This is a genomic window from Vibrio sp. V38_P2S17PM301, from assembly GCF_009904845.1.
Lineage (GTDB): Bacteria > Pseudomonadota > Gammaproteobacteria > Enterobacterales > Vibrionaceae > Vibrio > Vibrio proteolyticus.
Window position 1 is genome coordinate 1 of record NZ_WXWO01000086.1, and the last position, 47,262, is coordinate 47,262.

Below are 47,262 nucleotides of genomic sequence, written 5' to 3' on the forward strand. Positions count from 1 at the left end.
AAGTGTGAATATTATTGAAGCGGAATGCTGCGCAGATCATATTCATATGCTTTTAGAAATACCACCGAAGATGAGTGTTTCATCATTTATGGGGTATTTGAAAGGAAAAAGTAGCTTGATGCTCTATGAGCGATTTGGGGATTTGAAGTTCAAGTACAGGAATCGAGAATTTTGGTGTCGAGGGTATTATGTCGATACGGTAGGAAAAAACACCGGCAAGATACAAAGTTACATAAAGCACCAACTAGAACAGGATAAAATGGGAGAGCAATTGTCGATCCCGTATTCAGGTAGCCCGTTTACGGGCCGCAGGAAATAGTCATATGCAAATGTCAGATCACTACGCGCCTGCTAGGGCGCTGCCAGTAGGAGAGCCTTATAGGCGCATATGAAAAACCACCGGCTATGCCGGTGGATACTTTTTTTGATCAGAGCGATTCGATGTCTTGTGTGCGTGCCGTCACGGTTTTTTATCATCACCATCAGGATTTTTAGTTGTTGTTTTGTCAGGCGCCTTCTTATAATCGCGCCGTTCTAAAGAGAACCTACTGTGTATTTTACAGCATCTCGTTAGGCGAGGCTCCTGTTCAAACATAGGCCACTGATCCCACGACATCGAGAGATGCCCAGGATTAGGACAGTTATCATCGGCTTAAGGTGTTAACCCAAGTGGCTTTCACGTCAGTGAATACGTTGTACAGTGCTGAAGCTAAGACGTGGGGATTGTTCCTTCCTTCTTATACAGCTTTTATTTTCTCGACCTTCAACTGCTGTTTTCTTGCATCAAAGATCAATCAATTCAGGTCTGTCCTGAGTCACATGAGGTATGTGTGATGAATGTAATGAAAACTACTAACCCTGTTGTAGTAGCAGCTCAAATCAAGCAACTCACCGCTTTTTCTCACAAACTGGCGAATGCGCCAGACAGCGAAAAGTGGGTACAAAAACTGGTCAATTTGTCTGATCAGGAAGCCAAATATGTTCTGTGTCAGTTGTCACAAGCGCAATTGGTGACCATTTTCAGCCGTATCTCTCCGGAGCTGGCGGCGGACGTTGTGGCGTATATGCAAAAGCCTCAGCTGGAAGCCGTTCTGACTGCGTTACCGCAACGGACGGTGGAAAAACTGCTGCGGATTTTGCCGGCACACGAAAGAGAGGCGATCTTCGACTTCCTGGCCAATGAAGAAGCGTTGCAGTTGCAACGCAAGCTGAACTGGCCGGACGAATCGGTCGGCGCCCACATGCACTCAGATGTGCTGACCTTATCCGTGACCCAAAGTCTCAGCGAAGCGAAACAAGTACTCTATGAGGCCTGGGATACACCGCACCATCACCTCAATAATATGTATGTGGTGAACGAGTACGGTCAGCTTGTTGGTGAAATCAGCCTGAAAATGCTGCTGGTTGCGTCGGCAGATCAAACCCTGAGCGACATCATGCAGCCCAAAGGCGAGGTGCTGGATGTCTCTCTGGATCAGGAGCAGGCATCACGCCGCTTACTGGATCTGGATGTTACGGTGTTACCGGTCGAGCACAATGGTTTGCTGGTTGGTTTCTTCTTCCTGGATGACGCGGTTGATATCCTGGAAAAGGAAACCACAGAAGATGCGGCGATGCAGGGGGGCTCAATGCCGCTGGATGCCAGCTATCTGCAAACCTCTCCTTGGAACTTGTGGAAAAAACGCATTGGCTGGTTGTTGGCGCTGTTTCTGGCCGAAGCTTACACCGGTACGGTATTGAGAGCGTTTGAAGAGCAACTGGAAGCGGCCATCGCGCTGGCATTCTTTATTCCGTTGTTGATTGGGACCGGAGGCAACAGTGGCACACAGATCACCACCACTATTATCCGGGCAATGGCCGTGGGCGAAGTAAGTTTGAAAAACCTCGGTTCGGTGCTGAGCAAAGAGCTGACCACCGGGGTGATGATTGCGCTTGCCATGGCTGGCGCGGCTTGGGTGCGAGCCTGGAGTCTGGGGGTCGGTGTTGAGGTCGGGCTGGTGGTGACACTGACCATTCTGGCCATCGTACTGTGGAGCGCATTTGTATCGTCCATCATTCCGATGGTACTGCGCCGCTTAAGTATTGACCCGGCGGTGGTTTCTGCGCCCTTTATTGCCACGCTGGTCGATGGCACGGGCCTGGTGATTTACTTCGAAATCGCTAAGTTAATCTTGCCTGAACTGGCATAAAGACAAAGCCTCCGTAAGGAGGCTTTTTTATTTTCGGCGATGTCAGTTATTCTGCGATGCCACCTTGCGTCAGCTTGGCCGGGTCGAGCAGGCGTTCGAGTGTCGCCCGGTCGAGATCGGTTTGCTCTTCAGCAACGTCAATGATCGGCCGACCCTGCTTGTACGCCAGTTTGGCGATCTCAGCCGCTTTCAGATAACCAATCACCGGGTTCAGTGCGGTCACCAGAATGGGGTTGCGTGCCAGGGCGGTGTCCAGGTTGTCACGACGCACTGTAAAGGTGGCGATGGCTTTATCAGCCAGCGCAACAGCGCTGTTACTCAACAGCTCGATGCTTTCCAGCACGTTATGCGCGATCACAGGGAGCATGACATTGAGTTGGAAGTTACCGGCTTGCCCCGCGATGGTAATGGTGGTGTCGTTGCCGATCACTTGGGCTGCGGCCATGGCTGCGGCTTCTGGGATAACCGGGTTCACTTTGCCGGGCATGATGGAGGAACCTGGTTGCAGGCCTTGCAGCTCAATTTCACCCAGTCCGGCTAACGGGCCCGAATTCATCCAGCGCAGGTCGTTGGCGATTTTCATGATCGCGACAGCGGCGGTTTTTAACTGGCCGGATAATGCAACGATGGCATCCTGACTGCTGAGGTTAAAAAAGAAGTCGTCGCTGGCGGCAAAACGGACATGTGTGTCTTGGGTCAGATTATCGGCAAACGCGCGTGCAAAACGTGGATCCGCATTGATGCCGGTTCCAACGGCTGTTCCGCCCTGTGCCAGCTGTTTGACCGATGTCAGCGCACTTTCGATGGCGGATTTTGCGTGGCGGATTTGTTGTTGCCATCCGCCTAATTCTTGTTCGAAAGTGACTGGCATGGCGTCCATTAAGTGGGTGCGACCGGTTTTCACCACGTCCGCCAGTTCGGCTTTTTTCTTTTCCAGTACGTCAATAAGGTGTTCCAGTGCCGGAAGCAGCTGTTTTTCAGTCAGCAGTGCGCTGCTGACCTGAATAGCGGTCGGTATCACGTCGTTGCTGCTTTGGCCCATGTTAACGTGGTCATTGGGGCTGACATCACCGCCGAGCTGGGCACTGGCTAATGTGGCGATCACTTCATTGGCATTCATGTTCGAACTGGTGCCTGAGCCCGTCTGGAACACATCAATCGGAAAATGCTCGAGATGCCGGCCGTCAATGACCTGCTGAGCCGCGTCTGCGATCGCATTGGCGATGTCACCTTCGAGCAAACCGAGCTGCGCATTGGTCAGGGCTGCGGTTTGTTTGATTTGAGCCAGTGCCTGAATAAAAGCAACGGGCATGGTGTGGTGGCTGAATTGAAAATTGTCGACTGCGCGCTGGGTCTGAGCCTGGTAGAGAGCATCCTTTGGGACGTTCACATCGCCCATACTGTCTTTTTCAATCCGATATTGTTGAGTCATGGTGTATTCCTTTTCGGCTACAAAGGCGTATTCAAACGCTGTAATTCTTGTTTTAAGGATAGGAACTTTATGTCGCCATCGGAGATATGATCGTAAAAACGTTTCAGACACAGCAATGGCGTATGTACGGCATCCAGACAGATCTGGCGAAAGACGCGCGAGCGAGTCGTATCGTCAATACCGTCTAATAGATGAAAGTACACCTGACGCAGAAACAGCTCACACAACAGTGGATTCTGATGTTCCGCCCCGTATTCATAATAAGAAGTCAGTAAGAGCCCACAATGGACATAATTGCAGATAATATCAGGCTCGAAACCGCACGCGGTATAAGGATCCAGAAAACGATCCTGGGCTTGATAAAAGGCGCGATAGAGGGCTTGTTGTTGTTCCATAGGGCTCTCACTATTTTGTTAATGATAATTATTATCATTAAATGCGAGGTGAAGCAACCTTAACACACGCCCATTACTGCCAACCCCAGTGGTAACAATGATAATTTAAACTAACGATAGAACTTGCGAATGGATGAATCATATTTAATTTAGTATTCAGTCTGGTTGTTTGTTGTTTGCGAACACGATCTCTATTCTCAGCCATTATTGGCGCTGCTGCGCTTGATAGAGAGAGCGAATTAATGAACCTGACCCTGGACTATCTTTCACTCGCGATTTTGTTTGTTGTGCTGTTGATCTTTGTTTATGGCCTGATCGTGTTGCATGACATTCCTTATGAAATGGCGAAAAAACGCAATCATCCGCATCAGGAAGCGATTCACGTTGCAGGCTGGATCAGCCTGTTTTTTCTGCATGTGATTTGGCCGTTTCTGTGGATATGGGCCGTATTGTATGACCCGGACACTAAGCGCTGGCGTGGTATGCAGACGGAGGTGACTCAGGAGCAGTACGATCAACTGCTGGCGCGCATTGAACAGTTGGAACAACACAACGAGGTGAAGTGATGGAAACGTTGATTATTCTGAGTTACATCGCACTATGTGTGGTGGTGTTTAAAGTGTTCCGTGTGCCAAAAAACAAATGGACACTGACCACCGCCAGCGTGATTGGCATGTGTCTGGTCGGATGGATTTTTCTGTACATGGCGATGTATCAGCCCGTTTCGCGCATGGCCCGGGTGTACAGCGTGACCACACCAATCACGTCGCGAGTCGAAGGGTTGATCACCCAGGTCTACATCAAGGGAAACGTAGCGCTGAAAGCCGGTGACCCTCTGTATCAAATTGATCCGGCGCCATTTCAAGATAAGGTTGAGCGAATCGAGAGCGATATCCAGCGCACCGATGCGGCCATTGCGTTTTATCAGTCAGAGCTGGATCGCTACAAAAACCTGGGCCGAAAAGGCTTCTCGTCACAGGAGAGTATTGACACGGTTGAATCCAACTTGTTGGCTCAACAGGCGCAAAAGTCGCAATATCAGGCACAATTGTCGTTGGCAAAATTCAACCTGGATGCAACGACAGTGCGTGCACCAACGGATGGGTACGTCAGCCAGATGGCGTTGCGCCCGGGAATGAAGAGTCGAATGGTGCCGTTTCAGGGCAATATGACGTTTGTTCATCAAGAAGACAAACAGATATTTGCGGCTTTTAAGCAGTCACCGGCGCGCTACATCAAAGTGGGGTATCCGGCGGAAGTGACGTTCAACACCATTCCTGGCCATGCGTACAAAGCGCATGTTGTGCAAGTGAACGACATCATGGCACAGGGATCATTCCAACCCTCAGGTAAGTTGCAATATCCGGAACACATCCCGGCGAATGGACGTTTACTGGTCAAGGTGGAACTCGACGAGCCGGCGTTATTGCTGGGCATGCCTGTGCCTGCCGGAGCTGACGCCCACGTTGCTGTGTATTCACCAAAGTGGGAGATGTTCAGCATCGTACGCAAAGTGATACTACGAATGCAAAGTTGGCAGAATTGGGTATTTGAAGGTTAAATCCTCACTCAGCGAGAATGAGTAAAAGGGCGGGTTCAGTGGCAAGGAAATTGTGCACTGAATCCGCTTTTTTGTGCCTGCTTTTTTTAGGCGGAGGGCGAAAAAGATAGTATCCTCTGCTGTGCAACAACAGGCTTATTAGGTCTCACTCATCGGTTTCACGGAGGAAGCATGAGTCACAACCACTGGGAGCAGTTTTCCCGGAACTTTGAAGCAAAAAATAACTACGTAGTGGGCGAAGACAATGTCCGCAGGATCAAGCAGCGTTTATCTGCGATTACCTCGGTTGGAAAACTGTTGGAACTGGGTTGTGGCAACGGTACTTACACGGAGTGTTTTGTCGAGCAGGCCACGTCAGTGACCGCAACGGATTGGTCGGATGCCATGTTGGCGGTGACTGCGCAGCGCTTTGAGAATGAACCTAAGGTCCACGTCGAAAAAGCCAACTGTTTTTTCCTGCCTTACAAAGATGACACCTTCGATACCGTATTTATGGCCAATCTGCTGCATGTGATTCCCAATCAGGAGCGGGCGCTGATGGAAGTCCGTCGCGTGCTGAAACCGGCTGGTCGCTTGTACATTCTCAGCTATACGCAACATGAAATGAGCCTCTGGGAGCGTTGCAAACTGCGTTTTCGTTATACGCTTGCTTATCGAACTAAGCCCCGTCATGCGATTGTTCTTACCCCCTCTCTGACAGAATCGTTTTGCCGCGCAGCCGGTTTTAATGAGGTTCAATGCCAGATGTTAGGCAGCAAGGTGAAAGCGGTATTTGCTCAGGTAGTGACAACATAATCATTTAATAATCAATAAGATGAATTGACTTTTTCGCAAAGGCGAGCACAATGTGAACCGTTTTTTAAACCACGAAATGCTGACAAGAGGACACCCAATGGATCGTAATCTCATCCGGCAACTGCAAAGCCAGAGTTCCTGGCGATTGTTTTTTCTCGCGCTGGTGACTCTGGGGATCTACACCGCGTACTATGCGAAGAGTCAAAGCGAGAAAATTAACGCCCTGCCACACGGTATGACGCCGATTAATCAAGGTTTCATGGAGACGGTATTCGGTCTGGCCTGCATCGGTATGATGACGCGGGTACTGTCGATACTGCTCTACGACAATCTGATGTTGTCTCTTGTCGACAACCTGATTGGGTTGTCAGTATCGATTATGCTGCTGATTTGGGGCTTTAAGGCGCGTAACCGGGTGAACGCGGCGCTTGGGTTTGAGCCGGGTTCAGCACGGGCTTTCAGTGCGTTGTTTACGGTGTTGTTTACGCCCTTGTATTTCAACTATAAGGTGAACTGCCTGTGTGAAGAGCTGGACTCTGATGAGCAGAGCACGCAGACGCAGCTTGATGCCTAATAAAAAAGCGACGCGGATGCGTCGCTTTTTGTTGAACCCAGGTCAGCGATTATTGGTCGTTTAAGCGTGGCTCGACCAGATTAAAGCGATTTGGGATCTGATTATCGAGGACAGACATGAAGCGGTTAAGCAGTTGTTTGTCACCACTGAGCGTAATTTTGCCACTCTTGACGGCCTGTTCGGGGGTGACTTTGCCTCCCAGCACGCTAAACAGTGTCAGGTTATCCGAGCTGATTGTGCCGCTGCTGTCTTTTGGTTGGTAGTCTTTCGACGCGTTCATCACACCATTTTCGATTTCCACCCCATAGTTTTCACCGTTGAGTTTGAAATCAAACGCGATACGGCCTGCCTGAAGCGATTTTTCCGGCACAATGCGTGTTGCGAAGACCTGCATCATCAAATCCGATGGGATCGCTTTGATCACGTCCGGACCGGCGGTGTTGATTGGCTGTGGCAGCATTTGTTTATTGCGCAGCTCCTGGGCTGCGGTAAGGTACCAGTTACGCACCAGAGACGTTTCTTCCTGATACCCGAGTTGCTCAAAGGCATCCGCCATCAGATAGTTAGCATCGGTGTTGTCTTTGGTGTAAGCGACAATATTGTCCAGTAACTGAACCGTGAAGGCGTAGTCGCCTTTTTGGTATGAGTCGAGCGCTTTTTCGATCACCTTGCCCTCACCGCCGAATGCAGCAACGTAACGCTGTCCGGTTTCGGCGTCGGTATGGCGTGCCAGCTGCACAGGGTTGCCGTCGTACCAGCCGAGGTTATTGACATAAGTGGCGATCACGTTGTTTTCGAAATTGCCGTAGTAATCGCGGTTGTACCACTGTTTCATGATCGGATCGGCGATCTCAATGTGTTTGGCGATATCGCGCGGGCGATAACCATGGTTGGCCAGACGGGTGGTTTGATCATTGATGGCCTTGTAGAGATCACGCTGCCCTTTCATGTAGCTGACGACATCCTGATTACCCCAGGTAGGCCACGTGTGTGGTCCGAACAACACCTGAGCGTGGTCCTGCCAGTCGATGATCGCCTGGTTAATGTAGCTGGCCCATTTGCCAGCATCCCGCGTTTTAGCGCCACGTAGCGTGTAGATGTTGTGTTGCAACTGGTTGACATCTTCTGCCATAGAGATAGCCCCCCAAGCCGGGATTTCAAACACCATTTCAGCGGGTGCTTCGGAGTCCGGCGCCAAATGGAACTCAAACTTCAGGCCATCAATGGTGACTTCCTGCTTATTGTGTGTGATTTCATGTACAGCGGTAGGCAGCCCGTTGTCGCCATTTGGCACCAGCGGCCCCAGTGCTGCGGTTGTGATGCCTTTATCGTTTTTCGGTAAGACGGCGCCGTATTGGTAAATTGAGCGACGGCTCATGATGTTCCCAAATAAGACGTTTTCACTGACCGCTTCTTTCACAAACCCTTGCGGTACGTAAATCGGAATACGCCCGGATTGGAAGTCTTGTTCGGTGGCGAGACCGGTTTGGATCACCCCTTCAATACCACCAAAATGATCGGTGTGCGAGTGGGAGAGAATGATCGCTTTGAGCGGACGGTTACCGCGATGTTTGGCATACAGCTCGTAAGCCATTTTCATCGTTTTTGGCGAGAATTCGACGTCATAGAGAATGATGCCGTTCGGGGTTTCAATAATGGTCAAGTTGGCCAGATCATTGCCGCGCACCTGATAAATTTTATCGGGCAAAACTTCATATAAGCCGCCGCGGTTGACTAACTGAGAATGGCGCCACAAGCTAGGGTTGACGGTCGCCGGAGCGGGTTTTCCCTGCACAAACTGCATGGCCGGAATATCGGCAACACCTTCAATCAGGCCGCCATTGGGCAACGGTGCAATGAAGCCACGGTCGGCTTGTTGAAACGCTTTTGTGTCGGTGAAATCGAGCTGCTGATAAACCTCGTCATTGGCCTTGGTGGTGAAGTCAGTGGCGTCTTTGGTTTGGGAAGTAAACTGGTAGCTGCTCAGCGGTGCAGCGTAAAGTGACGGCGAAATCAATAGCGCCAACGGCACAAGTGCCAGACGTTTGGTTGCAATGAAGCTCACGGGCATTACCTCTCTAACTGAGTAAGAGTGGCAGACAGCTCTGCCACGGACTAAGTTAGAGTAAGTGGCGCTAACTGATTGATCGATAGAGCAACCGTAAAAAGTGGATTAAATATAATTCATCTTTTATTTGGCATTTGATTTATTTTTATTGAACTTAATTTGGCAGTCAGCGTGGATGGATGCAGCCGAGAGCCAATATCAGTGAAACTGGGTAAAACAGACATTCTGGTCGGGTTATTGCTTCCGACACCCATGTTCGTGTTGGGGCATGGGTATCTGCAATCGGAGAGAATAGGGTGGCGTATTTGTTCACGCAGCGCGGACACACACATACCGGGTTCGGATCATCGAATGGTAAGAACCGTTATCGGCCGTGCTGCCAGATGAACAAGTACGCCAGAAAAGAACTAGGCGGTCAGGGTAAACAGTTGGAGACCGAGAATACCGCTAATTCCCATCACCACAATCAACGACGCTTTGAACACGGCCTTGGACCAGAATTCGTAGTTATCATAGTTGACTGGGCGGAAAGTCACGCGTAGCCAGTAAAGACAGACCAGCGCGGCCACGGCAAGAAATTCATATTCCGCCTGACCAAACAGAAACAGGGCCATCGCGACGACGCTAAACGCAACCACGTAGGCTTTCATGTGTTTCTGAGCTTTCATGATACCGGATTTGACCGGCAGTACCGGAATACCGGCTTCACGGTAGTCCTGGATCCTGAACATCGCAATCGCGTACGAGTGTGGCATTTGCCACAAACAGAACAAAGTGAACAACAGGATTGCTTCAATACCGATGTAGTTAGTGACCGCCAGATAGCCCACCAAAGGCGGAACCGCGCCGGAAATACTGCCAACCGCTGTACCGTATACTGAGGTGCGTTTGTACCACATGGTGTAAAAGAAAACGTAAAACACGTAGCCCAGCAGGACCACCACTGTCGACAGTGGGTTGACCTTAAGGTACAGCGTTGCGGTACCGGCCAGCAACAGTACCAGAGCGTACACAAATGCAGCATCGATACTGATTTTACCCTGCACCATTTCGCGGTTGCGGGTACGCGCCATTTTGAAATCAATGTCGCGGTCAAAAATATTGTTGACCACACAGCCGGAGGCTATCACCAGTGCAACCCCAACCATGGTCACTGCAAGCAGTGACCCGGTTGCTGGCTCTGATTTGGCTGCGAGGAAGAACCCCGCAGCCACAGAGATCAGGTTGCCGAAAATGATGCCTGGCTTGGTCAGTGAGACATAGCTTTTCAGCATATCAGACCTACAGCATCATATTTTCGTGCAGGTTCCACATGATCCATAGGGAACCTGCAATCAGGATCAGTACCACAATGGCACTGAACACCAGTGACACCATGTTCCATTGGCCTGCTTCGGTTTTTACTTCCATGTGCAGGAAGTAAGCGAAGTGAACCACGATCTGCACGATGGCACAGCCAAACAGCAATGCGTAGGTGGTCGCTTCCGGCAGAGTTTGCGTCCAGGCAAAGTAAAACGGGATCACGGTCAGGATCAGTGAAAAGATAAAACCTTTCACGTAATCGCGTGCACCGGTGTCTGCGTGTTGATTGCTCATTACATCACTCCTACCAGGTAAACAATGGTGAATACACAGATCCAGACGATGTCCAGGAAGTGCCAGAACAGGCTCAGACACTGGAATCGGGTTTCCATCATCTCATTCAGGCCTTTGGTGCTCAGCTGGTGGTAACACACCGCCAGCCAGATCAGACCAAACGACACGTGCAGACCGTGTGTACCGACCAGCGTGAAGAACGCAGACAAGAATGCACTGTTTTGCGGGCCAAAGCCTTCTTCAATCAGGTGATGGAACTCGTAAATCTCCATACCGATAAAGCCCAGGCCGAACAGGAAGGTCACGGCCAGCCACAGTTTCATCGATGAGAGATCTTTGCGTTTCATCGCAATCATCCCGAAACCGAATGTGATACTGCTCAGCAGCAGTAGCATGGTTTCGACGAATACGAATGGCAGTTCAAAGATCTCTTTACCGTCCGGGCCATTGGCGGTTGCGCCAGCCAGTACCGCATATGTTGCAAACAGGGTTGCAAACAAAATGCAGTCGCTCATCAGGTAAATCCAAAAACCAAACAGCTTGTTACCACCGGTATCATGGTGGTGATCATGAGCGTGAGTATTAGCGTGCATAGGTCACCTCCATATCGTCTTCGTCACCGTCAGTCTGAGGCGTTGCCTTACCAGCTTCAGCCAGTTTCGCGCGGCGCTGCGCTTCGACTTCTTTGATTTCTTCAACGGTAACGTAGTAATCCACGTCTTCGTTGTAACTGTGACGGATACAAGCGACGACGATGCCGACAAAGCTCGCGGCAGCCAGCCACCAGATGTACCAGATCATTGCGAAACCAAAGATCATGGCCCAAGCGGACACATACATACCCGTTGGCGTGTTCTTTGGCATGTGAATAGGCTCGTATTCGACTTCTTGCTCAGGTTTGAATTCACCACGCTGTTTCTGGTACCAGAATGCGTCGACTTCATCGCCTTTTGGCAGGTGAGCGAAGTTGTAGAACGGCGGCGGTGAGGACGTTGCCCATTCCAGAGTACGTGCATCCCACGGGTCACCCGTCAGATCCAGGTTCTGGTTGCGGTCACGAATACTGACGTAGATTTGCACGAACTGGCACAGTACGCCAAGTGCAATAACCGCTGTACCGGCAGCTGCAATCGCCAGCAGCGGGAAGAACTCAGGGTTCAGATCCTGGCTGATACGGCGAGTCATACCCATAAAGCCCAGCGCGTAGAGCGGCAGGAAGGCCATACAGAAACCGATGATCCAGCAGTAGAACGCACGTTTGCCCCAAGATTCGTTCATCATGAAGCCTGTTGCTTTCGGGAACCAATAAGTCAGTGCCGCGAAACAGCCAAATACCACACCACCAATGATTACGTTGTGGAAGTGAGCGATCAGGAAGACCGAGTTATGCAGAACGAAGTCGGCACCTGGTACCGCCATCAGTACGCCAGTCATACCCCCGATCGAGAAAGTGATCAGGAAGCCGACGGTCCACAGCATAGGAGTGGTGAACGTGATGCGGCCTTTGTACATGGTAAACAACCAGTTGAATATCTTAACCCCTGTCGGGATTGAGATAATCATGGTGGCGATACCAAAGAAGGCATTCACGTTTGCGCCGGAGCCCATGGTGAAGAAGTGATGCAGCCATACAATGAAGGCCAGCACCGTAATCACGATGGTCGCCCACACCAGCGAGGTATAACCGAACAGCTTCTTACGCGCAAAAGTCGCGGTGACTTCGGAGAACACACCAAACACCGGCAGCACCAATATGTACACTTCCGGGTGACCCCACGCCCAAATCAGGTTGACATACATCATCATGTTGCCCCCCATGTCATTGGTGAAGAAGTGCATGCCCAGATAGCGATCCAAAGTCAGTAGCGCAATGGTTACGGTCAGAATTGGGAACGAGATGATGATCAGTATGTTGGCGCACAGGGAAGCCCAGGTGAACACCGGCATTTTCATCAGCGGCATAGACGGGGTACGCATACGCAATATAGTGACAAAGAAGTTCACACCCGTCAGCGTCGTGCCCACACCGGATATTTGCAATGCCCAGATCCAATAGTCGACCCCGACCCCGGGGCTGGCGTCAATACCAGACAAAGGAGGGTAGGCCAGCCAACCAGTACGACCAAATTCGCCAACACCCAGTGACAGGTTTGTCAGAATCACACCAACCACAAACAGCCAGAAGCTCAGGTTATTCAGGTAAGGGAATGCCACATCACGCGCACCGATCTGCAGAGGGATCACGATGTTCATCAAACCGATAACCAGAGGCATCGCGACGAAGAAAATCATGATCACACCGTGGGCGGTGAAGATCTGGTCATAGTGGTGCTGAGGCAGGTAACCTGCTTCACCTGCTGATGAGAGCAGTTGCTGGCTTCGCATCATCACCGCATCGGCAAAGCCGCGCAGCAACATGATCATTGCGACTGCAATGTACATGAAACCAAGTTTTTTGTGGTCTACCGAGGTAAACCATTCATTCCAAAGGTATGCCCATTTGCCCGCTTTGGTAACGGCCGCAAGAACAGCAACGCCGACGATCGCGATAACGGCCAGCGTTATCATGATAATCGGCTCATGATATGGAATGGAATCGAGAGTTAATCTTCCAAACATAGGGTTATCCTTCATCTTCGACCAGACAAGCTTTGTCAAAGCTGGCGTTCATTGAACCCGGGTATTGGGTTACGACGTTGGTGAACAGCTCAGGCACTACTTTCGAGTAGTAAGTCACTGGCTCATCAATCGATGGTTTTGCCAGGGCTTTATAAGCGCTCAGATCGGCCAGGGTATCTGGGCTGGACTGAACTTTTTCTACCCATTTATCGAAGCTGGCGCGGTCTGCGGTCGCAGTCGCGGTGAACTTCATGTGCGAGAATCCTTCGCCGCTGTAGCTGGCTGCAATACCCTTGAAGTCACCTTCGTGGTTAGCAATCAGATGCAGGCGGGTCACCATGCCTGGCATGGCGTAGATCTGGCTGCCCAGACGCGGGATAAAGAACGAGTTCATGATGTTGTCAGAAGTGAGCTTGAACTCGACAGGTACATCTTTCGGGAACACTACATGGTTTAGAGTGGCGATGTGTTGTTCTGGGTAGATGAACAGCCATTTCCAGTCCATGGAGACCACTTCAATCGTCATTGGCTCAACATCGCTGGCCAAAGGTTTTGAAGGTTCCAATTCATGCGTTGAGTGCCAGGTGATAGTACCGAGGATCGCGATGATGATGATAGGAATCGTCCATACCACCAGCTCGATCTTGGTCGAGTGAGACCACTCCGGAGCATACTCTTCGTCAGTATTCGACGCGCGGTATTTGAAAGAAAAGTAGATGGTCATCAGGATGACGGGGATCACCACAATGAGCATCAACACCAGTGAGGTGATGATCAGTTCTTTCTCTTGTACACCAATAGCGCCTTTCGGATTTAGCAAAGCAGAATCGCATCCGGAGAGCAGGAGAATGGCAAAAGCCAACCCAGCCCTAGACAAGATGCTTTTGTATCTTGAGGCTTCCATTAACTAACTTTCTCAATGTTTATCCGGCGGACAGGGCGGGCCTGAGTCACCGGGTTTAGTCGTTTGAATGTATTATGTTGAGCAATAGCAACGAAGCACTTCAAAGTGCGCTATCCGTAAGAGAATGGCGGTCGTTAATAACCCTGCTTCTTATATGGATTAAATGTTACACTTTGAAATACAATGTTACATCCGGCGCATTATGAGGATTTACAAGGGGAAGCTCATTAGACGAATATGAAAACTTACCTTTCATATTTGGTGTGTTCTAGGCGCGTGGTTTTATAAATGATAAGGATTTTCACTTACGGTTATTGTTATATAACCTTATGATTTTATTTGCTTAGTATGCTGTTCGGTTACTGGGTGCGATAGTCGGTTATTCCGTACGGTGCTGCTGATAAGTTGCCCGTTATTGTTGTGCAAATTTGTGATCTTAGTCCCTTATTATGAAATTGGTAAAATCACGTGTTTTGGCGAAAGCATTCGGTGCTTTTATACAAGGCTTGTTTGAGCCATTGATGGCCGGAATCGTTCTGTTGACTTTGGTGCCAGGTGATATAAATCGGCACTTTTTGCGTCTCAAACGGGACGGGAAGAATTTGCAACTGAGGAAACTGAGCAATGTGCCAGCGCGTGCTGACACACAACCAGTCGGTTTGTGCCGTCATCATCAGCGCGTTGGCGCTGGAGCTGGTGATATAGGCGACCTGGCGCTCCGGCTGTTTTTCCCGGGTCAGGGAATCGAGCGCGTAGAGGTTGTCACGTTGGGTTTTCCACAAGAGGTGCTTTTCTGCGTAAAACTGCTCATGGCTAAGGCGGTCTTGAATGCGCGGATGCTGCCGACTGGCAGCAACAGCCAGATCGATGTGAAACAGCAGTTGATTATGATAGCCGTGATCTTCAAAAGGTATGGTCGCCAGGATCAGATCCACTTTGCGTTTGCGCAGTTCTTCTTGGCGATCCTGCTCATTAAGCCGTTCAACGTCGGCGTGAATCGTGATGTTAGGCGCATGCAGAGACTGGTACACTGACAACGCTGGCAGAACCATCACGTCAATGTCCTGATGGCTGGAAATGCGGAATGTCCGTTCGCTGGTTAATGGATCGAACAAGGTGCGCGAGCTGCCACCATTGAGTAAAACGCTGAGCGGAGCTTCGATTTCGGCGTGCAGTTCAATGGCAAAGTTGGTCGGGGTAATACCACGTCCCTGGCGGATGAACAGGGGATCCTGATACAGTTCACGTAGACGATTCAGTGCATGACTGACCGCAGGCGGAGTGACGCCTGTGAGCTCAGCGGCTTCGTTGACGCTGCGAGTTTTCATCACCGCATCGAAAGTTTTGAATAAGTTCAGATCCATTATGGGTTTCCATCAGGCCATCCTTAGCCTGAGATTAGACATAAACCGTATGATTTACAATATGTTATGTCGTTGCATATTGGCGCTGAAGGTGTGCCAGCACGTCATTCAGCGAATCATTAATCTGGTGGCCGAAGGCTCGCACTTCCGCACATGGCTGAACCAAGTCGGGGATCTGAAAGGTGGTCATATTGGCCGCAACTGCCGAGCGCACGCCATTATTTGAATCTTCAAAGGCCAGGCACGCTTGCGGCTGAACGCCAAGACGGCCAGCAGCCAACAGATAAATTTCAGGATCCGGCTTACCGCGCTGCACCTCACATCCGGTTGTGAGATTATCGAAATAGTGATCCAATCCGGCCAGTTTGAGTTTTATCTGAGCGATCTCTTTTTGCGTCGAGGTTGCCACGGCGGTCGGAATACCTTGCGCTTTCAACCAGGTGAGTAACTCTACCACACCATCTTTGACCGGGATCGCCTGATGTTTGACCACCGCATCGTAACGCTTGCGCCATTCTGCGTGTAGCGTTGGGTAGTCCAGATCCGGGCCGTATCCCTGACGAATGGTTTCTTCAATCCCGGCCGCGTTACGACCGATGATACCCAGATAAATGTCTTTCAGAAACGGAACACTCAGTGCCTCACAGGCTTCCTGGAAAATACGCATACACACTCGCTCTGTGTCGAGTAGCAGTCCGTCCATGTCAAAAATTGCAGCTTGGAAGTTCATAGAATACAGCTTTTGGTTGAGGGAATCAGGTGATGCATTGTGACACAAGTCTCGTCGATAGTCCCTTTTCCTGTTGATCAATTCGTCAATCCATATATGGGATAAATCAATAATGAACAGTGTATTTTAAAGGGAAATGAAAAACGCACTTTTGGTGTCAATTATCTGAGACTGCACCGACAATTGCTCATTTTTATCAATGCTTACAGAAATTTAGCAGTTAAAGTGCTGGCGATAAACTATCATGTGTACTGTATATTCCGTATCACAACTGGATGCGGATATCTCCTTAATTAATGCTGATAAGGATTAAACAATGAAAAAGAGCCCTTGGCTGATTGCCGGCGCATTGATGCTGTCTGGATGTTCTACGATGAGTTCTGCTGATTACACCAAACCGTCTGCTGAAATGTTTCCGCAAATCGACGGTATGACTCGCCACGTTTTCTATCTTGATCCAGCGAACAACGAGCAGGATAAGCGCGTTGAAATCGTTGCTGGTAAAGAGATGATGCTAGACTGTAACCGCGTGTCACTTGGCGGTCAGATTGTTGAGCATGATTTGAAAGGTTGGGGTTACAACTACTTCCAGGTTGAAGGTTACACGGGTCAGGGGGCTTCCACACTGATGGCGTGTCCACCGGATCAGGAAAAAACCAAAGCGTTTGTGAAGATGTACAACAAAGATCTTTACCGCTATAACAGCAAACTGCCAGTGGTGGTGTACGCACCAGCAGAGCTGGATGTGAGCATCCGTATCTGGGCTCCAGAATCGTAATATTTTCCGGAGCTATTGGGCTCATACAGGAAAATTAACTCGGGCAGGGTTGTCGAGCAAAACTCGAAGCTTTTGCAGACCCTGCTCGAATTTTTTCTCCGTCGCAATGGTGGTCAGTGCCAGACGTACGTACTGGCTGTCATGTTGGTCTGCGGTAAAGTAGCCGCCGCTGCTGATCAAAATTCCCTGTTTTTTTGCTTCGATTACCAACTTATCCTGTTGCCAGCCGTCAGGTAATGGCAGCCATATGTGGTAGCCCGTCCCTTGAGTGTCCGTGCCCAGAATTTGCTTTGCTAACGTTTGCCTTTGCACCGCGAGTGCCTTTTGTTTCTCGGCCATAGCAAACGCCTCTCCAGATTGAATTAAGTCGCTGGCAACGACGTAATTCAGTGGTGATGCCATCCAGATAGTGGCTCGGATGTGTGTGCTCAGCGTGTCGATATAATGATCCGGTACCTTGAGAAAACCGCAGCGCATGGCCGGACTGATGGCTTTTGACAGACTGGTGATGTGAAAGCTCTGCTGAGGAATCCAGTTACTGATGGCGGAAATAGGTTCAGGGTTGAGGAAGCCGTATATGTCATCTTCAACCAACCAGGCTGAGGAAGCTTGCACCACCTTGGCAATCGCCTCACGTCGGTGGATGGGCATGGTGATGCCCGTCGGGTTGTGGTGTGAAGGAACCACAACAACCAGTTTGGGCTGGTGTTCGGCAAGAATGTGCGACAGGCTGTCCGCACGCATACCGTCTGCGTCCATTTCGACCGCAACGATTCGCCGTCCGAACAGGCTGGCAATGGCCAGAATCCCCGGATAGGTCAGTGCTTCCACCGCAATGGTGTCACCTGGCTGGGTAAGTGTCTCGACGATAAGAGATAGAGCGTGTTGGGCCCCGTTGGTCAGCAGGATGTTGTCCTGATTGGCGTGATCCAGACCATACGCCTGGGCCCACTTTGCGCCATTTTGCCGATGTGCCTGATGGCCGGATTGTTCACTGTAACCGAGTAAAGAAACATCCCAGCGAGCTTGGGAATAGGCTTGTTGCAGTGCTGTTGCGTTGTGCACCAGGCACGGCTGTAAAATTGAGAAGTTAAATTCGTCGCTTTTCTCCTCAGCGCGAATCACCGATGCCAGATGCGAACCGCCGCAGACAAACGTTCCCCGCCCAACAAATGACTCTACTTTATTCATGTCTGTCAGCAGATTATAAGCTTTTGCTACCGTCGCTGGGGTTGTGGCTAATTCGATAGCCATTTCCCGGTGGGTGGGCAGTTTAGTGCCCGCCGGATAGCGACCTTCTATAATCCGGGTGGTGATGGTATCGGCAATCTGACGGAACTTGGCTTCGCTCATACGGTTCTGGTTGACTTAATGACTTAGTGTAATGAATTAAAATTGATTAATTGACATATGTCAATGTCGGTGCTTAGATATTCAGCACAATCAAAATGGATAACGGCTAATCAGCGGGAGAAATGAGAGATGGAAACAAGTAAAGTCGCGTTTATTGGGCTGGGTGTCATGGGCTACCCAATGGCAGGTCATTTACAGCAAGCGGGTTACCAAACGTCGGTTTATAACCGTACGTCAGCGAAGGCGCAGCAATGGGCCGGGCAGTATGGTGGCCAGGCATTCGACACCCCGAAAGCCGCCGCTCACCACTGCGATGTGGTGTTTGTGTGTGTGGGCAACGACGACGATGTACGCAGTGTCATCTACGGCGAGGAAGGGGTGTTAGCTGGCCTCAAATCAGGTGCCGTACTGGTTGATCACACGACAACGTCTGCAGAACTGGCCCTAGAACTGGCCCAAGCGTGCCATCAACAAGGGAATCAGTTTGTGGATGCCCCGGTGTCGGGTGGTCAGGCCGGGGCAGAGAACGGCGTGCTGACCGTGATGTGCGGTGGTCAGCCTGATGCGTTCCAACAGGCTCGTCCGATCATGGATGCGTATGCCAAACAAGTCGCTCTGATGGGGGAGAACGGTCAGGGTCAGCGTTGTAAGATGGTCAACCAGATTTGTATTGGCGGTATTTTGCAGGGGCTCAGTGAAGCTTTACTTTTGGCTCAGAAAGCCAATCTGGATATTGAACAGGTCGTTGACGTGCTCAAGCACGGTGCGGCGGGTTCATGGCAGATGGAAAATCGCGCTGTCACAATGGCACAGGACAAATTCGATTTTGGTTTTGCCATCGACTGGATGCGCAAAGATCTCGGTTTTTGCCTCAAAGAAGCACAGCGTTACGGATTAGAGTTACCGCTGACACGTAAGGTGGATGAGCAATACGCCGATTTACAACAAGACGGACTCGGCCGGATGGACACGTCGGTGCTGTTTAAAGCCGTGGCTAAACAGAACTCATAATTATAAGGGCCTCCATTCGGAGGCCCTTGTGGGATCTGACCGGGTCGCGCGAGCGCGGTTATGATCAAACTTCGCCGAGGAAACCACCCGTCTGATGAGCCCACAATTGTGCGTAGACGCCATTATGGGCCAACAATTCCTGATGGCTGCCTTGTTCGATGATGCGGCCGTTATCCATGACGATCAGGCGATCCATGGCGGCGATGGTCGACAGGCGATGCGCAATCGCGATGACGGTTTTGTCTTCCATCAGAGCCTCCAGGTTTTCCTGGATTGCCACTTCTACTTCTGAATCCAGCGCTGAGGTGGCCTCGTCCATGATGAGGATCGGTGCATTTTTCAGCAGCACACGAGCTATCGCCACCCGCTGGCGTTGCCCGCCGGAAAGTTTCACGCCTCGCTCTCCAACCAGTACATCGTAGCCGCAGCGGCCTTCTTCATCTTTCAATGTGGTAATGAAATCATGGGCGTGAGCCTGACGCGCGGCTTCGATCATCGCCTCTTCACTGGCTTGAGGATCGCCGTAAAGAATGTTGTCACGGATAGAGCGGTGCAGCAGCGAAGTATCCTGCGTAATCATGCCGATGTGGCTGCGCAGGGCTTCCTGAGAGACCTGCGAAATATCCTGTCCATCAATGCGGATGGCACCGGACTGGACATCGTAAAAACGCAGTAGCAGGTTGACCAGTGAGGATTTACCCGCACCGGAGCGTCCGACAATACCAACTTTTTCGCCCGGTTTCAGGCGCAGGTTGAGCGCATCGAAGACAGGTTTATCGTCACCGTAACGGAAATGGATATCGTCGAATTCGATTTCACCGCGTTGCACGGTAAGCTCCCGGGCATTCGGTGCATCTTTGATTTCAACATCGTTGGAAATCGTGTTCATGCCATCCACAACGGTCCCAATGTTTTCAAACAAGGCACTCAGCTCCCACATGATCCATTTTGACATCCCCTGAACGCGCAGGGCGATGCTGATGGCGATGGCAATCACACCGACAGTCACTGCACTATCAAGCCAGAGAAAAATCGACAATCCGGCAATCGACAGCAAAAGCAGGTAGTTGATGGCGTCCACCGAAAACAGCAGGCAGGTCACCATACGCATCTGGCGGTAGACGGTCGACAGGAACGTCGCCATGCTGCTCTTAGCGTATTCCATCTCACGTTGTGAGTGCGAAAACAGTTTAACCGTGGTGATGTTGGTGTAGCTGTCGACAATCCGGCCGGTCATCTGTGAACGGGCATCGGCCTGATCGGTAGCCACCTGTTTCATGCGTGGAATGTAATAGATTTGGATACAGATATATGCGATCAGCCACACTAGGATCGGCAGCATCAGCGTCATGTCTGATTCGCCCATCATCCATACCATCGACACAAAATAGACACTGATGTACACCATGACATCGACCAGCTTCATCACGGTCTCCCGCACAGCCAGCGCACTTTGCATCACCTTGGTAGCGACCCGGCCGGCAAAATCACGCTGGAAAAAACCGACGCTCTGCTTGAGCAGGTAGCGGTGTACTTGCCAGCGGATCGACATCGGATAGTTACCCAGCAGTGTCTGGTGCATGATCATGGAGTGAAAAAACGCCAGTGCAGGCATGATGATCGCGACCAACGCGGCCATGGTCCATAAACGATTGCCCTGATCTGCCCAGAAAGTCTCTGGATTTTGGCTACCGAGAATGTCGACCAGTTCACCCATATAACGGATCAGCGTTACTTCCGCGATCGCCACACACGCGCTGAGCAATGACATGATGACCAGCGGCTTTTCGAAGCCACGGGTGTAGTGACGGCAAAACCCGAACAGAGTGCGCGGCGGCTTCTGGGGTTCTTCCTCCGGAAAAGGGGCGGTGAGCTTTTCAAACCATTGGAACATAGAAAATTGACCTGAGATAAATTTAAATGAGATTTGTTCGCATTGTGACTATTAATTGCGAAATTTATCAGTAAAATGCGCAGGAATATTAAAGATAATCAGAATAATTCTCAATTTATTTAGGAGTCATTTGTCCATGCTTCATGCGCGCAAAACGATCCTGGCCGCAGTGGTACGCCGTGTAATTGCTTACGGTGTCGCGCCAATCGCGCTTGTTTCTCATGCTTTTGCTGACGAACAGGAACAACCTCAGGTGATGGAAACGATGGTGGTCACGGCTTCCGCACTGAAAGTCGAAACGCCGATGGAAGAGACGCCGAAAGCGGTGTCAATCGTTACAGAAGAAGATATGGCCCAGCGCAATCCACAAAAACTGGATGAAGCGTTACGCTACACATCGGGCGTGACGTCACAGCCTTATGGTGCTGACAACGATACCGATTGGATCAAAGTGCGCGGTTTTGACGCCGCCACGTATCTGGACGGCAGCCGTCTGTTCAAAGATGGTTACTACACCTGGTTATTGGAACCTTATGGTCTGGAGCGCGTGGAGCTGATCAAAGGGCCCGCTTCTATTCTGTTTGGTGAAGCACCTCCGGGCGGCGTGGTGAACGCGGTTCAGAAGAAACCAACCGATGTCCCTCAGGGTGAACTGCATCTGGAGGGAGGGAACAACAACCATCAGGCCGTGGGTTTTGACATTTCTGACTACGCCAATGATGACGGCAGCGTTCGCTACCGCCTGGTGGGGATGCTGAAAAACACTGACGGTGAACTAAACGGAACAGAAACCAAACGTTACTATCTGGCACCGAGTCTGGCGATTGATGTCTCTGACAACACCCAACTGACCTTGCTGGCATCGGTACTGCATGATGAAGGTGTGCCAACCAATGGTTTCTTCCCGGCTTATGGCACCATCATCAACACGCCGGATGGCAAAATTGACCCGTCGACCAACCTTGGCGAGCCAGATTACGATAAGTATGAGCGCACGCAAATTTCGGTGGGTTATCAGATTGAACATCAGGCCAGCGATGTCTGGACGTTATCGCAAAATCTGAATTACGCCTACAACGATCTGTATCTTCGCAGTTCTTATGCGTTCCCGAGTGACACATCGACGGTCGTCGGTCGTGGCATCGTGTTCCGCGATGGGCACAACAACAGTTTTACGGTGGATAACAAAGCCGTTGCCAAGTGGAACACGTCCCGGGTCGAGAACACGGTGTTAATGGGAGTGGATTTCCAGAACCACCAAAACAAAGGTAAGGAAGAGGACAACTTCAACTTCGGAGACATCGACGCACTCAATCCGGAGTACGGCAACTTTAACCCGTTGGATCCGGCCAATGCTCACGACCGTCGTATCAATAAAACCCAGACCAGTCTCTATGCTCAATACCAAGCCATGCTGGACTATCAGTGGGTGGGTGTGATTGGCGGTCGTTACGACTACGTGAAAACGCGCAATGAAAGCGACAAACTGTCGCAGAGTGAGTCACGTAATGATGGCAATTTTTCGTTCAACGCCGGTGTGATGTATTTGTCGCCGCTCGGATTGTCCCCGTATGTCAGCTACTCCGAGTCGTTCGAAGTGCTGAGCTCGATAGATCTTGCTACGGGTAAGCTTTACAAGCCTCTGGAAGGTCAGCAACAAGAGGTTGGGGTGAAATATACGCCGGACTTCTTTGACGGATACATCAACCTGGCTTGGTTTGATCTGACACAGAAGAATGCGCTGGTCACCAATCCATCGACGTCGGTACAAACTCAGTCGGGCGAAGTTCGTTCAAAAGGCGTTGAACTGGAAGCGGCCGGTTACGTGACGGAAGATATCAAACTCACCGCCAGCTACACCTATACCGATGCAACAACGGAAGATACCAACGGGCAAGGTCGTAAGTCAGTGGCATTGATCCCACGTCACAGCGCGTCGACCTGGATCAATTACGATGCGGCAAACGCGGGCCTGTATGGCTGGAACTTCGCGACGGGTGTCCGCTACATCGGTGAGACAAAAGACAATCCGAAAAGCAGCAACCGCACGGTACCGAGCTACACCTTGTGGGATGCGATGATCTCTTATGACATCACCCCACAATGGCAGGCTCAGATCAACGCGACCAATCTGCTGGACAAAGAGTACATTTCTGGCTGTGACTATTACTGTTACTACGGCCAGTCGAGACAAGTTGTTCTTAGCGCCAACTACCGCTGGTAATGTTTACGCCAACAACCGCCCATCTTGGGCGGTTGTGCTTTTAAGGGGGCGAAAAATGTTCCATTTATCCAATGTTGCCATGATACGTGATGGCAGAACCATATTGTCGATTGATGAGTTGAGGGTGCCGACCGATCAACTGACGGTCATTTTGGGTCACAACGGCTCTGGTAAGTCGACGCTGGTCAGTTTGTTATCGGGCCAGCAAGCGCCGGATCTGGGGGAGGTGTTGCTCAACAATCAGTCACTGGCCGCATTGAAAAGCCGCGAGTTGGCCAAAGCGGTCGCATTTTTACCACAAAAACTGCCGACCTCTGCTGGTCTGACGGTACGTGAGTTGGTCCGGTTGGGGCGTTTTGCCTGGCGTGGCACGCTGGGGCGCTGGCGCAGTGACGATCAGACGATCATTGCTGATGCCATGCAGAAAACCGGTGTTGAGCGCTTTGCTGACACATTGGCGGAGCAATTGTCTGGCGGTGAGCGTCAACGTGCCTGGGTTTCCATGTTGTTGGCGCAACAGGCGCCAGTGCTGATCCTGGATGAGCCGACCTCCGCCCTGGACGTGCATCATCAATATCAGTTGATGGCTTTGCTGGCAGAACTCAACCATCAGCAAGGACACGGCGTGATCGTTATCTTGCACGACCTGAATCTGGCCATTCGTTATGCCTCGCACATTATCGCGCTCAAGCAGGGCAAGGTAGCCTTTGAAGGCCCCGCTGACAGGGTGCTTGACGAAAAACGTTTGTCGGATCTCTATCAGTCCAACATTCGTCTGATCGACCATCCGCATCCGACAGTTCATTCTAAAACCAATAAACTAGCAGTAGTATGTGCATGATTCGTAAAGCCTTCTTATATTTCTATTTGTTCTTTTTTACGTTGCTGTCGGGCTCAGCTCTGGCCGAAATCCTAATTGCGGACGCGCGTGGCGAGCAGGTGCTGCCACAGGTGCCGGAGCGCATTGTCGTGCTCAACTGGGACTTGCTGGAACAGCTGCTGGAGCTTGGTGTTACGCCGGTTGGCGCGCCAAACCTGCCAGCTTATCGGGAGTGGGTAGTGACACCTCAGGCTCCGGCTGGTATCACGGATATTGGTACTCGCGCAGAGCCGAATCTGGAAAAAATTGCCGCCCTAAAGCCGGACTTGATCCTGGCGGCATCACCCCAAAAAGATCTGGTGCCGGTGCTGGAAACCATCGCACCAGTGCTTTATCTGCCTAATTTCCAGGCCAGCGATCAGAGTGCTCAGGTGGCGATAGCGCATTTTCGTTTGCTGAGTCAGGTGGTGGACAAAGCGGCTCTGGCGGAGCAGAAGTTGTCGGAACTAAACGCGCATCTGATGATGCAGAAACAGAGACTGCATCAGGCGTTTGGCGATGCGCTTCCGCAGGTGCTGGCGATGCGGTTTGCCAACCCGACCTCCGTGTATTTGTATACGGAAAACTCTACAACTCAGTATGCGCTGCGCCAATTGGGGTTAAACACGCCATTACCTCAGCGTGATGCCGTATGGGGGATAGCACAACAGCGCCTCACGGCACTGGCGTCCATCGACAGCGCGTATGTGTTGTATTTTCTACCGTTTCCACAGCGTGGACAGGTCGAGCAATCTGTACTGTGGCGTGCGCTGCCGTTTGTGCGTGCGGGCAAATTCAATGCCGTTCGTCCGGTCTGGAATTACGGCGGGGCGATGTCCATTCGTTATATTGCTGACGCAGTGACGGACAGTCTGTTGGAGGTCACCGCGCAGCAATGACTTCTAAGCACTTTATTTTTCTCAGTTTTGCCTTGGTATTTATCGCGGCCATCAGTCTCCAGTTTGGGAACGCTCTGACTTTTCCGGTCCAATGGTCGCTTGCCACTATGAGCCGGGATGCATTCAGTTTCGCCGACGTTCACTTTGTGTATGCACAACTGCCACGAGCAATAATGGCCATTGTGGTTGGCGCCGTGTTGGGGCTCGCGGGCAGTTTAATGCAACAGTTGACTCAAAATACATTGACATCTCCCCTGACGCTCGGAACGTCTTCGGGCGCCTGGCTGGCGCTGGTGGTGGTGAATGTCTGGTTTTCCGATTGGGCAGCGCAATACAGTGTATTGGCCGCCATGGGCGGCGCGATCGCGGCATTCGGGTTGGCTGTGGTCATCACCGGCCTGAACAACATGACGGGTTTACCTTTGGTGGTGTCCGGTATGGTGATCAATATCCTGCTTGGTGCGTTCGCCAGTGGCATTATTCTTCTCAATCAGCAATTTGCGCAGAATATCTTTATCTGGGGCGCGGGAGATTTGGCGCAGAATGGCTGGGACGACCTGCTGTGGTTGTTGCCCAAACTGTCTCTGGCGCTGCCACTACTGTTGTTTGCACCGCGTATTCTGACTTTGATGCGGCTGGGCCAGCAAGGTGCATCGGCGCGCGGACTGAATGTCGTGCCGATATTTTTTGCGTTAATGCTGGGCGGCATCTGGCTGGTTTCGGCGTCGATCACTATGGTGGGCATCATCTCTTTTATCGGTTTGCTGACGCCGAATATCGCGCGGGCTTGCGGTGCGCGTACCCCGCATCAGGAGCTGTGGGCGAGTGTCCTGTTGGGGGCGGTGTTACTGCTGATCACGGATACACTGGCTATAGTCATCAGTGACTGGATTGGGCAAATGGTCCCAAGTGGTGTGACCGCTGCTGCGATTGGTGCTCCAGCACTCATCTGGTTCAGCCGCCGTCGACTGTCTGCACAGGATCATCTGGCGGTTTCGCTGCCGCTGGGTAGTGCGCGCCTGAAAACACATCGCGTGTTGGGGCTGGCATTGGTGTTGCTGGGTGGGGTGGTGCTGCATCTTGGGTTTCAGTTTACCGACCACGGCGCCGCGATAATGTGGCCGACCGAGTTTCAATGGCTGCTGCGCTGGCCAAGAATGACCACGGCACTGTTCGCCGGTTTAGGTCTGGCTATGGCTGGTGTGGTGTTGCAGCGATTGATATACAACCCTTTGGCCAGCCCGGATATCCTGGGGGTCTCGTCGGGGGCCACATTTGCGTTGGTATTGGTGGGCGTGGTCTTGGGAGAACGGATGTTTTCGGCACAATGGGCGGTTGCGCTGTTTGGCAGCCTGAGTGTTCTGGCGATATTGCTGTTTCTTGGACGCCGACACAATTTTGCACCGTCCAGCCTGGTGCTCACCGGGATCGCCCTGACGGCCTTGATTGAAGCTCTGTTGCAATTTTGTCTCGCCAAAGGCAGTGGTGACAGCTACACCATTTTGCTGTGGCTGTCAGGTTCGACATATCGGGTTCAGGCCGAACAGGCGATCTGGTTGATGGGCTCCGTATCGGTGTTGTGCTTTGTGGCCGTGTGTACCTCGCGCTGGCTGACGTTGATTTCCATCGGCCGGGAATTTGCCAGTGCACGTGGCCTGGGCATTCAACTGGCGAGCGCAGGGTTGTTGGTCTTGGTGGCGCTGATGTGCGCGCTGGTCACTGCCACAATGGGACCGGTCGCTTTTGTCGGTTTGGTCGCGCCACATATGGCGTATATGTTGGGGGCGAAGCAGGCACGGCAGCAATTGTTGGTTGCCGGCTTGATTGGGACCACGTTGATGCTTTGGGCAGACTGGCTTGGTCAGGTGTTGCTGCATCCGATGCAAATTGCGGCTGGGACTATTGTATCGATCCTGGGCGGTGGCTATTTCCTAGTGTTGATGGTGACGCGCAAAGCCCGTTAACGTTGTTACAACAGAAAATTGCTGATAAAAGCACGCATCGTATTGATTAAGAATAATGAATACCTTGTGTGCTTTTTTATAGGTGTATATTTTTAAATTAAAAATCAATTAACAATTATATTTATTTTTGATGTGGTTAATGGCCGGATTTATTGATAAATTCGGTCGTAAATAATTATATTTTCTTATGTCAATTTAATAACTTCCTGTAAGTGCTCATTATTAAATGAGATCACGTCCTTGTGATTGAGCTTTTCGTCTTAATGCTGATAAAGACTGCTTTTCAATCTATCGTCGAAAAACCTAAATATCAAATTAATTTTTTCTTCAAAAATGAAATGATAAATTTCATGTTTTTCGATTTAGATCGAATAAATTATGGGTGTATATTCATTTGGGTACGGAATACGGAGTTATTTATACCTTTCATCCTTATTCTGTGAATTATAATTATCAAGTTAAATTTATTTCTGTGAATTTTATTTATCACTGTATTTCTCTTATCATCATATGAGTTGAATATTGTGAATTTTATTTATCATAAATTTAATTCGTAATTATTAAATCTAGGGTGGTTTATGGAAACGAATATTACCAGCAACGCAATTATGTTGGCTGGACGGAGGATCGTGATAGCTCAACTGTTACTGGGAGGCCTATTCATGGGGTATGAGTACCTCAGCAATGGAGTGTTGAGTGCAGAATCGGCATTGACCGGTGTGCTTATCGCTGTTCTGCCATCTCTTCTGGGTATGGTGATGGCGTCCATTAAATCGAAACTGAAACCAGAGAAGAGCTTACGCGACCTGATGAACCTGAGTCGTAATATCAAAATCGTCTACACCGTTGTGATGTTCGTGTTGACCTTTCGATTCATGGCTCTTCGCAACATCGTGGTCTTGATTGCATTCAGCGTGACGATGCTTGGCCATTTCTTCACGCCGATGTTTAAAGACCCGAGTGAAAGGAAGGCATAAATGGAGAATGTCCAATCTGCTCATGAATACATTGAGCATCACCTGACCTTTCTGACCACCGGCAACGGTTGGTTTGGCATCAACATCGATTCTATGATCATGGTTTGGATTTTGGGTCTGGTGTTTATTCTTTCGTTCCGTTACGTAGTCACGAAAGGAACCAAAGGGGTACCGGGACGCTTTCAGTGTTTGATCGAGATGACGTTTGAGTTCGTCGACAATATGGTGAAAGAAATATTCCAGGCGAAAGATAAGCTGATTGGCCCTCTGGCGCTGACGATATTTGTCTGGGTATTGCTGATGAATGCAATTGACCTATTACCTGTCGATTTTATTCCGGCCGTCACTCGTGAACTCGGTCTGGGTCACTTCCGTGATTTACCTTCTGCGGACGTCAATATTACGATGTCGATGGCGTTAGGCGTATTTATTCTTGTTCTTGGTTATACGTTTAAGCACAAAGGTATTAAAGGGTTTATTAAAGAATTAACCACGCAACCATTTTCTCATCCGTTATTGTATCCGGTGAATCTGGTGTTGGAGCTGGTGACATTGATCTCTAAGCCGATTTCATTGGGTCTTCGACTGTTTGGAAATATGTATGCCGGTGAAATGATCTTTATCTTAATTGCTTTAATGCCTTGGTGGATGCAATGGGCACTGAGTGTACCATGGGCGTTATTTCACATATTAATTGTCGTGCTTCAGGCTTTTATATTCATGGTGTTAACCGTGGTTTATTTGGGCATGGCTGTAGAAGAACATTAATTTCTGACTGTTTTAAATCTTAATTAAAAATTCAATTCTAGGAGTTGTTATGGATATCGTTAGCGCAGTTCTATATGTCGCGGGGGCACTGCTGATTGGTTTGGGTGCTGCTGGTGCCGCGTCAGGTATCGGTAATCTGGCCGGTAAGTATCTTGAAGGTGTGGCTCGTCAGCCGGATCTTACCCCGATGCTGCGAACTCAGTTCTTTATCATGATGGGTCTGGTGGATGCGGTGCCAATGATCGGCGTGGGTATCGGTTTGTACATCATCTTCGCTGTAGCGTAATTCGAACTATTCATTTTCAACACGTTATAGAAGTGAGGGTGCTATGAACTTAAATGCCTCAATGCTGGGTCAGGCGATCTCCTTCGTGATCTTTGTCTGGCTGTGCATGAAATACGTCTGGCCACCACTTGTCAAAATTCTCGATGAGCGCCGCGCCGAAATTGCACAGGGCCTTGAGCAAACCGAACAGGCTGCGAAAGAGCTGGAACTGGCCAAAGCCAATGGTGACAGCCTGGTAGCGGAAGCGCGTGAGAAGGCTCAGGCGATCATTAATCAGGGTAAGCAGCGTCAGGACCAGATGATTGCAGAAGCGGTTGATCTGGCGAAGCAGGAAAAAGCCCGCATTGTTGCCGAAGGCAAAGCCGAAGTGGAGCTGGAACGCAGCAAAGTCCGTCAGGAGCTTAAAGATGAAATGGCCGACCTGGTGATCGCCAGTGCCAGCAAACTGATCAGTCGCAACCTCGATAGTGCGGCGAACCGAGAGCTGGTGAATCGCTTCATCAGCGAAGTCTAGGGGGGCGTATGTCGGATCTGACAGTGGTCGCGCAGCCTTATGCGAAAGCCGCCTTTGATTATGCCTGTGAAGCTGCATGTCTGGATGAGTGGCAGCAAATGCTGGCGCTGTGCGACGTTGTATTGGCGCAGCCCAATACCCGTTTGTTGCTCAGTGAACTGGAAGAGGATGGGTCAGAGCAGGCATTACTGGATTTGATTCTGCTTGCCACTGGCGAATGGCTCAGCCAGTACTTCGAAAATTTTCTGCGCGTCATGGCTGAAAACAAACGGCTGAAAGCACTGAGTGAAGTGATCAACCAGTTTGGTGACATGAAAGCGGATTATGAACGCACCATGACAGTCACAGTGTGTGTTTCTGAGCCTTTAGAACAGCACCAGATGATACAGCTTAGTGAGGCGTTAAAAGCCAGATATGGCAAAGCCATCACCTTGGAAACACAACTGGATCCATCCCTTGTAGGTGGTGTGGTGATCAAAGCCGGCCAAACCGTCTTTGACGGCAGTGTGCTGACGAACATCAGCCGACTGGCAACCAACCTGCATGCGTAACGGGGAAGAGAAATGCAATTAAATTCAAATGAAATCAGTGAACTAATCAGAGAGCGCATCGTTAATTTCAATCTGGAAAGCGAAGCGTGTAATGAAGGAACCATCATTTCGGTCAGCGACGGCATCATCACCATTCACGGCTTATCCGATGTGATGCAGGGCGAAATGTTAGAACTGCCAGACCACCGTTTCGCCTTGGCACTCAACTTGGAGCGCCATTCGGTTGGTGCGGTCGTGATGGGGCCGTATGCGGACCTGTCGGAAGGCATGAAAGTGAAAGGTACCGGGCGGATTTTGCAGGTGCCAGTTGGCCCCGGCTTGCTAGGGCGGGTCGTAAACACGCTTGGTCAGCCTATTGACGGTAAAGGTGCGGTCTCGTTTGAGCGTATGGATCCGGTCGAAGTGATTGCGCCCGGGGTCATTGATCGTAAATCGGTCGACCAACCTATCCAAACGGGATACAAAGCGGTGGATTCCATGGTGCCGATCGGTCGTGGACAGCGTGAGCTGATCATCGGAGACCGTCAGACCGGAAAAACCGCCATGGCCATTGATGCCATCATCAACCAGAAAGATCTGGGCGTAAAATGTATTTACGTCGCCATCGGCCAGAAGGCGTCGACCATCGCCAACGTGGTCCGCAAACTGGAAGAGCATGGTGCGCTGGACAACACCATAGTGGTGGTGGCTTCGGCATCAGAGGCGGCCGCGCTACAATACCTGGCGCCATATGCCGGTTGTACGATGGGCGAGTATTTCCGTGACCGCGGTGAAGACGCGCTGATTGTGTACGATGACCTGTCTAAACAAGCAGTAGCGTATCGTCAGATTTCGCTGTTGCTGAAACGCCCGCCGGGCCGTGAAGCGTTTCCGGGCGATGTGTTTTATCTTCACTCACGCTTGCTTGAACGCGCCGCGCGAGTAAGCGAAGAGTATGTGGAGCGTTTTACCGCTGGGGTAGTGAAAGGCAAAACCGGTTCGCTTACCGCTCTGCCAATCATTGAAACCCAGGCAGGAGACGTCTCGGCGTTTGTCCCGACTAACGTTATCTCCATTACCGACGGGCAAATCTTCCTGCAAACCCAGCTGTTCAACTCCGGTTTGCGTCCTGCGGTGGACCCAGGTATCTCGGTATCTCGCGTCGGTGGTGCGGCTCAGACTAAGGTGATCAAAAAATTGTCGGGCGGCATTCGTACCGCACTGGCTCAGTATCGCGAACTGGCTGCGTTTGCGCAGTTCTCATCTGACCTGGATGAAACCACCCGTCGGCAACTGGATCACGGTGAGAAAGTGACGGAACTGATGAAGCAAAAGCAATATTCACCAATGACGGTGGCAGAGCAGGCGCTGGCCATTTTCTCTGCTGAGAAAGGTTATTTGAGCGATGTGGATCTCCATCAGATCGCCACCTTCGAAGAAGAATTGATGGCGTACGCCCACACCAATGCCCAACCGCTATTGGATTCGATTAACCATACTGGCGATTACAACGATGAGATTGAAAGCGAGCTACACAGCTTACTGAAAGAGTTCACCGCATTGCATTCGTAGGCAAATATCAGCGTCATTGAGTAGGAGGCCTTTATGGCAAATACCAAAGAGATTCGCACCAAGATCGCCAGTGTGGGTAACACACAAAAGATCACCAGTGCGATGCAAATGGTCGCCGCCAGTAAGATGCGCAAAGTTCAGGACAATATGGAAGCGTCACGCCCTTATGCCGTCAATATGCGCAAGGTGATTGGCCACGTGTCGTCCGGGACACTGGAGTACAGTCATCCTTTCTTGCAGGAGCGGGAAGTCAAACGGGTGGCGTACATCATCATCTCTTCAGATCGTGGGTTGTGTGGTGGCTTAAACAGTAACCTGTTCAAGCAGGTTTTGTCGGAAATGCAAACGTGGCAGGAGCAGGGCGTGGACGTGGACACGACCCTGATCGGCTCGAAAGCGATCGGCTTTTTCCGCTCGCTCGGCAATGTGGTGGCACAGACGTCCGGGCTGGGTGATAAGCCCAAACTGGAAGAATTACTTGGCGCCGTCAACGCCATGATGGAGCACTATTCCGAAGGCCGGATCGATCGTTTGTTCCTAGTGTTTAATCAGTTTGTAAACACCATGGTGCAAAAGCCGCGGGTCGTGCAAATGTTGCCGTTCCCGAAAGAAGATATTGAACGTGATAAAGACGCTCGCTGGGATTACATCTACGAGCAGTCTCCTCAAGACATTCTCAACCATCTGATTCAGCGTTACGTCGAATCCATGGTGTATCAGGGAGTGGTTGAGAGCATCGCTTGTGAACAAGCCGCACGTATGGTGGCGATGAAAGCCGCGACGGACAACGCCGGACAACTGATTGAAGATTTACAACTGGTGTACAACAAAGCCCGTCAGGCGGCAATCACACAAGAGCTGAGCGAAATTGTTGCCGGCGCACAAGCGGTTTAGAGACAGAATTTGAGGTTGAGATTATGAGTATTGGCAAAATCGTCAAAGTCATCGGCGCGGTGGTGGACGTTGAATTCGAACAAAATCAGGGGCCGAAAGTCTATGACGCGCTGAAGGTGAGCGGCGCGGACAACAGTTCATTGGTCCTGGAAGTTCAACAGCAGTTGGGTGGTGGCGTGGTCCGCTGCATCGCCATGGGGTCGTCCGATGGTCTGAAACGCGGTCTGCAAGTGGCGTCCACCGGCGGCCCGATCACCGTTCCGGTCGGGGAAGAAACGCTGGGCCGTATTATGAATGTGCTGGGTGAACCCATCGACGAGTGCGGTCTTATCGGTGAGAAAATGAAGTACGAAATCCACCGCAGCGCGCCGAGCTACGAAGAGCAGTCGAACAGTACCGCGCTGCTGGAGACGGGCGTCAAAGTGATTGACTTGATTTGCCCGTTCGCCAAAGGCGGCAAGATCGGTTTGTTCGGCGGGGCCGGTGTGGGTAAGACCGTCAACATGATGGAACTGATTAACAATATCGCCAAAGCTCACTCTGGTTTATCGGTATTTACCGGGGTGGGAGAGCGCACCCGTGAAGGGAACGATTTTTATTTCGAGATGAAAGAAGCGGGTGTACTCGACAAAGTGGCCATGGTGTACGGTCAGATGAACGAGCCACCGGGTAACCGCCTTCGTGTTGCACTGACAGGCCTGACGATCGCCGAACGTTTTCGTGACGAAGGCCGCGACGTGTTGCTGTTTGTCGACAACATCTACCGTTATACTCTGGCGGGAACCGAGGTGTCAGCGTTGTTAGGGCGTATGCCATCGGCGGTGGGTTATCAGCCGACGCTGGCGGAAGAGATGGGAGTGCTGCAAGAGCGGATCACGTCGACCAAAAATGGCTCGATCACGTCGATTCAGGCGGTGTACGTGCCTGCGGATGACCTGACAGACCCGTCTCCGGCCACCACGTTTGCTCATTTGGACGCGACGGTTGTATTGTCACGTAACATTGCCGCGCTGGGCTTGTATCCTGCGATTGACCCGCTCGATTCGACATCCCGTCAGTTGGATCCGCAGATTGTCGGTCAGGAGCACTACCACGTTGCCCAGCAGGTACAGCAGACATTGCAGCGCTACAAAGAGCTTAAAGACATCATCGCCATTCTGGGTATGGATGAGTTGTCGGAAGACGACAAACGTCTGGTGTCTCGGGCGCGTAAAGTCGAACGCTTCCTGACCCAGCCTTACCATGTCGCGGAAGTGTTTACCGGCCAGCCGGGTGTGTTTGTGCCGCTTAAGGACACCATCGCGGGGTTCAAAGCGCTGCTTGAAGGGCAGTACGACGATATCCCCGAACAGGCGTTCATGTATTGCGGTAACATCGATGAAGTGCTTGAAAAAGCAAAATCTCTGTAACGAGCAGGAGGTAGTATGGCCATAGCGGTTTCACAAAGTACGTTTCAGCTCAATGTGGTCAGCGCAGAAGGGACGCTCTACTCTGGTCCGGCGCACGCTATCGCGGTAGCGGGTGCTGACGGTGAGATCGGGATTCGTCCCGGCCACTCGCCATTGATCAGTCGAATTAAGCCGGGTGTTGCTCGTATCGTCGATGATCTGTCCAAACCCGAAGAGATCCTGTACGTCTCTGGCGGTTTGGTCGAAGTGCAACCGGATGTTGTCACGCTGCTGGCCGATACCGCATTACACGGTCGAGACATTGACAAGGCGCGTGCCGAACAGGCCCGTAAAGCGGCCGAAGAAAACATTCGTGCGCATGTCGACGATCTCTCGTTCGCTCAGGCGCAGATGGAGCTGACCAAAGCGTTGGCGCAACTGCGAGCGTTTGAGCTCAGTGTTCGCGCCCGCCGCTAATCTTAAGCCTGCCGCCTAACGGCAGGCTTCTTCTCTGGTGTCCTTTTGGCTGGCTCAGGCCTGAGTTTTCGCCTAAATATCTCGTCTATACTCTCAATAATCAGCGTTGTGTCAACCTGCTCATTTATCAGTGATTTTGGTGCATTTTTTACGAATACAAACGCATATTAAGTGCATTGTTTTTGAGATGTGATGAACAAAAGTTAACCTGACAATGACATGGGGTCAATGATTGCTGTTAGGATTTATCGGTAAAAACAATACCTTGAGAGGACACTATGGAATTCACGGACCAGGATCGCGAAGCGTTATACAACATCTGGATGTCGCAAAAAGCAAAACTACGCCTGACACAGATGGAAGTCGCGAAGAGACTGGGCATGAATCAGATTCAGTTCTCTGAGTTGCTGCGTGGCTCCAAGCCACTGAGCCTCCACTTTATCGAGCAGTTCTGTCAGCAACTGCACGTGAACCCCAATATCGTCATTCCATCGCTGAAAGAGATCGCCGGGCCCGATGCGCAGGTTGTACATCTGCAAAACCGAGTGAGAGTCGATGGCAAGATCCAGCGTGTCTATTGTGAAGGCAATGAAGTGATCATTGACTACATTCACGAGGTCTGAGTCCGCTTTCCATCACTCCAGGATTCAGCGATACTGCGTGTTAATCGTGAATCACCCCATTGAATACTCATGCTGGAAAAAGAAAACCTGCTTAAGCTCGCCCGAATTCAAATGCCTTTTGGCAAATACGCCGGGCGAGTACTGATTGATCTGCCGGAAGAATACCTGCTGTGGTTCGATAAAAAAGGCTTCCCGGATGGGGAGTTGGGCCAGTTACTGCAATTGTGTCTGGCACTCAAAATTGAAGGTCTGGATTCAGTCGTCAAACCACTAAAACGTATGTAAATTCACGTTGCTCCAGAGCTTGCATGGAGAACGTCAACTCAAGGCTGCCAGAGCATTCTACTCTGGCACGTTTTGCCTCAAACCAATTTAGAGCTTAAACGTTGAGATAACATTTTGAGTCTTGATTGAGCTGTTTTATCGGATAAGCCTCTTAACAGTGTGAGTACACCATTTGAAATCGCTCAACATTGATCGTATCAATAAAGCCCATCAGTAGAGAAACCAGTCAGTAGCATAAATAACTAGCAGCACCAGAAAACTTAGAAGGAATGGGATGGTTAGCATCACAGCCAATTTTTTCGTGACGCTTGGTTTATCAAACACCACGCCCTGCGCTTCCCTTACCCTCCTCTCTTCATCAAAATGCCATTTAATAGCTAAGTAGGCTCCAATGCCTAATACAATAAGCTTAAAAGCTCCAGCAAAGTACGGAAAGAAGTTAGCCCAACTATCGTTCATTATCTATCTCCATCAAACTAAATATCGACTTTGTGGTAGCAGAATCAAACGTTCATGTTTAGTGCGCACCCAAAGTCAGGCGTTCTGGTTAGCGCAAGTCTACTGCTCGTGCTAGCTGTCCACAACTCTCTTTGCAATACCTGTGGTTATTGATGGTTTGATAAATCGACAAAAGCACTGGCACATTAGTGCCCCATTATTGTTTTCGGTGAACAGATTAGCGTATCCAGTCACTCGCAATTTCCCCAAATACAGCTCATATGATGATATGCCTTTCGCATAAAGGCTCAATATCTTGTCGTCCATGGATTGGAATCGAGTTTGGTGCTTACGGACGAGTTGGGGGGCAAAACTGGCTTCATGGTCGCGAGGGACGTCGATATCGACTTCTCCATCATCAGTGATGATGGACTTGCCCGAGTAGCCATTGCGGGAATTGGAGCTGGTTCTAGGTTGGTGTTTTTATATCCAAGGTGCTCATTGTCGGGGAACAATATAGTTTGATCGGAAATCAACCATTTTTAGGCTATCCATAACGATAAGGTTGCTAAAGTTTGCAACAGTTCAACCACCGAGGATTTCTAAGTAGTTGCTCGTTAGCTGTGTTTTTTGTACATGGCTGGTTCTATTGCCAACATCATGAATTCTGTTTGGATAAGGTTCACCCAAACATACATCACTAGTATGCAAACTGTAGTATTTAATTTAAATACCAACGCCCCCATGAAATACAATCAACATTGCATTAAAAGGAGATGGATCACATTTTTAAATTATGAGTACGGCATTCCATCAGTGATTTTGACGAAGAAGCCTACCCTCTTTAACTTTAACAACGCTAAAGTCACAGTACAAATGTCGTTTGATGCCGCCAATATGCCTATTTACACTGGCTATATCACATTATTTAGGTGATTCAAGTGATGGTAAATTCGTCACCACTGTAAACAAGGATATAGGCAAGATGTAATGACTTGGGATTCAGATATTGGCGAAGCGCTATTTCCTCGCTTTGGTCAGATTAAGCAAATTCATCCTGGATTAGACAAAGTCCAAGTCGACTTTGATGGAAACCCTGCAGGTACTCCCATTTGGGCATCCATCGGGCGCGCCTTCACACGTTCTGAAATCAACCTAGCTATAGATAATCAGCTGGTCTGTAAAATTGAATTTTTGGCCAATGACCCTTCACTCCCCATCTTGACCGATATTTATTTTTCCGTTTTAGAGGAAAAAACAATGGTCATCAAAGCCAAAACCTTAACACTAGAAGGGACACAAAGCCTGACACTAAAGAGCCAGCAGAGTTCGACTCATTACAATGGTCGAGTTGGTCGCATTACATCCAAAGCCGCTTTTATCTCTACAGAAGCGGAAAAACTTCAAAAAATCCAAGCAAAGAAAATCGACCTCAACTAATTGTCACCTAATCGCGAGAAAACACTATGGCTGTCACTATCAATGCAAATGGTTTAAGTATTGTTCACAAAGGCTCTGGCGGTGAAGCCAATGCGACATTACCAGATGTTTGCCTGACAACAGTTGGGCCATCAGTCGTTCCCATTCCTTATGGGAACAATGCCAAATCAGCAGACTTGGCCGATGGAACAACAACAGTCAGCGCTGATGGTGGTAACAGCATAGCGATAAAAGGCAGTAAGTTTGCAAAAAGTACTGGGGATACTGGCGGTGATAAAAAAGGAGTCTCCTCCGGCACGATAGAAGCGGAAGCAGAGTTCATCTCAGCTTCGGGAGATGTGATCATTGAAGGCCAAGGAGTGGCACGCTTGACCGACCAGATGACCATGAACAAAGCCAATACGATGTGCCTTGGCGGTGTTCAAAACCCCAGTGTAACAGTTGATCCAGCGTTGGATCTCCCTAATGATATCGAAATTAAAACTCGATACCCCAATGGTCAATTGATGGTCAATGCCCCCTATATCATTACCGATGAAAGCAACAGTCCATTAGGATCTGGTACATTGGACAACGATGGGCAATCGTGTGTCGGTGGGTTAAATCCAGGTAAAATCAAAATATGCGTCGAAGAAAGCAACGATGCGTTTTGCCCTTGTCCTGTCCGTCGTCCCAATCCACATCACAATGCCGATATACTCCCAGATGACTTTTTTGACCTCGCAACAAAAGGCCAGCAGGGCTTTTGGAAACCAATACGAATTGAAACGGGTCTGACTCCGTGGGGAAGTATTGGTCAAGAACTCAGTTGTGACCAATACTTCCAAGATATTGTGTCCACTGAAACTCGCCTGCACTTTACTCACCTTCACCCTGAAACAACCTATACGATGGAAAAAGTATGTGATGCAATCATCGGCAATCTTAATATGCCTCTTCCTCACACAACAGAAACCTTAGTGGCGTATTGCCTTCCAATGATTCTCGAAGAAGGTGAACTACTTTCGGTATTACTGCGCCTTGCACCTCATGAGACAACAGACAGGATGCTGGCTTACATGCGAGCCCGAGGTCAGGGGAATCCGCAACGTTATTTACGAGAGTACGATTGGTCTGCCGCGAAGAAAACCACCAGTGAAGACATTGACGCATTACTCAAAAAAATCCAGTCGCGGCTTGAGTTTCTCCGAGATGAAGCCAGCAAGCTGAAATATGCCTATCTATCCGAGGAGGTGTTCGATAAACACATCAACACCATGGCCACTTACATTAAAGGCCTACCCGAACTGATGTCTGGTGTGTTTACTAAAATGCAGCTTAGAGCCACCAATTTATTAAGCAACACGGCAAACGTTAAGGTCATTAAAGCGAGTGAGAATGTCTATTCCTCTGAAGCTGGAGTTATCGAAGTCGTTGTCAACACGACACAAACCGTCGATGTTGTCGAACCTTATATGAATGAGGTGCCGGGTAAAATCGCCAATGTTTTGCCTATTTATCCTGTGCGCTACGGTTATGCGAATTTCATGGAAGAGGTCATACCCGCTCAAGCCCCTCCTCTATTGTGTGACATAGTGGGAACGTCCAGCATTCAAGAGACAGGTGGGTACCTTTTACGCTTGCTTCGTGAAGGCTGGATTTACATCAAGGAGGAAGGTGAGAATAAGCAGTTCCACATCTTCAAATATTGCCAAGTGGACACCGCCACTGGAGTCTTGGAGAAGTTCGAAAAGTATTACTTTACGAATGAAGAGAATGCTCAGGAGGGCCTAACGCTAGATACTTCCTCAGGCGAAACCTTCTATCCGTTTGCGTTTGTCACTGCCAACACCACCGAAATTTCTATCGCCTATTCAGAGCACGAATGGGCACCGGAAGTCATCGACAAAATGAACGAAGATGAAGCCCTGCGTCAGAAATCAATGCAGCGTGTTGATCTGACCAGTACGAGCTCAGATTTCAGTCTTGAGGCGACAGAAGATAACTTCAACACCCTAGTCGAAGACTATCGAAGTAATGATGAAAAATGGTTGGCGATTGACTCGGATACCCCTCAAAAGCATGGTCTGGATATCGCGACTACAAAAAACAGTTACCACCTTTCCTCTGAAGGGGTAGTGGAAACCATGCAAAAAAGTCACAGTGAGAAAAAAAATGGTACTTTGATCGCTTTGTATGATCCGGTCGGTCGTCAGGCTGACTTAGCGTTTGCACTGACGTTAATGACAGGGTATCAAAAGGTCGGTGACCCAGAGACTCTCTACCCACGAACGATAGGCAAAATTGTTAAAGGGTTTCTCGACCACCCTGATGCAGATATTCAGAAGATGGCGAAAGAGAACATTGATGAAACCGCTTTAAATGCGTTCTTTAAGGAGTCTGAAGCCGAAGAGTTGGAGTACAAAAAACGTCGAGAAGCGCTATTGGAGGTGTACGCCGCGTTCGCTTATCAAGACATGGCTGATGGGAGTATCGGGTCACTCGATAACTACTTGAAGATGTTTTTTGAAATCGAGTCTAGTGCTTTAAAGGAGCCAGAAAAAGAAGTCGAGAAGCTGACACGAATTGCCGCCAACATATTTGATGGAACCGGAGCGTCTGAAGAGGGGCAAGCCGCTCTCATCAAGATGATCAATAACGCCTACGAGAGCGGCGGTGCAACTCAAGATTCTCAAAGTGCGTATTACATTATCACTCAGTCAATGAAAAGCATCCTGCTCCAGTGTCAAGATCAGGTCGACTGGAAGATCGTCATTGAGTTGATGCCAATCGCCCTGAGTAAAGTGTGGGCACAAGCGAGAGCGGCCAGTATTTACGGCACAAAGTTGATGGTCAAATCCGGCTATAAGCTGTCAGCCACAGCCTTGTCACAAATCGTGGACTCTTTCTTGCCAACGTTTTTCGAAAAAGTCTTTGGCATTGTCTACACCGGCGAAAAGGTTAGAGTCACCCATGATAAACTAGCGGAATTAATCGCTAAGCATATTGATTCTGGGGGCAAGAGTCTTGGCGCTGCCAACAGAACACAGATGTACATGAAAGGGGCCAAAAAGTTATTCAATTGGGCAGAGGTTCAAAAGCGCAGTAATATCCCTGTTTACTATGAGTTATCAGAAATTAAAGTGGTACGTGAAGTTCAATATAGTGGACGCTTCCAGACCACAAAAGCCACAACCATATTGGATTACATAGGTATGACTGGTGATGGGGTGATTTCTGGATTTTCCTGGTACGCAAACTTTGGTGTTTTGTATGATGTACTGGCTCAAAGTGATTTCAGTGAGGCAGATCCACTTGAGCGTTCAGGAACGATTTACAGTACTTCGAAGTTGATTTCGGCTTTTGCTGCCATTATTGCCGACTCCGCAGCAATCTCAAGGGCGACGTTGGTTCTGGCCAATAGAGGGCTATCTGCGCCGCAACTGGCAGGGATAGCTCATAAAATATTGCCCAAGACCAATGCCGGTGTGACTCGATTCGATCTATTGCTTAAAGCGAGAGTGTTTAGCCGTATTATTGCGGTCTCAAACCTAGCAATGGTATTTGTGGCCATTGGCGATGGTTATGATGACTGGAAGAGTGGGAACATGGGCTCCCTAGCAGGCAATATCTCGATTGGTTTAGGGTCGGCTATCTTTGCTTATGGCGCGGCCTACTACGCCATTACGGGTGTGGCGATAGCCCTAACGTGGGGAATTGCTGCTTTTGTGCTTATTGTTGCAGGCGGTGTATTATCATGGATTTACGGCAAAGGGGCTTTTGAAAACTTGCTATTCCGATGTTTTTGGGGGAAAAGCGATGAATATTCGTTCTGGTATTTTGAAGAAGAAGGAAACTTTAAAGGAACTGAGAAAAGAATTGCATTTGCAAGGCAATATTTTGAAGACCCTTTATATCAGACTGCTTTTAAAATAGAAGTGCAGGAGTTTATGAATTTTCTTATGCAGCCTTCCGTTTCAATTTCAAATTCTAGCGATTTCTTTAGTAATAAGGAAACACGTACCTATAAGTTTGTCTTGCCAAATTTTGTCTGGAAAGTATCTGAGCTGGCGGGATCCATTCAAAAAACCAAATTGGATATCTTACAACCTATTCAATATATAAAAGAAGTTTCGACTCTTGATGAGTCTGGAACCAAAGTATTCACAAAAGCACTAGAAGCCGCGTTAAGCGATGCTGAAAAGCAGGAGTTTAAGAATGGGGCTTTGCACCTAAGCGTCGAAGTAGAACTGGACGAAGATTCAGAATTGCACTGGTGCTATCAACCTACTCCAGACGTGGTAGTACCAAAACGCATGTTAACCTCTGACGGCAAACTAAAAAAAACTTACATTGGAATGAGAGATGATGAGCCAATGGGCGATTTATAAGGACTTATGATGCGAAGAACAGATCCCAAGTACCCTTGGTGGAAAAGGCGCCACGCTCAGCGCTTGACTAGTTGGCGTGAGAAGTTTGAAAACACAATAGAGTTAGATACCTACCCGGACCCGGGAGAGCCCATAATGTCAGTCAATGACAACGTTCTTTCGATTCGTAACGCTGCACATAATATACGCTCTATATATTTCTTACCTTGGGTCGTAGGGTTCTGGCTATTATCTATTTCATTTGTCTATGACTTTGGTCCAAATGATGGAATGATAGCCCATGCCCACTACAATATTCAAAAGAACATAGATCGAGAAAAGAGAGGATTGAGCTACGACAAAGAGCGAGACTTGTATTACAAAGCACTAGTAGGTAACGATGGCACCGGCTCTAGGCTTGACCTTATAAACGCAGTTATCCAGCATGGCTCTGATAGCTATAGGAAAAGTATCTATGGGGAGATAACTTTTATATCAATACTAATTGTATTCTCTTTGATTTTGACTGCAGGTTTGATTCGATTTCCCCGTCTCGCAGAAATCCATTTTGATCGACAACGTGGGATTGTTTACACATGGCGGTTTGGAAAAATTGCCGCGTGCCGATTTGAAAACCTAGGTTTTCGTGAGGATAAGATTGGTCTAACACTCTTTCTCTATGGAGAAAGCAAAAAACACAAAAGCGGCTATTGGCCTGCGCTATTTGGGCTTCAGCCCACAGGGAAAGCACATATGAACAGCGAAGATGATAATACTTTTCTGATGGCACAATTATTCGCATTTATGGATAAAGGCAAGCAGGCGGTGATTACAGGAGAGCAGTTTCAACGTGCTCAGCCCAAAACCTATTTATTTCAGGACAACAAGCCTAAAGACTTTGAAAAAAGGCTAGAAGCCATCCTAGAACGTGAGCATCAACTGCCAGAGATCTATGCTGAGCATACATTTTAAAGGGGGGCCTGTGGAAGAGCCCTCAATTGATGAAACTGCAATAAAAACTAATGTGTTTGGAGTTATTTTTAGCTGCAGACCTAAATGATTTCTGTCCATAAACGAGTTACAACGATTAGGTGAAAAGGGACTCCCAAACTAGGAATAGAAATCCATAGCAAATGGCACGGTACCATTTGCTATGGCTAGGTTTAACGCTGACTTTGTGGTGCTGACAACTTTTGGTTGATGAACAGAGCAAATAAAATGATGCTTAATGCGATCCAGGTGTTGGCCTGGACGGGTTCATCTGAGATCACCACACCGATCAATACACCCACGGCGGGCACCAGATAATTGGTCATAGATGTGAAGACGGCACCGGCATGGCGGATACTCATCATGTACAGGTAGTAGACCACACCAGCGCACATTACGCCCAGATACACCAACGATAATATGGCCCCTGCTGACGTGACACCAAACGTTAATGGCGCACTAAACAATGCAACAACCAGCAGTTGAACACTGGCCATCGACAAGACATTTCTTGCCACAATCAACGGATGTTCATCGTGAACCCGATTGAGTAACAACAGGGCGATAGCAAAACAGATCGCCGCAGCAATAACCGCCGCTGCGCTGAGCATATTCAACTCCCCTCTGTCCAAGACCAAATCCGGAGAAAACAACACCAACAAACCACAAAAACCGACAAAAACACTGGAGGTGTTGCCTGCACTGATGCGGGCGCCTCGAATGAAAAGCGGGGCGAGCAGCAAAGCATAAAAGGGCAGGGTGCCCATCAGGATTGCGGTGATAGAACTGGTCAGGTTCTGCTGTCCCCAAGGGATCAGCACGAACGGGATCACGGCTTCAAGTAATCCGATTAGGGCAAAGAGTCCCCATTGATTGCTGTTCCCGTTGATGCCTAGTGTTTTGCAGATAACAATTAAGGTCACAGCCCCCAGGAGCGCCCGACATGCGCCGATCCAGACTGGAGCAAAACTCCCGAGCGCGACTTCCTGAAAAATAAACTGTGAGCCCCATATCAACCCGATGGCGAGCAGCGTTAAATAATTGCGTAAAATCATAACAGTGACCTGAAAATTGAAGAGCCAGGCTGACGAACCTGGCTCAAAATTAGCCCGTAAATGGGCGCAGTGATGAGTTAGCACGCCTTGAAAGCGATAGCGTCGACTTCTATTTGCATGCCTTCAAGCGCCAGTGTCGGGACTGGAATCAGGGTGCTGGCGGGTAAACGTTCTGTTGACCAACGTTTTTTCATCGCGTTACTCCAGATTTCGAGTTTTTCTGCATTGTGATCAACGATTAGAATCGTAATTTTGACTACGTCATCAAAACTGAGCTGGTGGGTGGTGAGCGCAATCTCCAGGTTCGCCAGCACCATATCAACCTGACGATCAAAGTCATGGCTCAGTGAATGCGTTTTTCCCTCACCGCCACTCTGGCCGGAAATGAAGATCAGCTCGCCATTGGGTGGGGTTTTCACGGTATGACAAAACCCATAAGGTACAGGGTTAAACAGTGCAGCCGGATTACAGAAAGAGAGAGTCTTGATTGTCATTTTATGAACCTGCCATTCGTTGTTAATGAAATTTTGCAGTAGTATAGAAGTTCAACTTAACTTTAAGTCAACGACTTTGTTTTCTCTTAGGTAAGTCAGGTAACATAATGATAAATAATCAGTATTTAACAATTGGTCAATTATCGGAACGCAGTGGTGTAGCGACATCCGCTTTGCGTTTCTATGAAACCAAAGGTTTGATCGCCTCTATCCGTACGTCAGGAAACCAGCGCCGTTATCTGATGTCGATGCTACGCAGAATCGCGCTGATTCAGGTGGCGCAGTCGATAGGTTTCACGCTTGAAGAGATCACGGCTGAATTGAGTGGCCTGCCGATGAAACAAACGGCAACCAAGCGGGACTGGGAAAAAGTCGCTAAAAAATGGCAAAAGGATTTGGATAAAAAAATGGCGCAAATACAGTCTCTGCGGGCAAACCTGACAGGGTGTATCGGCTGCGGATGTCTGAGCATGAAAAAGTGTCAGCTACTCAACCCGGAAGACACATTGCATCAGCAGGGGCAGGGCGCACAACGAATCATTCAGTGAGTATCCACGCGCGGTGAGAGAGTTTTCGAGTGTATCGCGGAATTTCGAAATTGTCGTATTTTGCAGCTATAGTGTAGTGATAGTGTGATATGCAACCAGGCTGGCATTTTGGGAAGTAAGACTGCCAGCTTTAAGGAGCGAGCAAAGTGGTACCCGAGTTTCAGCCAGGCAATAACATTGCCATGAAGATTCCCGCTCATGAGTACGAACGCACTGTGAGCTTTTATCGGGACGTACTGCGTTTCAAAGAGCTGTCGAATGATGGCATGGACGGCACTCCAAGATTCGAGTTTGGTGATAAAACCTTGTGGCTCGATTGTGTCGCCGGGTTAAGTCAGGCCGAAATCTGGCTGGAAGTGACCACCAATGATGTTGAACGAGCCGCAGAGTATCTGCAACGGCATGATTGTCACCGCCGGGATGAAATAGAACCGCTGCCGGAGGGGTTTCAGGCTTTCTGGATTGCCAGCCCGACCAATATCATCCATCTGATTTCCCCTCAAAAACACGCGTAAGCGACGCCAGGTTCGGGAGAGGACATGACCGAGTTTGTGATCACCACGTTTGACTGGGTACCGGAAGCGCCACGCGGCTACGTCCGGGATCTGCGTCTGCGCTGGGCGTTGGAAGAAGCCGCGTTACCCTATCAAGTGGAAGCCACTCCGTTTGCCACTCGCTCTCAGCACCATTTCGCACAGCAGCCGTTTGGACAGGTTCCTTGGCTGCGTCATGGCGAGCTGTCTCTGTTTGAGAGCGGTGCGATTCTTCTTTATCTGGCGGAGCACAGTAGTCAGCTCATGCCCAGCGATCTATCTGGCCGTTATCGCGTCATCGAATGGCTCTTTGCCGCATTGAATTCCGTCGAGATGGCGAGTGTACCTTGGTCGATCTTTATGTTTACTGACGATCAACAAGCCACTTCAGGGCGTAAAGCGCTCGATGATTTTCTCACTGCCCGGCTCAGGCATATGGAGCAGGTGCTATCACAATGCCAGTGGCTGGCGGTAGAGTTTTCTATTGCAGACATTGCAATGGCAGATGTATTGCGCCTGGTTGACCGTTTTGATGGCCTGACGCCTTATCCAGCTTGTCGGGCTTACGTGACGAGAGCGACTGCGCGTCCGGCATTTATAAAAGCGCATGCTGATCAAATGGCCTATTTTCGTGCGTCTGATCGTGTCGGGGAACAAGGTGGTGGTTCTGAGAGTTGATGTACGTTTTTGTCAGCGCGAGCCTGACGAGTAATTGGGTTCGGGAACACAATCAGAGCTCGTATAACTTGTCAAAATCGCGCTGGTTCAAAATATCTTCAATTTTTCTTCTTGTGGTATGAATGTTCTTATTCTCACCAAGGTTCTCTGTTGTCTTTTTTTCAACGGGACGTTTTTTCTTTGCTTTACTCATTTGTGATTCCTCATTACTGAATGCTGGTCGTGGTTTGGGTTAATCAATTTTAAAGCTTCCAAGTGTGGTGCCACTTGCCGACAAGATCACGCCTTGTTGGTTATGCTCGCAAAACTGGAAGTTGAGGTGGGGTTGGGAAGTCAGAAGTTTTGGGAAAATATGACGTTGTAGAATGTCACTGTTTAACTGATGTATTTCTGCAGACCAATGTGCCTGGTTTTCTTTTAAATAAAATTCTATTTTAAACACTCGTGTTTATTATCCTTCTTGACAGATTTATCTCGTAGTATTTGATACCAGTGTCGCTGGCGGCTTGTTCTTCTGGACATGGGGATCCTGGGTAATTTAATTGATGTTGAGAGGGGGAGATGTGGCGAAAGTGAAGAAGAAGATGTGGCGACAGGGCGCCACACCTTTTTGAAATCTTACAGAGCAGTAACGTTTGACGCTTGTGGGCCTTTTTTGCCTTGTTCAACGTCGAAACTTACTTTCTGACCTTCAGCCAGAGTTTTAAAACCGTCTGATACGATAGAGTTGAAATGTACGAAGACATCAGCGCCACCGTTATCTTGAGTGATAAAACCGAAACCTTTAGTTTCGTTGAACCATTTTACTGAACCAGTCATTTTTGAAGACATATAGATACCTCGATAGAAATTTAAAATAAGTTAAAAGCTGCGAACATAAAGCTATTGAATTGACTATGAAGAGAAGTTATCGCAGGAGCTAAACGACGGGTATCGAAAGGTAACTGAGAACAGACTTGTACTTAACATTTCACTAATAGCTCGTTTGCCAGAGCTGACACCACTATACACCTTGTTTTCTAAATGACCAGTTTTATTTTTCTAACGGGCCAGAGGGAAGTTTGTTCTGACAGGAGCTAAACACACCTTCTGCTGCTGACACGATCAACAATCGCATCACTGCGTAAAATATCATCAAATATTATTTCTCATCGCTAAAATAGGAAGAAAGATGAGATTTATTTTTATTCTAATGATGATGTAAGATTCATTCT

The 47,262-nt window shown here is 49.4% G+C and carries 46 protein-coding genes, 1 pseudogene and 1 riboswitch; of the genes and pseudogenes, 29 read left to right on the forward strand and 18 right to left on the reverse strand.

Annotated features, from left to right (window positions below; translation table 11 throughout):
- Together tnpA and mgtE are read left to right on the forward strand one after the other, a co-directional pair.
- The coding region (tnpA, locus tag CAG64_RS18230) for an IS200/IS605 family transposase (protein WP_161489347.1) at positions 1-319 on the forward strand (319 nt) is incomplete at its 5' end.
- Between the two features lie 240 nt (positions 320-559).
- A riboswitch (M-box (ykoK) riboswitch) is annotated at positions 560-729 on the forward strand.
- 104 nt (positions 730-833) lie between these two features.
- Positions 834-2,189 carry a magnesium transporter gene (gene mgtE / locus CAG64_RS18235; RefSeq protein ID WP_021706444.1) on the forward strand — a complete coding sequence of 452 codons (1,356 nt, stop codon included), beginning with the start codon at positions 834-836 and terminating at the stop codon, positions 2,187-2,189.
- Positions 2,190-2,235: 46 nt separating this feature from the next.
- Here the strand turns inward: mgtE and CAG64_RS18240 are convergent, their stop codons facing one another.
- A complete protein-coding gene (locus tag CAG64_RS18240; protein WP_161447878.1) occupies positions 2,236-3,621 on the reverse strand; it encodes a class II fumarate hydratase in 1,386 nt (461 codons plus the stop codon).
- A gap of 17 nt (positions 3,622-3,638) precedes the next feature.
- Positions 3,639-4,016, reverse strand: a complete 378-nt coding sequence (locus tag CAG64_RS18245; protein ID WP_161454777.1) for a hypothetical protein — start codon at positions 4,014-4,016, stop codon at positions 3,639-3,641.
- 242 nt (positions 4,017-4,258) lie between these two features.
- On the opposite strand from CAG64_RS18245, the gene CAG64_RS18250 reads away from it, so the two are divergent.
- From CAG64_RS18250 to CAG64_RS18265, 4 genes are all read left to right on the forward strand, one after another.
- Positions 4,259-4,582, forward strand: coding sequence for a DUF3302 domain-containing protein (locus tag CAG64_RS18250; RefSeq protein WP_021706441.1), 324 nt, complete (start codon positions 4,259-4,261; stop codon positions 4,580-4,582).
- Positions 4,582-5,577 (forward strand): HlyD family secretion protein, encoded by a 996-nt coding sequence (locus CAG64_RS18255; RefSeq protein WP_161457350.1) that lies wholly within the window; start codon positions 4,582-4,584, stop codon positions 5,575-5,577. The genes CAG64_RS18250 and CAG64_RS18255 overlap by 1 nt, the downstream gene beginning before the upstream one ends.
- A 171-nt stretch (positions 5,578-5,748) precedes the next feature.
- A complete protein-coding gene (locus tag CAG64_RS18260; protein ID WP_161457351.1) occupies positions 5,749-6,372 on the forward strand; it encodes a class I SAM-dependent methyltransferase in 624 nt (207 codons plus the stop codon).
- Positions 6,373-6,469: 97 nt separating this feature from the next.
- Positions 6,470-6,946 carry a DUF4234 domain-containing protein gene (locus CAG64_RS18265; protein WP_161451538.1) on the forward strand — a complete coding sequence of 159 codons (477 nt, stop codon included), beginning with the start codon at positions 6,470-6,472 and terminating at the stop codon, positions 6,944-6,946.
- A 49-nt stretch (positions 6,947-6,995) separates the two neighbouring features.
- Here the strand turns inward: CAG64_RS18265 and CAG64_RS18270 are convergent, their stop codons facing one another.
- The 8 genes from CAG64_RS18270 to CAG64_RS18305 all read right to left on the reverse strand — a co-directional run bounded on the left by CAG64_RS18270 (position 6,996) and on the right by CAG64_RS18305 (position 16,227).
- A complete protein-coding gene (locus CAG64_RS18270) occupies positions 6,996-9,011 on the reverse strand; it encodes an alkyl/aryl-sulfatase (RefSeq protein WP_337247462.1) in 2,016 nt (671 codons plus the stop codon).
- Between the two features lie 410 nt (positions 9,012-9,421).
- Positions 9,422-10,288: a heme o synthase gene (cyoE, locus tag CAG64_RS18275; RefSeq protein ID WP_021706436.1), complete on the reverse strand. Its 867-nt coding sequence runs from the start codon at positions 10,286-10,288 to the stop codon at positions 9,422-9,424.
- A gap of 7 nt (positions 10,289-10,295) precedes the next feature.
- Positions 10,296-10,610, reverse strand: coding sequence for a cytochrome o ubiquinol oxidase subunit IV (gene cyoD / locus CAG64_RS18280; RefSeq protein ID WP_021706435.1), 315 nt, complete (start codon positions 10,608-10,610; stop codon positions 10,296-10,298).
- Positions 10,610-11,203, reverse strand: coding sequence for a cytochrome o ubiquinol oxidase subunit III (cyoC, locus tag CAG64_RS18285; protein ID WP_161451541.1), 594 nt, complete (start codon positions 11,201-11,203; stop codon positions 10,610-10,612). The genes cyoD and cyoC overlap by 1 nt, the downstream gene beginning before the upstream one ends.
- Positions 11,193-13,229 carry a cytochrome o ubiquinol oxidase subunit I gene (cyoB, locus tag CAG64_RS18290; protein WP_021706433.1) on the reverse strand — a complete coding sequence of 679 codons (2,037 nt, stop codon included), beginning with the start codon at positions 13,227-13,229 and terminating at the stop codon, positions 11,193-11,195. The genes cyoC and cyoB overlap by 11 nt, the downstream gene beginning before the upstream one ends.
- A gap of 4 nt (positions 13,230-13,233) precedes the next feature.
- Positions 13,234-14,133 (reverse strand): ubiquinol oxidase subunit II, encoded by a 900-nt coding sequence (gene cyoA, locus CAG64_RS18295; protein ID WP_161451544.1) that lies wholly within the window; start codon positions 14,131-14,133, stop codon positions 13,234-13,236.
- 464 nt (positions 14,134-14,597) lie between these two features.
- Positions 14,598-15,497, reverse strand: coding sequence for a LysR family transcriptional regulator (locus CAG64_RS18300; RefSeq protein WP_161457353.1), 900 nt, complete (start codon positions 15,495-15,497; stop codon positions 14,598-14,600).
- 64 nt (positions 15,498-15,561) lie between these two features.
- Positions 15,562-16,227 carry an HAD family hydrolase gene (locus tag CAG64_RS18305; protein ID WP_021706430.1) on the reverse strand — a complete coding sequence of 222 codons (666 nt, stop codon included), beginning with the start codon at positions 16,225-16,227 and terminating at the stop codon, positions 15,562-15,564.
- Between the two features lie 316 nt (positions 16,228-16,543).
- Between CAG64_RS18305 and CAG64_RS18310 the strand changes: the two genes are divergently transcribed.
- Entirely contained in the window at positions 16,544-17,005 is a 462-nt protein-coding gene (locus CAG64_RS18310; protein ID WP_021706429.1) for an ecotin family protein, read from the forward strand.
- 21 nt (positions 17,006-17,026) lie between these two features.
- Here CAG64_RS18310 and CAG64_RS18315 read toward each other — a convergent pair whose 3' ends face one another.
- Positions 17,027-18,358, reverse strand: a complete 1,332-nt coding sequence (locus CAG64_RS18315) for an aminotransferase-like domain-containing protein (RefSeq protein ID WP_161457354.1) — start codon at positions 18,356-18,358, stop codon at positions 17,027-17,029.
- A gap of 129 nt (positions 18,359-18,487) precedes the next feature.
- On the opposite strand from CAG64_RS18315, the gene CAG64_RS18320 reads away from it, so the two are divergent.
- On the forward strand, positions 18,488-19,369 hold the full coding sequence (locus CAG64_RS18320; RefSeq protein ID WP_021706427.1) for an NAD(P)-dependent oxidoreductase: 882 nt from the start codon (positions 18,488-18,490) through the stop codon (positions 19,367-19,369).
- Positions 19,370-19,433: 64 nt separating this feature from the next.
- Here CAG64_RS18320 and CAG64_RS18325 read toward each other — a convergent pair whose 3' ends face one another.
- Positions 19,434-21,263, reverse strand: a complete 1,830-nt coding sequence (locus CAG64_RS18325) for an ABC transporter ATP-binding protein (RefSeq protein WP_161457355.1) — start codon at positions 21,261-21,263, stop codon at positions 19,434-19,436.
- 136 nt (positions 21,264-21,399) lie between these two features.
- On the opposite strand from CAG64_RS18325, the gene CAG64_RS18330 reads away from it, so the two are divergent.
- The 15 genes from CAG64_RS18330 to CAG64_RS18400 all read left to right on the forward strand — a co-directional run bounded on the left by CAG64_RS18330 (position 21,400) and on the right by CAG64_RS18400 (position 35,523).
- Positions 21,400-23,487, forward strand: coding sequence for a TonB-dependent siderophore receptor (locus CAG64_RS18330; RefSeq protein WP_161457356.1), 2,088 nt, complete (start codon positions 21,400-21,402; stop codon positions 23,485-23,487).
- A gap of 55 nt (positions 23,488-23,542) precedes the next feature.
- Complete coding sequence (locus CAG64_RS18335) at positions 23,543-24,328, forward strand: ABC transporter ATP-binding protein (protein ID WP_161448451.1); 786 nt, start codon at positions 23,543-23,545, stop codon at positions 24,326-24,328.
- On the forward strand, positions 24,319-25,245 hold the full coding sequence (locus CAG64_RS18340) for an ABC transporter substrate-binding protein (RefSeq protein WP_161448450.1): 927 nt from the start codon (positions 24,319-24,321) through the stop codon (positions 25,243-25,245). The genes CAG64_RS18335 and CAG64_RS18340 overlap by 10 nt, the downstream gene beginning before the upstream one ends.
- Positions 25,242-27,209, forward strand: coding sequence for a Fe(3+)-hydroxamate ABC transporter permease FhuB (gene fhuB, locus CAG64_RS18345; protein WP_161448448.1), 1,968 nt, complete (start codon positions 25,242-25,244; stop codon positions 27,207-27,209). The genes CAG64_RS18340 and fhuB overlap by 4 nt, the downstream gene beginning before the upstream one ends.
- A gap of 578 nt (positions 27,210-27,787) precedes the next feature.
- Positions 27,788-28,186 carry an ATP synthase subunit I gene (locus CAG64_RS18350; protein ID WP_161457385.1) on the forward strand — a complete coding sequence of 133 codons (399 nt, stop codon included), beginning with the start codon at positions 27,788-27,790 and terminating at the stop codon, positions 28,184-28,186.
- Complete coding sequence (atpB, locus tag CAG64_RS18355) at positions 28,187-28,954, forward strand: F0F1 ATP synthase subunit A (protein WP_021706420.1); 768 nt, start codon at positions 28,187-28,189, stop codon at positions 28,952-28,954.
- Positions 28,955-29,003: 49 nt separating this feature from the next.
- The gene (gene atpE, locus CAG64_RS18360; RefSeq protein ID WP_004730405.1) at positions 29,004-29,240 is read left to right on the forward strand and encodes a F0F1 ATP synthase subunit C; all 237 of its coding nucleotides are present in this window, start codon (positions 29,004-29,006) and stop codon (positions 29,238-29,240) included.
- A gap of 43 nt (positions 29,241-29,283) precedes the next feature.
- Entirely contained in the window at positions 29,284-29,754 is a 471-nt protein-coding gene (locus CAG64_RS18365) for a F0F1 ATP synthase subunit B (protein ID WP_161448602.1), read from the forward strand.
- Between the two features lie 8 nt (positions 29,755-29,762).
- Positions 29,763-30,305 (forward strand): F0F1 ATP synthase subunit delta, encoded by a 543-nt coding sequence (locus CAG64_RS18370; protein ID WP_161448600.1) that lies wholly within the window; start codon positions 29,763-29,765, stop codon positions 30,303-30,305.
- 12 nt (positions 30,306-30,317) lie between these two features.
- The gene (gene atpA, locus CAG64_RS18375; protein ID WP_161448598.1) at positions 30,318-31,856 is read left to right on the forward strand and encodes a F0F1 ATP synthase subunit alpha; all 1,539 of its coding nucleotides are present in this window, start codon (positions 30,318-30,320) and stop codon (positions 31,854-31,856) included.
- A gap of 33 nt (positions 31,857-31,889) precedes the next feature.
- A complete protein-coding gene (gene atpG, locus CAG64_RS18380; RefSeq protein WP_021706416.1) occupies positions 31,890-32,750 on the forward strand; it encodes a F0F1 ATP synthase subunit gamma in 861 nt (286 codons plus the stop codon).
- A gap of 23 nt (positions 32,751-32,773) precedes the next feature.
- A complete protein-coding gene (atpD, locus tag CAG64_RS18385; protein ID WP_161448597.1) occupies positions 32,774-34,159 on the forward strand; it encodes a F0F1 ATP synthase subunit beta in 1,386 nt (461 codons plus the stop codon).
- A 15-nt stretch (positions 34,160-34,174) separates the two neighbouring features.
- On the forward strand, positions 34,175-34,615 hold the full coding sequence (locus CAG64_RS18390; RefSeq protein ID WP_161448595.1) for a F0F1 ATP synthase subunit epsilon: 441 nt from the start codon (positions 34,175-34,177) through the stop codon (positions 34,613-34,615).
- A 278-nt stretch (positions 34,616-34,893) separates the two neighbouring features.
- On the forward strand, positions 34,894-35,238 hold the full coding sequence (locus CAG64_RS18395) for a helix-turn-helix domain-containing protein (RefSeq protein WP_021706413.1): 345 nt from the start codon (positions 34,894-34,896) through the stop codon (positions 35,236-35,238).
- A 69-nt stretch (positions 35,239-35,307) separates the two neighbouring features.
- Positions 35,308-35,523, forward strand: coding sequence for a DUF3820 family protein (locus CAG64_RS18400; protein ID WP_021706412.1), 216 nt, complete (start codon positions 35,308-35,310; stop codon positions 35,521-35,523).
- Positions 35,524-35,733: 210 nt separating this feature from the next.
- Here the strand turns inward: CAG64_RS18400 and CAG64_RS18405 are convergent, their stop codons facing one another.
- Together CAG64_RS18405 and CAG64_RS24035 are read right to left on the reverse strand one after the other, a co-directional pair.
- Positions 35,734-35,982 carry a hypothetical protein gene (locus CAG64_RS18405; RefSeq protein WP_161448593.1) on the reverse strand — a complete coding sequence of 83 codons (249 nt, stop codon included), beginning with the start codon at positions 35,980-35,982 and terminating at the stop codon, positions 35,734-35,736.
- Between the two features lie 252 nt (positions 35,983-36,234).
- Positions 36,235-36,464: pseudogene (locus CAG64_RS24035) on the reverse strand (transposase); the annotation flags it as partial.
- A gap of 487 nt (positions 36,465-36,951) precedes the next feature.
- On the opposite strand from CAG64_RS24035, the gene CAG64_RS18415 reads away from it, so the two are divergent.
- The 3 genes from CAG64_RS18415 to CAG64_RS18425 all read left to right on the forward strand — a co-directional run bounded on the left by CAG64_RS18415 (position 36,952) and on the right by CAG64_RS18425 (position 42,722).
- On the forward strand, positions 36,952-37,401 hold the full coding sequence (locus CAG64_RS18415; RefSeq protein ID WP_161448591.1) for a hypothetical protein: 450 nt from the start codon (positions 36,952-36,954) through the stop codon (positions 37,399-37,401).
- 26 nt (positions 37,402-37,427) lie between these two features.
- Positions 37,428-41,771, forward strand: coding sequence for a PAAR-like domain-containing protein (locus CAG64_RS18420; protein ID WP_161448589.1), 4,344 nt, complete (start codon positions 37,428-37,430; stop codon positions 41,769-41,771).
- Positions 41,772-41,906: 135 nt separating this feature from the next.
- Positions 41,907-42,722 (forward strand): hypothetical protein, encoded by an 816-nt coding sequence (locus tag CAG64_RS18425; RefSeq protein WP_161448587.1) that lies wholly within the window; start codon positions 41,907-41,909, stop codon positions 42,720-42,722.
- A 191-nt stretch (positions 42,723-42,913) separates the two neighbouring features.
- Here CAG64_RS18425 and CAG64_RS18430 read toward each other — a convergent pair whose 3' ends face one another.
- Both CAG64_RS18430 and CAG64_RS18435 read right to left on the reverse strand, forming a co-directional pair.
- A complete protein-coding gene (locus tag CAG64_RS18430) occupies positions 42,914-43,792 on the reverse strand; it encodes an EamA family transporter (RefSeq protein WP_161448606.1) in 879 nt (292 codons plus the stop codon).
- A gap of 80 nt (positions 43,793-43,872) precedes the next feature.
- The gene (locus CAG64_RS18435) at positions 43,873-44,289 is read right to left on the reverse strand and encodes a RidA family protein (RefSeq protein WP_161448586.1); all 417 of its coding nucleotides are present in this window, start codon (positions 44,287-44,289) and stop codon (positions 43,873-43,875) included.
- 107 nt (positions 44,290-44,396) lie between these two features.
- On the opposite strand from CAG64_RS18435, the gene soxR reads away from it, so the two are divergent.
- The 3 genes from soxR (at position 44,397) to CAG64_RS18450 (ending at position 46,048) form a co-directional block, all read left to right on the forward strand.
- On the forward strand, positions 44,397-44,837 hold the full coding sequence (gene soxR, locus CAG64_RS18440) for a redox-sensitive transcriptional activator SoxR (protein ID WP_161448584.1): 441 nt from the start codon (positions 44,397-44,399) through the stop codon (positions 44,835-44,837).
- Between the two features lie 146 nt (positions 44,838-44,983).
- On the forward strand, positions 44,984-45,352 hold the full coding sequence (locus CAG64_RS18445; RefSeq protein WP_202600896.1) for a VOC family protein: 369 nt from the start codon (positions 44,984-44,986) through the stop codon (positions 45,350-45,352).
- Positions 45,353-45,376: 24 nt separating this feature from the next.
- Complete coding sequence (locus tag CAG64_RS18450) at positions 45,377-46,048, forward strand: glutathione S-transferase family protein (RefSeq protein WP_161448582.1); 672 nt, start codon at positions 45,377-45,379, stop codon at positions 46,046-46,048.
- 52 nt (positions 46,049-46,100) lie between these two features.
- Here the strand turns inward: CAG64_RS18450 and CAG64_RS23700 are convergent, their stop codons facing one another.
- Both CAG64_RS23700 and cspE read right to left on the reverse strand, forming a co-directional pair.
- Entirely contained in the window at positions 46,101-46,241 is a 141-nt protein-coding gene (locus CAG64_RS23700) for a hypothetical protein (protein ID WP_169727790.1), read from the reverse strand.
- A gap of 425 nt (positions 46,242-46,666) precedes the next feature.
- The gene (cspE, locus tag CAG64_RS18455; protein WP_021706395.1) at positions 46,667-46,879 is read right to left on the reverse strand and encodes a transcription antiterminator/RNA stability regulator CspE; all 213 of its coding nucleotides are present in this window, start codon (positions 46,877-46,879) and stop codon (positions 46,667-46,669) included.
- Between the last annotated feature and the right edge of the window lie 383 nt (positions 46,880-47,262).

Coding starts and splice junctions, on each gene's coding strand:
- mgtE (WP_021706444.1), top strand. CDS start 834: ATGAATGTAATGAAAACTACTAACCCTGTTGTAGTAGCAGCTCAAATC.
- CAG64_RS18240 (WP_161447878.1), bottom strand. CDS start 3,621: ATGACTCAACAATATCGGATTGAAAAAGACAGTATGGGCGATGTGAAC.
- CAG64_RS18245 (WP_161454777.1), bottom strand. CDS start 4,016: ATGGAACAACAACAAGCCCTCTATCGCGCCTTTTATCAAGCCCAGGAT.
- CAG64_RS18250 (WP_021706441.1), top strand. CDS start 4,259: ATGAACCTGACCCTGGACTATCTTTCACTCGCGATTTTGTTTGTTGTG.
- CAG64_RS18255 (WP_161457350.1), top strand. CDS start 4,582: ATGGAAACGTTGATTATTCTGAGTTACATCGCACTATGTGTGGTGGTG.
- CAG64_RS18260 (WP_161457351.1), top strand. CDS start 5,749: ATGAGTCACAACCACTGGGAGCAGTTTTCCCGGAACTTTGAAGCAAAA.
- CAG64_RS18265 (WP_161451538.1), top strand. CDS start 6,470: ATGGATCGTAATCTCATCCGGCAACTGCAAAGCCAGAGTTCCTGGCGA.
- cyoE (WP_021706436.1), bottom strand. CDS start 10,288: ATGCTGAAAAGCTATGTCTCACTGACCAAGCCAGGCATCATTTTCGGC.
- cyoD (WP_021706435.1), bottom strand. CDS start 10,610: ATGAGCAATCAACACGCAGACACCGGTGCACGCGATTACGTGAAAGGT.
- cyoC (WP_161451541.1), bottom strand. CDS start 11,203: ATGCACGCTAATACTCACGCTCATGATCACCACCATGATACCGGTGGT.
- cyoB (WP_021706433.1), bottom strand. CDS start 13,229: ATGTTTGGAAGATTAACTCTCGATTCCATTCCATATCATGAGCCGATT.
- cyoA (WP_161451544.1), bottom strand. CDS start 14,133: ATGGAAGCCTCAAGATACAAAAGCATCTTGTCTAGGGCTGGGTTGGCT.
- CAG64_RS18300 (WP_161457353.1), bottom strand. CDS start 15,497: ATGGATCTGAACTTATTCAAAACTTTCGATGCGGTGATGAAAACTCGC.
- CAG64_RS18305 (WP_021706430.1), bottom strand. CDS start 16,227: ATGAACTTCCAAGCTGCAATTTTTGACATGGACGGACTGCTACTCGAC.
- CAG64_RS18310 (WP_021706429.1), top strand. CDS start 16,544: ATGAAAAAGAGCCCTTGGCTGATTGCCGGCGCATTGATGCTGTCTGGA.
- CAG64_RS18315 (WP_161457354.1), bottom strand. CDS start 18,358: ATGAGCGAAGCCAAGTTCCGTCAGATTGCCGATACCATCACCACCCGG.
- CAG64_RS18320 (WP_021706427.1), top strand. CDS start 18,488: ATGGAAACAAGTAAAGTCGCGTTTATTGGGCTGGGTGTCATGGGCTAC.
- CAG64_RS18325 (WP_161457355.1), bottom strand. CDS start 21,263: ATGTTCCAATGGTTTGAAAAGCTCACCGCCCCTTTTCCGGAGGAAGAA.
- CAG64_RS18330 (WP_161457356.1), top strand. CDS start 21,400: ATGCTTCATGCGCGCAAAACGATCCTGGCCGCAGTGGTACGCCGTGTA.
- CAG64_RS18335 (WP_161448451.1), top strand. CDS start 23,543: ATGTTCCATTTATCCAATGTTGCCATGATACGTGATGGCAGAACCATA.
- CAG64_RS18340 (WP_161448450.1), top strand. CDS start 24,319: ATGTGCATGATTCGTAAAGCCTTCTTATATTTCTATTTGTTCTTTTTT.
- fhuB (WP_161448448.1), top strand. CDS start 25,242: ATGACTTCTAAGCACTTTATTTTTCTCAGTTTTGCCTTGGTATTTATC.
- CAG64_RS18350 (WP_161457385.1), top strand. CDS start 27,788: ATGGAAACGAATATTACCAGCAACGCAATTATGTTGGCTGGACGGAGG.
- atpB (WP_021706420.1), top strand. CDS start 28,187: ATGGAGAATGTCCAATCTGCTCATGAATACATTGAGCATCACCTGACC.
- atpE (WP_004730405.1), top strand. CDS start 29,004: ATGGATATCGTTAGCGCAGTTCTATATGTCGCGGGGGCACTGCTGATT.
- CAG64_RS18365 (WP_161448602.1), top strand. CDS start 29,284: ATGAACTTAAATGCCTCAATGCTGGGTCAGGCGATCTCCTTCGTGATC.
- CAG64_RS18370 (WP_161448600.1), top strand. CDS start 29,763: ATGTCGGATCTGACAGTGGTCGCGCAGCCTTATGCGAAAGCCGCCTTT.
- atpA (WP_161448598.1), top strand. CDS start 30,318: ATGCAATTAAATTCAAATGAAATCAGTGAACTAATCAGAGAGCGCATC.
- atpG (WP_021706416.1), top strand. CDS start 31,890: ATGGCAAATACCAAAGAGATTCGCACCAAGATCGCCAGTGTGGGTAAC.
- atpD (WP_161448597.1), top strand. CDS start 32,774: ATGAGTATTGGCAAAATCGTCAAAGTCATCGGCGCGGTGGTGGACGTT.
- CAG64_RS18390 (WP_161448595.1), top strand. CDS start 34,175: ATGGCCATAGCGGTTTCACAAAGTACGTTTCAGCTCAATGTGGTCAGC.
- CAG64_RS18395 (WP_021706413.1), top strand. CDS start 34,894: ATGGAATTCACGGACCAGGATCGCGAAGCGTTATACAACATCTGGATG.
- CAG64_RS18400 (WP_021706412.1), top strand. CDS start 35,308: ATGCTGGAAAAAGAAAACCTGCTTAAGCTCGCCCGAATTCAAATGCCT.
- CAG64_RS18405 (WP_161448593.1), bottom strand. CDS start 35,982: ATGAACGATAGTTGGGCTAACTTCTTTCCGTACTTTGCTGGAGCTTTT.
- CAG64_RS18415 (WP_161448591.1), top strand. CDS start 36,952: ATGACTTGGGATTCAGATATTGGCGAAGCGCTATTTCCTCGCTTTGGT.
- CAG64_RS18420 (WP_161448589.1), top strand. CDS start 37,428: ATGGCTGTCACTATCAATGCAAATGGTTTAAGTATTGTTCACAAAGGC.
- CAG64_RS18425 (WP_161448587.1), top strand. CDS start 41,907: ATGTCAGTCAATGACAACGTTCTTTCGATTCGTAACGCTGCACATAAT.
- CAG64_RS18435 (WP_161448586.1), bottom strand. CDS start 44,289: ATGACAATCAAGACTCTCTCTTTCTGTAATCCGGCTGCACTGTTTAAC.
- soxR (WP_161448584.1), top strand. CDS start 44,397: ATGATAAATAATCAGTATTTAACAATTGGTCAATTATCGGAACGCAGT.
- CAG64_RS18450 (WP_161448582.1), top strand. CDS start 45,377: ATGACCGAGTTTGTGATCACCACGTTTGACTGGGTACCGGAAGCGCCA.
- CAG64_RS23700 (WP_169727790.1), bottom strand. CDS start 46,241: ATGAGTAAAGCAAAGAAAAAACGTCCCGTTGAAAAAAAGACAACAGAG.
- cspE (WP_021706395.1), bottom strand. CDS start 46,879: ATGTCTTCAAAAATGACTGGTTCAGTAAAATGGTTCAACGAAACTAAA.